We start from the raw sequence: 56,487 nt of genomic DNA, 5'->3' as shown, positions 1-56,487 counted from the left end.
GAACTGGCCGTCGAGACCATGACGGAGACCGGCGTCGACGGCATCGTCCCCTGGGCCGCCTCCCGCTGCATCACGCAGTGGAAGGGCGACCGGGGCCTCAAGGCGCTCGCCAAGTGGCGTGCCACCGCACGGGAGTCCGGAAAGCAGTCCCGCCGGGTGCGCTTCCCGGAGGTCGCGGACGCCATGTCGACCAGACAGGTTGCCGCACTTCTCGCCAAAGCCGACCTCGCCGCCGTCCTGCACGAGGACACCGAGCTGGGCACCGAGTCGTTCGCGAGCGCCGCACTGCCCGGCTCCGGAGAGATCGTCCTGGTCGTCGGTCCCGAGGGCGGGATCTCCCCCGAGGAGGTGGCGCTCTTCACCGAGGCGGGCGCGAGGACGTTCCACCTCGGGCGTACGGTGCTGCGTACGTCGACGGCAGGCACCGTGGCCGCGGCACTGCTGCTGGCCCGCACCGGCCGCTGGTCCTGACCCCAACCGCCCGCCCAACCACGGGGGATCCGCATGGAACTCGCCCAGGTACGGCTGCTCGTCTCCGACTTCGCCGCCTGCTACCGCTTCTACTCCGAGGTCCTCGGCCTCAAGCCCCAGTCGGGCGCGACCGAGGGACCGTACGAGAAGTTCAGCCCCGTCATCGGATCGGCCGGCATCGCCCTCCAGGACCGGGCGATGATGGCCGAGGTGCTGGGCGAGATCGGCGAGGACGTGACCGGGCACCGCTCGCTGGTGGTGCTGCGGGTGGACGACCTCGACAGCTACTGCGAGCAGCTCGTCTCGCGCGGCGCGACCGTGCTGCACGGCCCCGCGCCCATGACCGACCGGATGCGCGTCGCCCACCTCAAGGACCCCGAGGGCAACCTCGTGGAACTCCAGGAGTGGCTGCTCCTCCTCGGCTGAACCGGCCCCGGCCGGGCCGGGAACTCCTTCGGGTGGTTGTGCCCCTCATGGCCGCATGCGGTCTACCGCACCGCGCCCCGCGGTGGCACGCTGCCGTCCATGGGGGCTTTGAGACGGATCAGGAGCCGGACCGGGCGCAGGCGCGCGCTGATGGCCCTCGGGCTGGGCGCGGTGGGCGTGTTCGGTGCGACCGCGTGCGAACCCGGGGACGGACTCAGCGCCGCGACCGTGGCGTACACCACCGACCAGACGGCGACCAAGCAGCTCGAACGGCAGAACGTGGACGTGCGGTGGCTCACCTGCACCGCCAACTACGGCAACGCCAACAAGGTCTACACCCCCGGCAAGTCGCCCGCGCCGACCGAGAACACCGTCGCGACCGTCGACTGCCAGGGCCAGACCGACGACGGACGGGACATCGTCGTCAAGGGCAAGGTCACCCGCGCCGTCGACGGCGCCTGCGTGCGCGGCGACCTGACCGCCACCGTCGGCGGCAGGCAGCGGTTCCACGTGAGCGGCCTCGGCAACTGCGACGCCACCAACAACCCCACCCCGCCCGCAACTTACCGTCCACCCAACGGGCCCGACCCCACCGTCACCGTCACCGTGACCAAGACCATGTGGTGCAAGGGTGACCCCACCTGCTGGCCCGCACAGGGCAAGTGACCTGCCCGGCCGTCCACGGATCAAGTGATCCGAACCCCTGTCGGGCCGCGTCCCGGCTGCATAGGGTGACCGGGTGACAGAGTCCGCACCCTCCGCGTATCTCCGGTTTCCGCATCTGCACGGCGAGTTGGCCGTCTTCACGGCCGAGGACGACATCTGGGCCGCGCCCCTCGACGGCGGCGGCCGCGCCTGGCGCGTCAGCGCCGACAACGCGCCGGTGAACCACCCCCGCGTCTCCCCGGACGGCACGACCGTCGCCTGGACGTCCACCCGCGACGGTGCCCCCGAGGTCTACGCCGCCCCGCTGGCCGGCGGACCCACCAGACGCCTGACGTACTGGGGCAGTTCGAGAACCCAGGTCCGCGGCTGGACCCCCGACGGACACGTCCTCGCCCTCAGCACCCAGGGCCAGGCGAGCCTGCGGCGCAGCTGGGCCCGCGCCGTCCCGCTCGACGGCGGCCCCGCCACCCTGCTGCCCTACGGCCCCGTCGGCGACGTCGCCCACGGAGAGCCCGGAGTCGTCCTGCTGTCCGCCCCGATGGGACGCGAGGCGGCCTGGTGGAAGCGCTACCGTGGCGGCACCGCGGGCAAGCTGTGGATCGACCGGGACGGCGAGGGCGAGTTCGTCCGTCTGCACGAGGACCTCGACGGGAACATCGAGTACCCCCTCTGGGTCGGCGACCGGATCGCCTTCCTCTCGGACCACGAGGGTGTCGGCGCCCTGTACTCCTCGCTCGCCGACGGCGCCGACCTGCGCCGCCACACCCCGATCGACACGTTCTACGCCCGGCACGCCTCCACCGACGGCACCCGCGTGGTGTACTCCTCCGCCGGTGAACTCCGGATCCTCGACGACCTCGACGGAGCCGAACCGCGCCGCCTCGACATCCTCCTCGGCGGGCAGCGCGCCGACCAGCAGCCCCACCCCGTGAGCGCCGCCCGCTGGTTCTCCGCCGCCGCCCCCGACCACACCGGACGCGGCAGCGCCGTCTCCGTGCGCGGCGCCGTCCACTGGATCACGCACCGCTCGGGACCGGCCCGCGCGCTCGCCGCCGAACCCGGCGTCCGCGCCCGGCTGCCCCGCGCCTTCCGCGCCGAGGGCGAGGAACACGTGGTGTGGGTGACGGACGCCGAGGGCGACGACGCCCTGGAGTTCGCGCCCGCCACCGGCGTCGCCCCCGGAGCCACACCGCGCCGGCTCGCCGCCGGAGCCCTCGGACGCGTCCTCGGCCTCGCCGTGGCACCCGACGGCAGCCGCGCCGCCGTCGCCTCGCACGACGGGCGCGTCCTGCTCGTCGAGCGCGAGACCGGTGAGGTCCGCGAGGTGGACCGCAGCGAGGACGGCGAGGTCTCTGGCCTCGTCTTCTCACCCGACTCGGCCTGGCTCGCCTGGTCGCACCCCGGCCCGCGCCCCCTGCGCCAGCTCAGGATCGCCAACACCACCGACCTGTCGGTGACCGAGGCGACGCCGCTGCGCTTCCGCGACTACGCACCGGCGTTCACCCTCGACGGCAAGCACCTCGCCTTCCTGTCGGCCCGCGCCTTCGACCCCGTCTACGACGAGCACGTCTTCGACCTGGCCTTCGTCGGCGGCTCCCGGCCGTATCTGATCACCCTCGCCGCGACCACGCCGTCCCCGTTCGGACCGCAGCGCCACGGCCGCCCCTTCGAGGCCCCGGACAAGGACGAGACCCCCGACAGCGAGGGCACCCCCAGCACCCGGATCGACCTCGACGGACTCGCCGACCGGATCGTGCCGTTCCCCGTCGAGGCCGCCCGCTACTCCACCCTGCGCGCCGCCAAGGACGGGGTGCTGTGGCTGCGCCACCCCGTCCGGGGCGTGCTCGGCGCCTCCCGCGCCACCCCGGACGACCCGGACCCGAGGACGGAACTGGAGCGGTACGACCTCGTCCAGCAGCGCATCGAACACCTCGCCGCCGACGCCGACCACTTCACCGTCACCGGCGACGGCAAGCGGGTCCTGCTGTGGACCGACGGAAAGCTCAAGGTCGTGCCCAGCGACCGGCGCGCGTCGAACGACGACGAGAGCGACACCAACATCACCGTCGACCTCTCGCGGGTGCGCCAGAGCGTCGACCCGGCCGCCGAGTGGCGCCAGATGTACGACGAGACCGGCCGCCTCATGCGGGACAACTTCTGGCGGCCCGACCTCGGCGGCGTCGACTGGGACGCCGTCCTCGACCGGTACCGGCCGGTCCTCGACCGGGTCGCCACCCACGACGACCTCGTCGACCTGCTCTGGGAGGTCCAGGGCGAACTCGGCACCTCCCACGCGTACGTCACCCCGCGCGGCGGACACGGCGGCGGCGACCGGGCCCAGGGCCTCCTCGGGGCGGACATCTCCCGCCACGAGGACGGTAGTTGGCGCATCGACCGGATCCTTCCCTCCGAGACCTCCGACCCGGACGCGCGGGCCCCGCTCGCCGCGCCCGGCGTCGCGGTGCGCGCCGGGGACGCGATCGTCGCGATCGGCGGCCGGCCGGTCGACCCGGTCACGGGCCCCGGCCCTCTGCTCGTCGGCACGGCGGGCAAACCGGTCGAGCTGACCGTCTCCCCGGCAGGCGGCGGCGACCCGCGGCACGCCGTCGTCGTACCGCTCGCCGACGAGGAACCCCTGCGCTACCACGCCTGGGTCGCCGACCGGCGCGCCTACGTCCACGAGCGGTCCGGCGGACGCCTCGGCTATCTGCACGTGCCCGACATGGTCGGCTCCGGGTGGGCGCAGCTCCACCGCGACCTGCGGATCGAGGTGGCCCGCGAGGGTCTGGTCGTGGACGTCCGGGAGAACCGCGGCGGCCACACCTCCCAGCTCGTCGTCGAGAAGCTCGCCCGGCGGATCGTCGGCTGGGACCTGCCCCGCGGTCTGCGCCCCTACAGCTACCCGGAGGACGCGCCGCGCGGCCCCGTCGTCTCCGTCGCCAACGAGTTCTCCGGCTCCGACGGCGACATCGTCAACGCGGCCATCAAGGCACTCGGCATCGGCCCGGTGGTCGGCACCCGCACCTGGGGCGGCGTCATCGGCATCGACAGCCGCTACCGCCTCGTCGACGGCACCCTCGTCACCCAGCCCAAGTACGCGTTCTGGCTGGAGGGTTACGAGTGGAACGTGGAGAACCACGGCGTCGACCCCGACGTCGAGGTCGTCCAGGCTCCGCAGGACCACGCGGCCGGCCGTGACACCCAGCTCGACGCGGCGGTCCGGATCGCGCTCGCCGCGCTGGAGGAGAACCCGGCCAAGACAGCGCCGTCACTGCCGCCGCTGTGACCCCCGTGCGGGCGGCCGCGAGCCGCCCGCCCTCCGGGGCGGCTAGCATGCGCAGGGCAATGATCAGATGGCGTGAGGAGGCACACGCATGATGGGTGAGCCGCAGGACGACTGCCTGTTCTGCAAGATCGTGGCGGGGCAGATCCCGGCGACGCTGGTGCGCGAGACCGACACGACCGTGGCGTTCCGCGACATCAACCCGCAGGCGCCGACACACATCCTGGTCATCCCCAAGGTGCACTACCGGGACGCGGCGTCCCTCGCGGCCGCCGAACCCACCGTCGCGGCGGACGTCCTGCGCGACGCCGGTGAGGTCGCGGCCGAGGAGAAGCTGGACAGCTACCGCATCGTGTTCAACACGGGCGGCGGCGCCGGACAGACCGTCTTCCACGCGCACGCCCACCTCCTGGGCGGCCGTGGACTGCAGTGGCCGCCCGGATAGCCGGCCTTGTCCGCACGTGAACTGGTCGTCCTCGGGACGGCGAGCCAGGTCCCGACCCGGCACCGCAACCACAACGGCTACCTGCTCCGCTGGGACGGCGAGGGCCTCCTCTTCGATCCCGGCGAGGGCACGCAGCGCCAGATGCTGCGGGCCGGCGTCGCCGCGCACGACCTGAACCGCATCTGCGTCACCCACTTCCACGGCGACCACGCGCTCGGCCTGCCCGGCGTGATCCAGCGCATCAACCTGGACCGCGTCCCGCACGAGGTGACCGCCCACTACCCGCTCTCCGGACAGCACTTCTTCGAGCGGCTGCGCCGTTCCACCGCCTACCGCGAGACCGTCGGGATCACCGAGGCGCCGGTCGCGGACGACGGAGTCCTCGCCACGACCCCCGCGTACACCCTGGAGGCCCGCAGGCTCTCCCACCCCGTCGAGTCTTTCGGCTACCGGCTCGTCGAACCGGACGGCCGGCGCATGCTGCCCGAGCGGCTCGCCGAACACGGCATCAAGGGGCCCGACGTCGGAGTGCTGCACCGCGAGGGCACGCTGCGCGGCGTCAGTCTCGACGACGTCAGCGAGGTGCGGCGCGGCCAGCGGTTCGCGTTCGTCATGGACACCCGGCTGTGCGAGGGCGTGGACGCGCTGGCCGAGGGCTGCGACCTGCTCGTCATCGAGTCGACGTTCCTCGACGGCGACCACCGGCTCGCCACGGACCACGGGCACCTGACCGCCGGCCAGGCGGGCCGGGTGGCCAAGGAGGCGGGCGTCCGGCACCTCGTGCTCACCCACTTCAGCCAGCGCTACTCCGACCCCGCCGCCTTCGAGCACGAGGCCCGCGCGGCGGGCTTCGACGGCGAACTGACGGTGGCCCACGACCTGGTGAGAGTCCCGGTCCCCAAACGCCGGTGACGTCCGGCGCCGACGGTCGCCGGCCGGCCCGCGGCGGCGGCGCCTCGTGCCAGGTGCCCGGGGCCGGTGCCCGCGCCGCCGTTCCGGGGCCGCCGTCCCCGCTGTCCGGGCAGGACACCGGTGCCGGGAAGGTGCCGGTTTCGGACTGTCCGGTAACCGACCGTACGATGCTTCGATGTCCCTCCCCAAGGCTGAACTGCACCTCCACATCGAAGGCACCCTCGAACCCGAGCTGGCCTTCGCGCTCGCCGCCCGCAACGGCGTCACCCTGCCGTACGCGGACACCGAGGACCTGCGCAAGGCGTATCTCTTCGACGACCTCCAGTCGTTCCTGAACCTGTACTACGAACTCATGGCCGTGCTGCGGACCGAGCAGGACTTCGCCGACCTGGCCGACGCCTATCTCGCCCGGGCCGCCGCGCAGGGCGTGCGGCACGCCGAGATCTTCTTCGACCCGCAGGCGCACATCGCCCGGGGCGTGCCGATGGGGACGGTCGTCGAGGGGCTGTGGCGGGCGCTCGGGCGCAGCGAGGAGACCCACGGCGTCTCCACCCAGCTGATCATGTGCTTCCTGCGCGACGAGTCCGCCGAGTCCGCCCTGGAGACCCTGGACGCCGCCCGGCCCCACCTCGACCGGATCGTCGGCATCGGTCTCGACTCCGCCGAGGTCGGACACCCGCCGGCCAAGTTCCGCGAGGTGTACGAGGCCGCCGCCGCCCTCGGTCTGCGGCGGGTCGCGCACGCGGGCGAGGAGGGTCCGCCCGCCTACATCACCGAGGCCCTGGACGTCCTCGGCGTCGAGCGCATCGACCACGGGCTGCGCTGCATGGAGGACCCCGAGCTGGTCGAACGGCTCGTCCGGGACCGGGTCCCGCTGACGCTGTGCCCGCTGTCGAACGTGCGGCTGCGCGCCGTGGACGTCCTGGCCGAGCACCCGCTGCCCGCCATGTTGGACGCCGGCCTGCTCTGCACGGTCAACTCCGACGACCCCGCCTACTTCGGCGGGTACGCCGGTGACAACTTCCGCGCGGTCCGCGAGGCCCTGGGGCTCGGCCCCGAGCGGCTGCGGGAGCTGGCGCGCAACTCGTTCGAGGCGTCCTTCCTGGAGCACGACGAGGAGCGCCGCGCCCGCTACATCGCCGAGGTCGAGGCGTACGAGTTCACCTGACCGGGGCGGGCGCCCGGCCGGGGATACCCCGGCCGGGCGTCACACGCCTTCCGCTCCCGACGCTGCCGTCGCCGCTCCGGCGTGCCACGCTCCGGCCGTGCCGCCGGCCTCCCGTCGGGCGGGTACGGCGTCCAGCGGGATCTCGGCGACCGGGATCCCGACGTCCGGCAGCCGCGTGAACGGGTCCTCGGCGCAGGGGCTCTCCGCGAGAAGGTCCGCCATGTCCGCGACGTCCGCGCGGGTGACCCGCGCCGCCGCGATCTCCATGGCCGCGGTCTCCGGTACGGGGATCTCCACGACCGGGATCTCCACGACGGGGATCTCGACAACCGGGATCTCGACGACCTGGCTGCGGCGCGGGCGCCGGGCCACGAGTGTCATCGGGACGGTGATGAGCAGCAGGCCGGCCGCCAGGACCAGACCCATCGCCGGATAGCCCGCCCACGCCGACAGCAGGCTGCCGGCGAGCGGCCCGCACGCCGTGCCGAGCGAGGACGCGGATCCGACGAGGACCGCCCACCGGCCGCGCTGGTCCATCGAGGCGGCGAGACCGATCACGTACGACAGGACCACCGGGTACAGCGTGTTCCAGGCGATCTCGCCCGTCGCGAACGACGTCAGGTCGGACGCTGCCGCGCTCAGCGCGATGCAGCCGGCGATCAGCACCGTGCCCAGGCCGATCGGCAGTGCCCGGCCGAGGCGCGGGCCGAGGACACCCGCGCACACGACGCCGAGCAGTCCGGCACCCAGCCCCACCGCGAACACGGCGCCGACGGTGACCTCGCCCAGCCCCGCCTGCGTGAGACCGATCCGGCCGCTCACGCCCCACAGTGAGTTCTGCGCGAGCGACCAGAAGAGCATCGCCGCGGCGAGCAGCAGGCCGGAGCGGCGGTAGGGCAGCGGGCCGGCGGAGCGCACGGTCCGCGTCGCCGGTGCGCGGGCCGGCAGACGGCCCGTCAGCGGCAGCACGAGCAGGGCCGTGACGGCGATCGCGGCCAACGGGACGCCGTGCGAAGGGCCCAGTTGCGGGATCGTCAGATACAGCGCGCCCGCAAGGGCGGAGACGCCGAGCAGACCCAGCGTGGTGACGCGGTGCGGGTCACGCCGGCCGGCTATCCCGGTCGCGGCGACCGCGGTGGCCGTACCGGAGCCGAAGCCGCCGAGGACCGCGCCGGCCACGACGAGGGGGAGCGCGGTCGACAGCGCGGCGGTGCCGTAGCCGACGACCGCGAGAAGCAGTCCGGCGCGGGCCAGCCGGCGGGGGCCGAAACGGTCGACGCGGGAGGCGAGCAGGAAACCGGCCGAGGCCGAACTCAGCAGCAGGACACTGCCGATGGCTCCGGCCTGCGTCGCCGACAGCGGGAGTCCCGCGTCGAGGCGGCCGACGGTGGTGGGGAGGAGATACGCGGCAAGGTACCCGGCCGTGAAAAGGGCGACGAGGGGCCAGGGCGTGGTGGTGCGGGCGGACACGGGCGTTCCCAGGGCATGCGAAAGGAGCGGCTCAAGAAAGGGGGATCGGGCGGCTGTCGACGGACAGGAACGCGCGGGCAATTTGTATCAAGGCGGTGGCACCCGAAAAAAGGCGGGAGGGTGTGATCTGGAGCACTTCCTGTTTGGAGCGGGAAGCCAGGGGTAGGAGGACCCCCATTTCGTGGGCCGGACGAGGGCCTGGAGCCGTACCCCGCAGGTGGGGGCGCGGTGTTCCCGCAGGTGGGGGAGCGAGGCGCACGGCACCCTCGGAGACCGCCCCAGGACCCCCGCCGGCCGGCCCGCCACAGCGGGAGGACCCACCGGACCGCGACAGCGCCGCGCGGACAGGAGCGCGGAGAGCCGGGCGCCGGGGACGGCCCCGCGGCGGGCGCGTGCGGCACTGCGGACCCGCGTCGGCGACGCCGGTCACCCGGGCGGCGACCCGGCCGGCCGCGACGGCGCCCCGGCGTGACCCACGGCCCGGACGGCCGGTGTGGTGCACACTGGCCAGATCCGCACCACCCCAGGGAGCACACCGTGATCGCGTCCAACGGTGAAGGACCGTTCGGCCAGGCCCATGTGGACCCGCTCGCCGGGCTGCGCACGCCGCAGGACCCGCCCTGGGACGTCTACCTCACGGGCACCGTCTTCCTGGACATCATCTTCACCGGACTCGACTCGGCCCCCGTGCGCGGCACCGAGTCCTGGGCGCGCGGCATGGGTTCGAGCCCCGGCGGGGTCGCGAACATGGCCACCGCCCTGGCCCGGCTCGGCCTGCGGACCTCCCTGGCCGCCGCGTTCGGGGACGACCACTACGGCGAGTACTGCTGGGACGCCCTGGAACAGGGCGAGGGCATCGACCTGTCCGCCTCCCGGACCGTGCCCGACTGGCACTCCCCGGTCACCGTGTCCATGGCCTACGAGGGCGAACGGACCATGGTCAGCCACGGCCACGAGCCGCCCCCCGAGGAAGCCGCCCCCGACTGCCCGCCCCGCGCGCGGGCCGCCGTCGCCTCCCTCACCCCCGGCGTCCGCGACCCGTGGATCGCCCAGGCCGCGAGCCGCGGCACCCGGATCTTCGCGGACGTCGGCTGGGACGACACCGGCCGCTGGGACCTCGCGGGCCTCGCCGACCTCGCGCACTGCGAGGCGTTCCTGCCGAACGCCGAGGAGGCCATGCGCTACACCGGCGCCGACTGCCCCCGCGCCGCGGCCCACGCGCTGGCCGAACACGTGCCGCTCGCGGTCGTCACCCTCGGCTCCGAGGGCGCGTACGCCGTCGACGGCCGCACCGGGGACAGTGCCGCGGTCCCCGCCATCGCCGTCGAGGCGCTCGACCCCACCGGCGCCGGAGACGTCTTCGTGGCCGGCTTCGTCATGGGCACCCTCGCCGACTGGCCGCTCGCCGACCGTCTCGCCTTCGCCGGCCTCACCGCCGCGCTCTCCGTCCAGGACTTCGGCGGATCCCTGTCCGCGCCCGGCTGGTCGGAGATCGCCGCCTGGTGGCGCCGGGTCCAGTCGGTCGACGACCAGGACCCGACGGCGCTGCGCCGGTACGCCTTCCTGGAGGGGCTGCTGCCCGCGGTGACCCGCCCCTGGCCGCTGCGACGCGCGGTGCCGACGATCGGGTTCGGCCGCTCGGTGTGAGGTCACGACCGCGTGACGTGAGGAAAAGCCCTACGGCTCTGTCAGTGCCGCGACGTACGCTGGGAGACGCAACGCTGCCCGTGTGGCAAGCGTGCCGACCGAGGAGGATACGCAGGCCTACAGAGCCGGCCCATGACTCAGACACCCACAGCTCACGGCCCCGCCCAGGGGCAGGCGCGCGCGCACTTCACCGTCCCGGCCAAGCACCCCATGGTGACCGTTCTGGGGTCCGGCGACTCGCTGCTGCGCGTGATCGAGAAGGCTTTCCCGGCGGCCGACATCCATGTCCGGGGCAATGAGGTCAGTGCGGTCGGCGACGCCGGTGAAGTCGCTCTCGTCCAGCGCCTGTTCGACGAGATGATGCTGGTGCTCCGCACCGGGCAGCCCATGACGGAGGACGCAGTGGAACGCTCGATCGCCATGCTGAGGGCGAGCGAGAACGGGGAGGGCGACGGCCAGGAGACACCGGCCGAAGTGCTCACGCAGAACATCCTGTCCTCGCGAGGCCGCACCATCCGCCCCAAGACGCTCAACCAGAAGCGCTACGTCGACGCCATCGACAAGAACACCATCGTGTTCGGCATCGGCCCCGCCGGTACGGGCAAGACGTACCTCGCCATGGCGAAGGCCGTCCAGGCCCTGCAGTCCAAGCAGGTCAACCGCATCATCCTGACCCGCCCCGCGGTCGAGGCCGGCGAGCGCCTCGGCTTCCTCCCGGGCACGCTCTACGAGAAGATCGACCCGTACCTGCGCCCGCTGTACGACGCGCTGCACGACATGCTCGACCCCGACTCCATCCCGAAGCTGATGGCCTCGGGCACGATCGAGGTGGCACCGCTGGCGTACATGCGCGGAAGAACGCTCAACGACGCCTTCATCATCCTGGACGAGGCCCAGAACACGAGCCCCGAGCAGATGAAGATGTTCCTCACCCGCCTCGGCTTCGAGTCGAAGATCGTGATCACCGGTGACGTGACGCAGGTCGACCTGCCGAGCGGCACCAAGTCGGGTCTGCGGCAGGTCCAGGACATCCTGGAGGGCCTCGACGACGTGCACTTCTCACGGCTCACGTCCCAGGATGTCGTCCGGCACAAGCTGGTCGGCCGTATCGTCGACGCGTACGAGAAGTACGACAGCGAGAACGGCACCGAGAACGGCACCCACAAGGGCCGCGGCAACGCCGGACACAAGGGGAAGTAGACCAGCACGACCATGTCGATCGACGTCAACAACGAATCCGGAACCGAGGTCGACGAGCAGGCGATCCTCGACATCGCCCGCTACGCACTCGCGCGGATGCGCATCCACCCGCTCTCCGAGCTCTCGGTGATCGTCGTGGACACCGACGCCATGGAGCAGCTCCACATCCAGTGGATGGACCTGCCGGGCCCGACGGACGTCATGTCCTTCCCTATGGACGAACTGCGTCCGCCGTCGAAGGACGACGACGAACCGCCGCAGGGCCTGCTCGGCGACATCGTGCTCTGCCCCGAGGTCGCCGAGACGCAGGGCAAGGACGCCGAGACGCAGCACTCCATGGACGAGGAGCTCCAGCTCCTCACCGTCCACGGAGTGCTGCACCTCCTCGGCTACGACCACGAGGAACCCGACGAGAAGGCCGAGATGTTCGGCCTGCAGGCCGCCATCGTGGACGGCTGGCGCGCGGAGAAGGGCATGACGGGTCCCTCTCCGGCCCCGACCGTGTCATGAGCCCACAGCTTGTCATCGGTGCCATCGCCCTCGTCGTCGTCGCCTGGCTCGCCGCCTGCGCGGAGGCCGGGCTCGCCCGCGTCTCCAGCTTCCGCGCCGAGGAGGCCGTCCGCAGCGGCCGGCGCGGCAGCGCCAAACTCGCCCAGATCGCCGCGGATCCGACGCGCTACCTGAACGTCGCGCTCCTCGTCCGCATCACCTGCGAGATGGCGGCCGCCGCGCTCGTCGTCTACGCCTGCCTCAAGGAGTTCGACAAGACCTGGCAGGCCCTCGCCGTCGCGATCGCCGTCATGGTCCTCGTGTCGTACGTCGCGGTCGGCGTCTCGCCGCGCACCATCGGCCGTCAGCACCCGCTGAACACGGCGACGGCCGCCGCGTACGTGCTGCTGCCGCTGGCCCGGGTGATGGGCCCGATCCCCCCGCTGCTGATCCTCATCGGCAACGCGCTCACCCCCGGCAAGGGCTTCCGCCGCGGCCCGTTCGCCTCCGAGGCGGAACTGCGGGCGCTCGTCGACCTCGCCGAGAAGGAGTCCCTCATCGAGGACGAGGAGCGCCGCATGGTGCACTCCGTCTTCGAACTGGGCGACACCCTCGTGCGCGAGGTCATGGTGCCGCGCACGGACCTCGTCGTCATCGAGCGCTACAAGACGATCCGGCAGGCCCTCACCCTGGCCCTGCGCTCCGGCTTCTCGCGCATCCCGGTCACGGGGGAGAACGAGGACGACATCGTCGGGATCGTCTACCTGAAGGACCTCGCCCGCAAGACGCACATCAGCCGGGACGCCGAGTCCGAGCTGGTGGCCACGGCCATGCGGCCCGCCACCTTCGTGCCCGACACGAAGAACGCGGGCGACCTGCTGCGCGAGATGCAGCAGGAGCGCAACCACGTCGCCGTCGTCATCGACGAGTACGGCGGCACGGCCGGCATCGTCACCATCGAGGACATCCTCGAGGAGATCGTCGGCGAGATCACCGACGAGTACGACCGCGAACTGCCGCCCGTCCAGGACCTCGGCGACGACCGCTACCGGGTGACCGCCCGCCTCGACATCGGCGACCTCGGCGAGCTGTACGGCTTCGAGGCGTACGACGACGAGGACGTGGAGACCGTCGGCGGCCTCCTCGCCAAGGCCCTCGGCCGGGTGCCCATCGCCGGCGCCTCCTCGGTCGTCGCACTCCCCGACCGACGCGAACTGCGGCTCACGGCGGAGTCCTCGGCAGGCCGCCGGAACAAGATCGTCACGGTGCTCGTCGAGCCCGTCGGCCCGGACGGTCCCGCGCCGGAGGAGAAGCCGGAGTGACCCCGCGGCAGCTGCGCGCGCTCTGTCTGTCCTTCAACGCGTCGGTCGAGGACTTCCCCTTCAACCCGGAGACCTCGGTGTTCAAGGTGCTGGGCAAGCTCTTCGCCCTGACGAACCTGGACGCGCGCCCGCTCACGGTCAACCTCAAGTGCGACCCGCAGGACGCCCTGCGCCTGCGCGAGCAGCACCCCGAACTGATCCTCCCCGGCTACCACATGAACAAGCGTCACTGGAACACGGTGACGGTGGACGGCGAACTCCCGGACCGTCTGGTCCGGGAGCTCATCGAGGATTCGTACGATCTCGTCGTCGCCGGTCTGCCGCGTGCCGAGCGGCTGCGGCTCGACCGGTCCTGACGACCGGCGGCCCGGGGACGCGCCCCGCGGGGGGTCAGCGGGCCCGGCCCGCGCCGCGTCGCTCGAGCCCGACCGCGACCAGCACCGCCGCCGCGAGGACGATCGCCGCGTCCAGCGTGAGGACCGTGTGGACGCCGGCCAGCAGGTCGTCCGACGTCGTCGCGAGGACACCGAGGAGCGGGATGCCGATCGTGATGCCCACCTGCTGGGTGGACGTCACCAGGCCGGTCGCCAGCCCCTGTTCCTCGTCCGGAACCCCCGAGGTGACGGTCAGCCCGTACGAGATGATCGCGCCCAGGTGGCACATGCTCGCCAGCGACACCGCGGCGGTGGCGATCCACACGGACCAGCTGTGCGTGCCGAGCAGCAGCAGCCCCGCCACGAACAGGCCCTGCCCGGCGAGCGATCCGACCAGCGTGCGGCGAGCACCCACCCGGCCGATGACCTTCGGCGCGTACATCCCGGCGACGGCAGACAGGACACCCTGCGCCCCGAACACCAAACCCGTCTCGAACGCCGACAGGCCGAGCGTCTCCTGGAGGTACAGGGTCAGCACGAACACGACCGTCGACATCATCGAGAAGGTGACCAGACCGCCCAGGTTGCCCCACGCCACCGTGCGGCGGCGCAGCATCGGCAGGCTGACCAGCGGGTCGGCGGCGCGGGACTCGATCCGGACGAAGGCGCCCAGCAGCAGCACACCGGTGACGAGCGAGACGATCACGTCGGCGCCGCCGAAGCCGTTCTCCGCGGCCGTGGACAGGGCGTAGATCAGGGCCAGCAGTCCGCCCGTGACGGCGACCGCGCCCGGCACGTCCAGGCGGGGACGCTCAGGGGTCCGGGACTCGGGCAGCAGGCCCGGCGCCAGCGGCAGCACGATCAGCGCGAACAGCGACAGCAGGCCCATCGTCGAACGCCAGCCGAGGACGTCGGTCAGGACACCGCCCGCCACCATCCCGACGGTGAAGCCGAGCGACAGGACCGTGCCCGAGACGCCGAGCGCCCGGTCACGCGCCGGGCCCTCCGCGAACGTCGTGGTCAGCAGCGACATGCCGGTCGGCACGATCGCCGCGGCGCCGAGCCCCTGGAGCGCCCGCCCGGCCAGGAAGGACGCCGGGTCCCAGGCGAAGGTCGCGAGCAGCGAGGCCGCCCCGAACAGGGCGAGGCCGGAGAGGAAGAGCCTGCGGCGGCCGTACAGGTCGCCCATGCGGCCGAAGAGGAGCAGGAAGCCGCCGGACGGCAGGGCGAACGCGGTGACCGCCCACTGCAGCGCGGACCGGCTCATGCCGAGGTCGCCGCCGAGCACGGGCAGCGCCACGTTCAGGACGGAGAAGTCCAGCGCGACCATGAACTGCGCGGCGCACAGCACGAACAGGACGAGCTTGTCGCGCCGCGACAGCCGTTCGGCCCGGGGTGGTCGGTGCACCCGGGCGGGGGCGGCCGGGGTCCCGCGGTCCTCGGCGGTGTCCGGCACGCGGCCGGCCGAGGGGGAGTCGGTGGTGGTGTCGCCGGTGGTCTGTGTCGTCGTCTCGATGGGCATGGCAAGAGCATCCGGCGGCCGGAACATCCGTGGGGAGCCGCAACTTATGCTGGTGGTCGCACCACCAGTCACCGAAGGGGACCGGTACGTGCACCGGAGGGGGAGGCAGACGTGACGGAGGACGTCCTCAGGACCCATCGGCGCAGGGAACTGCGCGAGTTCCTGATGAGCCGCAGGGCGCGGGTGTCACCCGCCGAGGCCGGGCTCCCGGACGGCGGCGCGCGCCGCCGCACACCGGGGCTGCGCCGTGAGGAGGTCGCCGTCCTCGCGGGCGTGGGCGCCTCCTGGTACCAGTGGCTGGAGCAGGGGCGGGACATCTCCGTGTCGCCGCAGGTCCTCGACGCGGTCGCCCGGGTGCTGCGGCTCAGCAACACCGAGCGGCGCCATCTGTACACGCTGGCCGGACTCAACCCGCCGGCGCCCGAAGTCGCCCCCGGGGACCGCGACATGTGCGACGGGCTGCGCCGGCTGATCGACACGTGGATGCCGTATCCGGCGCACATCATGGACCCGTACTACAACTGCGTGATGTACAACGACGCCGCCTCGGTGGTCCTCGGCATGCGTCCGGAGAACACCCAGAACTGCATCGTCGACTTCTTCACCGACCCGCTCTACCGGGGCCGTTCACGCACCTGGGAGCGGAACGCGCGGACCGTCGTCGCCCAGTTCCGTGCCTCCTGCGCCGCCGCGCCGGACGACGAGGGCTTCCACGAGGTGCTGGCCCAACTGACCGATGTGGGCGAGGAGTTCGCGCGACTGTGGGAGGAGCGGGACATCGAGGACGCCGGTCAGATCCGCAAGGAGCTCGACCATCCGCTGGTGGGGCTGCTCGCCGTCGAGTCGACCGCGATGAAGGTGCCGGTCCGTCCCGACCTCACCATCGTGCTGCACACCCCGCTGCCGGAGGCGAACACGGCGGCGAAGCTGGAGTGGCTGGCGTCGCCGGAGGGACGGCGGGGGTCGATGTACCCGGTGGCCGGGTGACCGGCGCCCCGCGGTGACCTGCCGCGTCCGCCGACCCGTCGGCGGGGGTCGGCTCCCGCACTTCGTATGCTCTGGTCATGACCGACAGCAACGCGCTCGACCCCGAGGACCGCAAGATCGTCACCCTGGCCCGCTCCGCGCGGGCCCGTAACGGCGTGCCCGAGGGGGCGGCCGTCCGGGACGAGACCGGGCGGACGTACGTCGCCGGGACCGTGGACCTGCCCTCGCTGCGGCTGAGCGCCCTGCGGACGGCCGTCGCGATGGCCGTGGCGTCCGGGGCGAAGTCGCTGGAGGCGGCGGCCGTGGTCTCCGCGGCGGAGGCCCTCGCCGACACGGACCGTGCGGCCGTGTCCGACCTCGGCGGCCCCGGGACCCCGGTGCTGCTGGCCGGGCTCGACGGCGCCGTCCGTCTGACGGTCACCGCGGGCTGAGCCCGGTTCCCCGCCGGCCGCCGCGCCGGACCCGGGGGCCCCGCAGGGGACTTCGCCGACCGCTCAGAAGCCGAGCTTGCGGAGCTGGCGGGGGTCCCGCTGCCAGTCCTTGGCGACCTTCACGTGCAGGTCGAGGAAGACCGGCGTGCCGAGGAGCGCCTCGATCTGCTTGCGGGACTTGATGCCGACGTCCTTCAGCCGCTTGCCCTTCGGGCCGATGATGATGCCCTTCTGGCTGGGCCGCTCGATGTAGACGAAGGCGTGGATGTCGAGCAGCGGCCTGTCGGCGGGCCGGTCCTCGCGCGGCAGCATCTCCTCGACCACGACCGCGATGGAGTGCGGCAGTTCGTCACGCACACCCTCCAGGGCCGCCTCGCGGATCAGCTCCGCGATCATGACCTGCTCGGGCTCGTCCGTCAGGTCGCCCTCGGGGTAGAGCGCGGGTCCCTCCGGCAGCAGCGGGACGATCAGGTCGGCCAGCAGACCCACCTGCTGGTCGGCGACCGCCGACACGGGCACGATCTCCGCCCATTCGAATCCCAGCTCACGCCCGAGCTGGTCGATCGCGATGAGCTGCTCGGCGAGCGTCTTGCTGTCGACGAGGTCGGTCTTCGTGACGATCGCGATCTTCGGCGTCTTCTTGATCGACGCGAGTTCCTTCGCGATGAAACGGTCACCCGGGCCGAGCTTCTCGTTCGCGGGCAGGCAGAAGCCGATCACGTCGACCTCGGCCCACGTCGTGCGGACGATGTCGTTGAGCCGCTCGCCCAGCAGGGTGCGGGGTTTGTGCAGGCCAGGGGTGTCGACGAGGATCAGCTGCGCCTCGGGCCGGTGCACGATGCCGCGCACCGTGTGCCGGGTGGTCTGCGGCTGGTCCGCGGTGATCGCCACCTTCTGGCCGACCAGAGCGTTCGTGAGGGTGGACTTGCCCGCGTTGGGGCGGCCCACGAAGCAGGCGAAGCCGGCGCGGTGGGGTCCCGCGGCCTCGGGGGCGTGCGAGGTGCCCCCGTCCTCGGACGGCTCGGATGACTGGTTGCGAACGCTCATGGCGCCCATTGTCCCTGATCGTCGGGGGCCCGCTGTACCAAGCTGTTCGAGTCGCCGGAACCGGGTCCCCGGCCACCTGGGTGAAGACCCGCGGAGATCTTACGGAGCGGGGCGGGAACGCCTACGATCACCGGGGTCCCGGGCGACGGCACCCCGGTTCCGCCGCCCCTCCCCGCCGCCTGTCCCACCCGCCGCGCAGAAGGTCGAGCCCGGGCATGAAGCTCATCACCGCGATCGTCAAGCCCTACCGGCTCGACGAGGTCAAGACCGCACTCCAGGAGATCGGCGTGCACGGCCTGACCGTCACCGAGGCCAGCGGATACGGGCGCCAGCGCGGCCACACCGAGGTGTACCGCGGCGCGGAGTACCGGGTCGACCTCGTTCCCAAGGTGCGGATCGAGGTCGTCGTCGAGGACGCGGAGGCCGACGCGGTCGTCGACGCGGTGGTCAAGGCCGCGCGGACCGGCAAGATCGGGGACGGCAAGGTGTGGATCGTCCCGGTGGAGACGGTGGTGCGGGTCCGGACGGACGAACGCGGACCCGACGCCCTCTGAGCGCCGAAGGACGGCGGCCGCCGCGCCGGTCGGGCCGGTCACGCCGGTCCGGCCGCCGCCGTCATGTTCTGCAGGCCCACCACGCGCAGCAGTTGCAGGCGCTCGTGGGACTCGCTGCCGGGGCGTGCCGTGTGGACGACGAGGAGCTGGTTGTCGCCGGAGCTGAGCAGGAACTCGCAGTCGAGCTCCATGACGCCGACGGTCGGATGGACGAACCTCTTCGTCGCCGCGCGCCGCACCGCGACCTCGTGCGACTCCCACAGCGCGGCGAACTCCCGGCTCGCGGCGAGGAGTTCGGCCACCAGCGCGGCCGGCGCCGGATCGTGCGGGCGGGCCGCGGTGACCGCGCGCAGGTTGGCGACGTGGGAGCGGGCGTGCTCGGGACGGTCCTCGGCGGGGAAGAGGACCTGGGAGCGCGGGTCGGCGAAGAACCGCCGGACGACGTTGCGCCCCGGCTCCGCCTCCCCGGTCAGCGCGGCCGAGAGGGCGTTCTGCGCGAGGACGTCGCCGTAGTCGGTCATGACCATCGCGGGCGCGTCGTGCAGCCGGTCGAGGATCAGCAGCAGCCCGGGGCGGACGTGCGTCGACGCGCTGCCGGCCCGTGGCGGCTCCTCGCCCACCAGGTGGAAGAGATGGTCGCGCTCGTCCGCTGAGAGCCGCAGTGCCCGCGCCAGCGCGCCCAGCATCTGGCGGGAGGGGCGCGGACCGCGTGACTGTTCGAGGCGGGTGTAGTAGTCCACCGACATGCCCGCCAGTGCCGCCACCTCCTCGCGGCGCAGGCCCGGTGTGCGGCGCCGGGCTCCAGCCGTCAGCCCCACGTCGGCGGGGTCCAGACGGGCGCGGCCGCGGCGCAGGAAGTCGGCGAGTTCGGCTCGGTTCACCCCTCCAGCGTGACCCGGATCGCCGGACTTATCCAGGCACTGCCGATCCCTGGATCAGGAGGTCTCTCCCGTCCGGCCCGGCAGCGGGGGACGGTGGAGGCCGACGAGAGGAGCACAACATGCTGACACTGGTGACCGGAACGACCGGCGAGGTCGGACGCCGCTTCGTCCCCCGCCTCCTGCGGCAGGCGCCCGCGGGGGACCGGGTCCGCGTCCTGGTCCGCGACGAGGCCCGCGCGGCGGACCTCGCCGGCCTCGGTGCCGAGATCGCCGTCGGCGACCTGCGCGACACCGAAAACCTCGGCAAGGCCCTGGCGGGCGTCGACGCGGTGGTGAACATCGCGGCCGCCTTCCGGGGGGTACCGGACGAGGAGGCCCGGGCGGTCAACCGGGACGCCGCCCTGGAGCTGGGCCGCGCCGCCGCGGCCTCGGGCGTCCGACGGTTCGTGCAGGTCAGCACGAACCTGGTGTACGGGAAGGGCCGTGGCCGTCCGCTGACCGAGGACGACGAGAGCGTGCCCGGCGGCGAGATGTGGGGCACCTACCCGGCGTCCAAGGCGGAGGCGGAGCGCGGTCTGCTCGCGCTGGAGGGCGGCATGGACGTCCGGATCGGGCGCCTCGCGTTCGTCTACGGGGAGGGCGACCCGCACCTCGCCGCGTCGATGCGGTGGGCCGGGAACTGGGCCGCCGGGCAACGGCTGCAGATGGTCCACCACGCGGACGTCGCGCAGGGCCTGCGGCGCATCCTGTACGCCCCCGGCGCGGCGGGCCGGATCTACAACATCGCCGACGACGCCCCCGTCACCGCCGTCGACCTGCACCGGATCAACGGCGTCGAGGTGCCGCCCGCCCTGTACGAGCGGACCGACCCCGACCCCTGGAACGGTGTCGTCTCCACCGACCGCATCCGCCACGACCTGGGCTTCCGCCCGATCCACCCCACCGTGTGGAGCGCCCGCGACGCCGGCGCCCTGTGACCGGGCGCGTCCGGTGCCGGGCGGTCGCGGGCGGCGGATCGGGCGCGGTCCTCGCTCAGTCCGTCGGTTCGGCGATCAGCGCCGTCGCCACGCGCGCGAAGCCGAGGCGGGCGTAGACCCGGGCCACGTCGTCGTCGCCCGCCGAGAGGACACCGTGTCGACACCCCTCGTGCCGGCGTCGGCGACGAGCGCGGCGGTCACGGCGAGGGCGAGTCCGCGGCGGCGGGCGGCGGGCAGGGTCCCCACCCCCGCGACCTCGGTGACGCGCCCGACCGGCAGCTGCATCCCGGAGCAGAGGACGGCGCCGTCCTCGACCGCGGCGGCCAGGACGGTGCGGCCGGCACGGACGCGTTCCGCCGCTGCGGGCAGCTCACCGGCCCGTTCGCCGACCACGGTGGCCAGTTCCCCGGGACCAGGGGTGCCGACGGCCGTGGCGGAGTGGCGAAGGACGCGTGCGGGACGGCCAACGCGGCGGCCAGGAAGGGGTCTTCGGCGTCGAGGACCCGGACGAGGGGGTGCGGCTCGGCAGGGGCGGCGTCGGCGCCGTCCAGGACCATCAGGGGGTGAGCGTTCGGCACCCGAATACGGGCCCGCCGGACCCCGTTCGGCCGGAACCGGCCCCCGGCCCGCCCCCTCCCTCGACGCGTTCAGCCCGTCCAGCCCGTTTTCAGTCGACCCCCTTGACGCGCCCCACCAGCACCGCCCCCGCGAGTCCGATCACCGCCGCGACCGCGTACAGCATCCGGTAGCCGCCCAGATACGTCACGATCGGCGCCGCCAGGACGGGCGCGGCGACCTGGGGGAGGGCGTTGGCGATGTTGATGACACCGAGGTCCTTGCCGCGGTCGAGGGCCGTCGGCAGGACGTCCGTCATCAGGGCGAAGTCCACGGAGGTGAACACGCCGAAGCCGACGCCGAGGACGGACGCCGCGACGATCGCGCCGGGCCAGGTCTGCCACCCCGCCAGCGCCGCGGTGGCCACCGCCATCAGGACGCCGGACCAGACCACGAACGGTTTGCGGCGGCCCACCCGGTCCGACCACGCTCCGCCGACCACGACGGTGGCGAGCAGCGTGACGCCGTTCACCGCGGTGAGGATGAGGACGCCCTGCTCGGGGTCGTCGTGGTGCAGCCGGTCGCGCAGGTAGTAGAGCAGGTACAGCAGCACGAGGGCGTTGCTGAGGTTGATGAGGAAGCGGGTCAGCCACGCCCACGCCAGGTCGGGGTGGGCGCGCGGGCTCAGCCGGAAGGAGCCGAGGAAGGCCCGCCAGGACCAGAGGGGCCGGGCCGCCGCCGGAAGCCGCAGATCCTCGTACCGCAGCACGTACGGCAGGACGCCCACCAGCGTGAACACCGCACAGGCCGCGTAGCCGCCCCCGGTGCCTCCCGCCGCCGTCGCCAGTGCCGTCCCGCCGACCACGCCGAGGATCTGCGCGGCGCCCAGCCAGCCGCCCACCGAGCCCCGCTGGAACCGGGGCACCCGGTCCGGGACGGCGGCGGTGACCGCGGCGAACGCGGCGTTCAGCGTCAGCTGGACCAGGCACCAGCCCGCCGCCGCCGTCCACGGACCGTCCGCGCGCCCCAGGAGCAGCAGGGACAGTGCGCCGCCCGCCGCTCCGGCCACGATCCACGGTGTGCGGCGGCCCCGCCGCGACGTCGTCCGGTCGGAGAGCGCGCCGAACAACGGGTTGGCGATCAGCGAGACGACCGCGCCGGCCCCCGTGATCCAGGCCAGCAGCGACTCCTTGGACATGCCGGTGCCGGGCGCGAAGTCCTCCGCCTGCGCGGCGAGAAGGATCTGCAGGGGCCCGTACCAGCCCACCCAGATCGCCCCGTTGGCGAGTGAGAGCGCCGACGTCCAGCCCCGGCCCACCCGTTCGACGGGCTCGGCGAGCGCCCCGACGGGCACGGCCGGTCCGGTCGCGGTCATCTCCGTGTCCGCAGCGCGTCCCGCAGCCACCGGTAGGAGGCCTTGGGTGTCCGCTCCAGGGTGTCGAAGTCGACGTGGACGAGACCGAAGCGGCGCGCGTACCCCTCCGCCCACTCGAAGTTGTCCAGAAGCGACCAGACGAAGTAGCCGCGCACGTCGACGCCCTGCTCCGACGCCCGGTGCAGCGCGCGGACATGGCCGTCCAGGAAGGTGATCCGTTCCTGGTCGTCGATGCCGTCGTAGGAGCAGCCGTTCTCGGTGATGACGACGGGCGGCAGCCTGTCCCCGTAGCGCTCGCGGAAGCCCGTGAGCAGTTCGGTGAGCGCCTCGGGCACCACCGGCCAGCCGAAGTCGGTCACCGGGTACCCCTCCAACTCGTGCACGGTGAAGGGGAGTTCGGCGGGCAGGCGGAACCCGCCGAACCCGATCTCGGTTCCCTCGGGGGCGCCCACGCGCGTCGGCTGGTAGTAGTTGATCCCGTACCAGTCCAGGGGCTCCCCGATGACCTTCAGGTCCGCCTCGACGTCGCCGGGCATCAACGCCTCGATGCCTTCGGGATAGCGGCCGAGCAGGACCGGGTCGGCGAACAGGCGGTTGAGCAGCAGGTCGTAGAAGTCGGCCGCCGCCACGTCCTCGGCGCGGGAGGAGGCGGCCCAGGTCGGGCCGTGCGAGTTGGCGATGCCGATGTCGCCCGCGCCGGCCGCGCGCAGCGCCCGGACGGCGAGACCGTGGGCGAGGAGCTGGTGGTGCGCCACCGGCAGCGCGTCGAACAGGAGCCGTCCGCCCGGGGCGTGCGCGCCGAGCGCGTGGCCCAGCAGGGTGTGTTCGGCGGGCTCGTTGAGGGTGATCCACTTCGTGACGCGGTCACCGAGGCGTTCGGCGACGGTTCCGGCGTACGCGGCGAACCGCTCGGCGGTGTCCCGGTCCAGCCAGTCGAGCTCCACCGGCAGGTCCCAATGGAAGAGGGTGGGAACGGGCCGGACGCCCGCCGCGCAGAGGGCGTCGACGAGACGGTCGTAGAAGTCGAGACCGCCGGGGGAGTTCACCCGGGGCCAGGAGACCGAGAAGCGGTACGCGTCCACGCCCAGCTCGGCGAGCAGCTCCACGTCCTCGGGATAGCGGTGGTAGTGGTCGCAGGCCACCGCCGCCGTGGAGCCGTCCTTGACGTGGCCGGGCTCGGCGGTGAACGCGTCCCACACGGACGGGGCGCGTTCACCGGCGGCCCCCTCGATCTGGTGGGCCGAGGTGGACACGCCCCAGAGGAAGCCGGGCGGGAACTGCGGGAGGGGGTTCGTCGCCATGCGCGCGATCATCCGTACCCCGGGTAACGGAAGTCAACGGTGCTGCGCCGACAGGAAGTTGACGCTCCCGGCCCGGATCCCGCCCGTCGTGCCGCCCGCTAGGCGCCCTCCTTGAGCACCCGGGAGATCAGCTCGCGCTGGTCCTCCGTGAGGCTCGGGTCGGCCGCGTGGACCGTCGTGCCGTCCACCGTGATCCGGTAGCTGAAGCCGTCCGGGACGCCCGGCGGGGGAGCGCCCCGGCCGGCGGCGACCGTCCGCTCGGCCAGGACGTGCCAGTCGGCCGCGTCGGGCCGTCCCGCGGTGTCCACCTCCGCACGGCGCTCGATGCCCGCGAACCCGCCCGTGCGCCTCACCTGAATACGCATGGGTCCTGTCTAGCCGAGTCGGACGCCCGCGGCCACGGCCCCGGCGCGGAACGGCACCCTCTACGTGGCCGGAACTCCCACCTGCTCCCAGGCCTTGGCGACCGCCTGGAACTCCTCCCCGTCGCTGTACCGGGAGCGCGCCGCGGCCAGCGTGAGCCGCGCGAAGTCCGAGAACAGGGCCTGCTGCGGCAGCTCCCCACCGGTCAGGACGTCGTACCAGATCTGCCCGGCCCGCTCCCATGCGTGCCCGCCGAGCGCCTCGGCGACGAGGTAGAAGGCGTGGTTGGGGATGCCGGAGTTGATGTGGACGCCGCCGTTGTCACGGCCGGTGCGGACATAGCCGTCCATCGTCCCGGGCTGCGGGTCCTTGCCGAGCACGTCGTCGTCGTACGCGGTGCCCGGCTCCTTCATGGAGCGCAGGGCGGAGCCGGTGACGCGCGGGGCGAGGAGCCCGGCGCCGATCAGCCAGTCGGCCTCGGCGGCGCTCTGGCCGAGCGTGTACTGCTTGATCAGCGAACCGAACACGTCCGACATGGACTCGTTCAGTGCGCCCGGCTGGCCGAAGTAGGTGAGGTTCGCCGTGTACTGGGTGACCCCGTGGGTCAGCTCGTGTCCGATGACGTCGACCGGGAGGGTGAAGTCGAGGAAGATCTCGCCGTCCCCGTCGCCGAACACCATCTGCTCGCCGTTCCAGAAGGCGTTGTTGTAGCCGTTGTCGAAGTGCACGGTGGCGTCGAGCGGCAGGCCGTCGCCGTTGATCGAGGAGCGCTGGTACGCGTTCAGGTAGAGCTCGAAGGTGGCGCCGAGGCCGGCGTACGCGCGGTTGACGGTGGCGTCCTTGCCGGGCTCCTCGCCCTCGCCGCGGACCCGGGTGCCCGGGAGGTCCTGCCCGTGGCGGGCGTCGTAGATCGTGCGGTGCGGCTGCCCGGCCGTCGCGTCCGGCGGGGCGGCGACGGAGGGCGCGCCGAGGACGGTGGTCAGCCGCCGGTGGGTGCGCTCGTACGCGTCACGCTCCAGGGTCTGGCGGGCGGGACCGGCGAGCGCGGGGTCCTCGCTGCTCGCGAGCCGGTCGAGGACGTGGGGCGGCACGATGGTGCAGAAGACGGGCTCGAAGCCCCCGTTGGTGGTCATGCCCGGCACCCTTGCACTGAGTTATGCCAGTGTCACTACCTGCAACCATGATTGGTGAAATGCGGCGAAAGGGAGCCGGACCGTCCGCTCCGAAGTGGTATGACGCACGTTTTGTCCTCTTCGCCGCCCGTGATCCCGCATACTGATACGGCCCTCCGCGGCAGGCGTGACTCGGCTAGGCTGCGCAGCATCATGCGTTTCGGGCTGCTTCTCCTTAGCTGCCGCGGCGAGGGCCTGTAGTCGAGGTCGACCCCCTCCCCGCGGAGTCTGGTGTTGCGCCGTCGGCCGTCCTTTCGGACATCCTGAGGAGCCCACGCATCATGGCGAACAGCCACAGCAGCGAGCAGACCCGTGCCAACCGCCAGCGTCCCACGTCGATGCCGGTCCACAAGTACGGCCGGTACGACCAGGTCGACATCCCGGACCGCGACTGGCCGAACAACCGGATCACCGTCGCCCCCCGCTGGCTCTCCACCGACCTGCGGGACGGCAACCAGGCCCTCATCGACCCCATGTCGCCCGCGCGCAAGCGTGAGATGTTCGACCTGCTGGTGAAGATGGGCTACAAGGAGATCGAGGTCGGCTTCCCGGCGTCGGGCCAGACCGACTTCGACTTCGTCCGCTCGATCATCGAGGACGAGACCGCTATCCCCGACGACGTGACGATCTCCGTACTGACCCAGGCCCGCGAGGACCTGATCGAGCGGACCGTCGAGTCGCTGAAGGGCGCCCGGCGCGCCAACGTCCACCTGTACAACGCGACGGCCCCCGTCTTCCGCCGCGTCGTCTTCCGCGGCTCCAAGGACGACATCAAGCAGATCGCCGTCGACGGCACCCGCCTGGTCGTCGAGTACGCGGAGAAGCTGCTGGGCCCCGAGACCGAGTTCGGCTACCAGTACAGCCCCGAGATCTTCACCGACACCGAGCTGGACTTCGCCCTGGAGGTCTGCGAGGCGGTCATGGACGTCTGGCAGCCCGGCCCGGGCCGCGAGATCATCCTCAACCTGCCCGCCACCGTGGAGCGTTCGACGCCCTCCACGCACGCGGACCGCTTCGAGTGGATGGGCCGCAACCTGTCCCGCCGCGAGCACGTCTGTCTGTCGATCCACCCCCACAACGACCGCGGCACCGCCGTCGCCGCCGCCGAACTGGCGCTGATGGCCGGCGCCGACCGCGTCGAGGGCTGCCTGTTCGGCCAGGGCGAGCGCACCGGCAACGTCGACCTGGTCACCCTGGGCATGAACCTGTTCTCGCAGGGCGTCGACCCGCAGATCGACTTCTCCGACATCGACGAGATCCGCCGTACGTGGGAGTACTGCAACCAGATGGACGTCCACGCCCGTCACCCGTACGTCGGCGACCTCGTCTACACCTCCTTCTCCGGCTCCCACCAGGACGCCATCAAGAAGGGCTTCGACGCCATGGAGGCCGAGGCGGCCGCCAAGGGCGTCACCGTCGACGACATCGAGTGGGCCGTCCCGTACCTGCCCATCGACCCCAAGGACGTCGGCCGCTCCTACGAAGCCGTCATCCGCGTCAACTCGCAGTCCGGCAAGGGCGGTATCGCGTACGTCCTGAAGAACGACCACAAGCTGGACCTGCCGCGCCGGATGCAGATCGAGTTCTCCAAGATCATCCAGCAGAAGACGGACGCCGAGGGCGGCGAGGTCACCCCGAAGGACATCTGGGCGACCTTCCAGGACGAGTACCTGCCCAACCCCGCGAACCCGTGGGGCCGCGTCCAGGTCAGGACCGGCCAGTCCACGACGGACAAGGACGGCGTGGACGCCCTCACCGTCGAGGCCACCGTCGACGGCGCGGACACCGTCCTGAGCGGCACCGGCAACGGCCCGATCTCCGCGTTCTTCGACGCCCTGCAGTCCATCGGCATCGACGTACGTCTGCTGGACTACCAGGAGCACACGATGAGCGAGGGAGCCTCCGCGCAGGCCGCTTCGTACATCGAATGCGCGATCGGCGACAAGGTTCTGTGGGGAATCGGCATCGACGCGAATACGACACGTGCCTCGCTGAAGGCCGTCGTCTCCGCCGTCAACCGCGCCGCCCGCTGACCCGTTCCACCTGCGTCTTTCCGGCCCCGTCCGCCTTCCGAGGCGGGCGGGGCCGCGGTCGTGTACCGGCCAAACCGGGCCGGGGTCACGGACGGGTCTCGTCCGGGGTACTGACGGCGCCTCGGCAATGTGGCTAACATCACGCCAGCGCGGCGATGTTGCCGTGGCGTTACGGAGGTGTGCGACGTGCTGCCAGGATGGGGACGAAACGGTCGCTCGGTTCAGGTTCCCCGCATCCTGGGCACCCGTACGGCGTGGAGCACCGTCGGCGACGGCGAGTTCTTCTGCCCCGGCTGCGGGGGCGACCGCAACTACCAGCGGCTCACCGGGCGCCGCCGCTTCACCCTCCTCGGCCTCCCCGTGCTGCCGCGCGGCGAGACCGGGCCCGTCGTCGAGTGCGCCGCCTGCCACCGCCACTACGGCGCGGACGTCCTCGACCACCCCACCACCACCCGCTTCTCCGCGATGCTCCGCGACGCCGTCCACACCGTCGCCCTCGCCGTCCTCGCCGCGGGCGGCAACTGCGCCCGTACGTCCCTGGAGACCGCCGCGTCCGCCGTGCGCTCGGCCGGCTTCGACGACTGCACCGAGGACCAGCTCGGCGCCCTCGTCGAGGCGCTCGCCGCCGACACCGGCCGCCTCTTCGGCGAGCCCTGCGGAGCGAGCCTGGCCATAGAGCTCCACGAGGCACTGGACCCGCTGGCCCCGCACCTCGCCCCCACCGGCCGCGAGGCGATCCTCCTCCAGGGCGCCCGTATCGCCCTCGCCGACGGCCCCTACACCCCCGCCGAGCGGGACGTCCTCGCCACCGTCGGCGCGGCCCTCACGATCTGCTCGGACGACGTCACCCGCCTCCTGGCGACGGCCCGCACCCCCTCCTGAATCCCCTCCGGGGTGTCACCGCCCCGCCGCCCGTCCCGGCTCCCCGCCCGGTGTCCGCGCGCATCCGCCACGACATCGGAGTGAACCGACACCCCGTCAGTGCGTCGCCGCCTCAAGGGTATTGATGTGTCACCCGACGCCCACTAGCTTCTCCCAGGACATCCCACGTCCCATGTCCGACGTGGTCCGCGCAGTCCGCGTAGTCCAGGGAGTGCCATGACCGTCACGACCCGTATGGCCGCGTTCGCCAGTGCCGCAGGACTCCTCACCGCCCTCGCCGCCACCGCCTCCGCCACGCCCCTGCACGGCCGGGACTGCACCTCCTCCGTGCCGTACACCGCGGGCCGGAGCGGCTACGACACCTACCGCATCCCCGCGACCGTCACGACCCGCGCGGGCACCCTGCTGGCCTTCGCGGAGGGCCGGCACAGCGGCGCCGGCGACACCGGCAACATCGACGTCGTCCTCAGACGCTCCTCCGACAGAGGCTGCACCTGGGGCCCCCTCCAGGTCGTCGCCTCCGGCGACGGCGACACCCGCGGCAACCCCGCCCCCGTCGTCGACCCCCGCAGCGGCCACGTCGTCCTGCTCACCTCCTACAACAGCGGCGCCGTGAGCGAGGCACAGATCATGCGCGGCGAGGTCACCGCGGAGCAGAGCCGCCGCGTCTTCGTCCAGAGCAGCCGCGACGACGGCCGTCACTTCACCGCTCCGCGCGACATCACCACCGACACCAAACTGCCCGGCTGGCGCTGGTACGCCACCGGTCCCGGCCACGCCGTCGCCCTGCGCCACGGTCCGCACGCCGGACGCCTCGTCGTACCCGCCAACCACTCCGCCGCCCCGCCCGCCGGCTCCACCGACACCGGCCAGGAGGCCAGGTACTACGGCGCCCACGCCCTGTACAGCGACGACGGCGGACTCACCTGGCGACTCGGCTTCGTCGACGACTCCTACGACGGGAGGGACAACTCCAACGAGAGCGCGGCCGCCGAACTCCCCGACGGGCGGCTCTACTTCAGCGCCCGCGACCAGAACGGCACGAGCCCCGGAAACCGCCTCGACACCTACTCCAGTGACGGCGGCGAGACCCTCGACCGCCCCTACGCCGTCCAGCCCACCCTGAACGACGTCCCCGTCGTCCAGGGCAGCGTCCTGCAGCTCACCGGCGGCCCCACCGCACCGCTCCTGTTCGCCGGCCCGTCCGTCCCCACCGCCCGCCGCTCCATGGCCCTGTGGCGCAGCACGACCGCGGGCACCACCTTCACCCGGGCGGCCACCCTGTCCGCGGACCCGGCCGCCTACTCCGACCTCGTCCAGCTCGGCCCGTCCCGCGTCGGGATCCTCTACGAGACCGGCGTCACCGGCCCCTACGAGACCATCACCTTCCGGCGCCTGCCCGTGAACGGCCTGCCCGGATAACGCGAACGCGGACCACGCGAACCCGGGCCACGCGAACCCGGGCCACGCGAACCCGGGCGGCGTGAGTCCGGGCGGCGCGGGCCGGGCGGCGCCGCCCGGCCCCCTACAACAGCCCGGCCCCCGCCAGGTACTTGCCCACCCGCTCGACCTCCGCCTCCGACAACGGCACCTGGGGCTCCGCCGTCGCCGCACAGGCGATGACGCCCCGCAGGAACAGCGCCGCCTTGAACGCGCCGAGCGCCGACGAACTCCCGCCCATCCGGGCGGGATCGCCCACGTCCACCATCCCGAACAGCTCGCACAGCCGCTCCTGCTCCGCCCGCGCCCCCTCGACGTCGCCCGCCGCGCACAGGTCGTACAGCCGCACGTAGCCCGCCGGGTCGACGTTGGCCAGCCCCGGCACCACGCCGTGCGCGCCGAGGGCGAGCGCCGCGTCGACGACGACCTCGGAACCGGTGAGAGCGGTGAACCCGCCGACACCGGGCAGATCACGGGCCCCGGTGACGACCGAGCGGAAGGAACCGAGGTCACCGCTGGAGTCCTTGAGACCGGCGAGGACACCCTCCGCGGCGAGACCGAGGACCAGCTCCGGGTGCAGCTTGGTGTGCACGGAGGCGGGCAGGTCGTACGCGAAGACCGGCAGCCCCGCGCCGGCCGCGACGAGCCGGAAGTGCCGGGCGATCTCGGCGGGATGGGTGCGCGTGTAGAACGGGGCCGTCACCACGACCGCGTCCGCGCCCGCGGCCCGCGCGGCCCGCGCGTGGTCGAGGACGCGCGGCGTCGTCATGTCGATCGCACCGGCCAGCACGGGCAGCCGCCCCGCCACGTGCCCGGCCGCCGTCTCCACCACCAGCCTGCGCTGCGCGTCCGTCAGATAGGCCACCTCCGACGTCGAACCCAGCACGAACAGACCGTGCACCCCGGCGTCCATCAGATGGTCGATCAGCCGGACGAGCGACGGGACGTCCACCTCGCGGTCCGGTGTCAAAGGAGTGCAGACGGGCGGTACGACACCGGTCAGCGGGGCGGGAAAGGTCATGAAGGCTCCCTGATGTGCTGCTGGAACATGGCGTCGGCCATGGCGGTGGCCGAGGCGGCGGACTCGGCCTGCGCGACCAGGGCGCGTGTCGACCGGCCCTCCTCCACAGGATGGTGACACCGGAAGCGGTGCCCCGGCGCCGACGCGGCCGTGAACTCCGGCATCCGCTCCGCGCACTCCTCGTCCGCCTTCCAGCACCGGGTGCGGAACGGGCAGCCGCTCGGCGGGTGCGTCGCCGACGGGACGGGCCCGGTCAGCGGAATCGGATCGATCGGATCCAGCAGACCCGGCGTGGCCGAGAACAGCGCACGCGTGTACGGGTGCCGGGACCGGCCGGTGACCTCCCCCGCCGGCGACTCCTCCACGACCCGCCCCAGATACATCGTGATCACCCGGTCGCTCATCCGCCGCACCGTCTGGATGTCGTGCGACACGAACACCAGCGCCAGACCGAGGCGTTCCTTCAGATCGAGGAGCAGGTTGAGGATCTGCGCCCGCACCGACACGTCCAGCGCGCTCGTCGGCTCGTCCGCCACCACCAGACCGGGATCCAGCGCCAGGGCACGCGCGATCGCCACCCGCTGGCGCTGCCCGCCCGACAACTGGCCCGGCAACGCGTCCGCGAGGGCCCGCGGCAGACCGACGAGAGACATCAACTCCCGCACCCGGTCCTCCCGTTCGGCCGGTGTGCCGCGCCGGTGCACGTCCAGCGGGTCACGCAGGATCCGCCGCACGGGCAGCCGCCGGTTCAGGGCCGTCGACGGATCCTGGAAGATCATGCCCGTGCTCGCGCCGACCGCCGTGCGCCGCGCGTCCGGCTTCAGCGACCACAGATCGGCGCCGTGGAACGTCACCGTGCCCGACGTCGGCCGCTGCACCCCCACCAGCACCTTCGCCAGCGTCGACTTCCCGCACCCCGACTCGCCGACCACCCCGACCGTCTCGCCGGGCGCGACCGAGAGGTCGACGCCCGTCAGCGCGTACACCCGGTCCCGGGTGAACACCCCGCCGCTGCGTGCCCGGTGCACCACGTGCGCGTCCGTGAGCCGCACCAGCGGCTCCGCCCCGAAACTCGCCCTCTCCGTCACCGGCCCGCTCATCCGAGAGCCCCCGGCGCCTGCTGCGCAGCGTTCACTTCACGGCCTCGCTCTCCGTGCTCACCAGGTCGACGGCAGGACGGTGGCAGGCCGCCGTGTGCGTGGGCGTGCCCACCAGGTCCGGCGCGGTCGACCGGCACACCTCGCTCGCCAGCGGACACCGGTCGGCGAACCGGCAGCCGGCCGGGAAGTCGGCGGGGGAGGGGACCACCCCCTTGATCTGCGTCATCCGCTCCGCCGCCGACTCCAGCGACAGGACACTGCCCAGCAGCCCCCGCGTGTAGTGGTGGGCCGGTGACTCCACCAGGTCCGCCGTCACCCCCGTCTCGACGATCTGCCCGCCGTACATCACCACCACCCGGTCGGTGACCGCGGAGACCAGCGCCAGATCGTGCGACACGAGGACCAGGGCGAAGTCCAGCTCCGCCCGCAGGCGCAGCAGCAGCTCCATGACCTGAGCCTGCACCGTCACGTCCAGCGCCGTCGTCGGCTCGTCGGCGACGATGAGACGCGGTTCGCGGGACAGGGCCATCGCGATCAGCACCCGCTGGCGCTGCCCGCCCGACAGCTCGTGCGGATAGCTGCGCAGGGTCCGTTCGGCGTCCAGACCGACCAGCCCCAGCAGTTCGGCGGCGGTGCGCCTGCCACCGCGCCGTATCACCTGCTTCAGCTGCGCCCTGATCGTCATCGCCGGGTTCAGTGACGACAGCGCGTCCTGGTAGACCATCGCCATCTCGTGGCCCAGCAGCCGGCGCCGCACCCGCATCGGCTCGCCCACCAACTGCCGTCCCTCGAACCGGACCCGGCCGCGGACCCGGGCACCCTTCGGCTCCAGGCCCATCACCGTCAGCGCGGTCAGCGACTTCCCGCACCCCGACTCGCCGACCAGGCCCAGCACTTCACCGGGATACACCTCGAAGCTGATCCCGTCGACGATGTCCACCCCGCCGTGCCGGTCGTCGAACCCGATCGCCAGGTCCTCGACGGCGAGGACCGGGTGCGCGGCGTCGGGCCGGGGGCGGGCCCGGGACCGCAGCCGCGCGGCCGCCTCGGCGAGCCCGGGCAGTTCGAGGACGGTGCCGCTGCCCGGTTCCGGGGCCTGAAGCCGGTCCTCGGCGGGCGGCACCGACACCTCCCGGGCCGCGGGCGCCGCCCACGCGTCGGAGACCCCCTCGGAGAGGATGTTCAGACACAGCACGGTGAGCAGCATCAGCAGCCCGGGGAAGACCGTCGCCCACCAGCCGCCGGTCAGCACCATGTTCTTGCCGTCGGCGATGACGCTGCCCCAGGACGGGTCCGGGGGCCGCACGCCCGCGCCGATGAACGACAGCGACGCCTCGAACACGATCGCCTCGGCGACCTGCACGGTGCAGAACACCAGCACCGGCGCCGCACAGTTCACGGCCACGTGCCGCAGCACGATGTGCGGGGTACGGGCGCCGATCACCTGCTCGGCCGTCACGTAGTCCTCCCCGTACTGGTCGAGGACGTTCGCGCGGACGACCCGCGCGACCGGCGGGGTGAACAGGAACGCGATCGCGCAGATCAGCACGGTGATGCCGCCGCCGAACACGGCGACCAGCACGGCGGCCAACGCGATGCCGGGGAACGCCATCACCACGTCCAGGCAGCGCATCAGCGTCTCGTCGACCCCCTTGCGGGACGTCGCCGCGAACGCACCGAGCAGCGATCCCACCACGAGGGCGAGCGCGGTGGCACCGAGACCGATCGCCAGCGACCAGCGCGCCCCGTACATCAGCCGGCTCAGGATGTCCCGGCCGAGACTGTCCTGCCCCATCCAGTGGCCCGCGGACGGATGCCCCGTACCGTCCACCGGCGGCAGCTGGTCGAGCGGGTCGTGGGGGGCGATCAGCGGCGCGAACAACGCCACCAGCACGACCACGGCCAGGAAACACACCGCGATCCGCGACAGCGGCGGCAGCCGGCGCCAGCCGCGCAGCCGGACGCCGGGCCGGGCGAGGACCCCCGCCAGTTCCTTCCGCGTGAACATCAGGACGCTTCCCTCAGTCGGGGGTTGACCAGCAGGTACAGGAGGTCGATGACGAGGTTCACCACCACGAAGCCGGTGGCCGTGGTCAGGACGACGCCCTGCACGACCGCCGGGTCGCCGTTCTGCACGGCGTCGATCATCAGCTTGCCCATCCCGGGCAGCGAGAAGATCGTCTCGATGACGACCGCGCCGCCCAGCAGATAGCCCACGCGCAGGCCCAGCACGGTCAGCGGGTTCATCAGCGCGTTGCGCAGCACGTTGCGGCCGACGACCACCCGGGGCGGCAGCCCGCTGCCGATCGCGGTGCGCACGTAGTCCTTGTCGAGCTCCTCCACCACGGACGTCCGCACGATCCGGGTGAGCTGCGCGGCGACCGGCAGGGACAGCGCGAGCGCGGGCAGCGCCATCGTCCTCAGCCAGGCGGTGAGCGAGTCGGCCGGGTTGATGTAGCCGCCGGTCGGGAACCAGCCCCGGTCGACGGCGAGGTACTGGATCATCAGCAGCGCCAGCCAGAAGCCCGGCGCGGCGACCCCGGTCAGCGACACGACGCGGATGACCTGGTCCGGCAGCCGGTCCCGGTAGATCGCGGCGGTGACCCCACCGAGCAGCGCCAGCACCACCGCGATGCCGAGGCCCAGGAACGTCAGCTGGAGGGTGAGCGGCAGCGCGGTGGTGACCTGCTCGACGACCGGTGCCCGGGTCAGCGCGCTGGTGCCCAGGTCGCCGTGGAGGAGGTCCCCGACGAAGTGGGCGTAGCGCACGGGCAGCGGGTCGAGCAGGCCGTTCTGCTCCCGGAAGTCGTGCAGCTGTCCGGGGGTGGGGTTGGCGCCCTGGAAGAACGCGGACGCCGGGTCGACGTCCGAGAACCGCATGACCAGGAACACGAACAGGACGATCCCGAGCATCAGCGGCACGAGCAGCGCGACGCGGCGCAGCAGGATCCTGACGATGACGACCACGTACCGACTCTCCCGTCGCCTAGACCCACTTGGCTTGCAGCAGGTTGATGCCCGGGTAGGGCTGTGGCCTTATCCCGGTGAGCCGTTGCGGGTTCCACGCGGTCATCAGCTCGTTGTGGACGACCGGGTAGAGCACGGCCTGTTCGGCGACGACGTCGATGTAGTCCTGGATCATCGTCTTCTTCCGGCCCGCGTCCGGCTCCCGGGTCGCCCGGTCCATGTCCTGGAACAGCTTCCTGGCGACCGGGTCGCCGGCCCAGCGCGCGTAGCCCATCCACAGGTTCTGCGGCCCGTAGTTGTAGTGCATGATCAGGTCGGCGTCGAGGCCGAACTGGTTGGGGTTCGAGGCGGCGGCGACCACCTGGTAGTCCTGCTTCTGGTCCATCTTGGTGAAGACGGCCGTGGTCTCCTGCGGGGCCAGCGTCGTCTTCACACCGATCGCGTCCCAGGACGCCTTGATGGTCGGCAGGCAGTCGACGATCCAACTGACGTTCACCGCGAGGATCTCGATCTTCAGCCCCTCGACCCCGGCCTCCTTGAGCAGCTTCCTCGCCTTCTCCGGGTCGTAGGAGTAGACGGTCTTCGCCGGCCGGTAGGCCGGGTTGGCCTCGTTGAGGAACGACGTCGAGGGCCTGCCGTGCCCCTTGAGGGCGACCTCGACCATCTTCCCGGTGTCGATGGCGTGGCGCAGCGCCTGCCGGACGCGGACGTCGTCGAACGGCTTGTGCCGCGTGTTGAACATCAGGAACAGGTTGTTCATGCCCGCGCCGCCCCGCACGGTCATGCCGCCCTTGGTGAGCTGCCCGATGTTGGCGTACGGGATGTTGTCGGCGATCTGCGCGCCGGCGCTCGCCCCGGAGATCTTCGCCACCCGGGGCGCCGCGTCCACTATGGTCAGCCAGTTCATCTTCTTGAAGGCGGCCCGGCGCGGCCCGTTGTACGCGGCGAACTCCTCGAACGTCGTGTTCGACTTCGGGTGGTGGGCGGTCTGCCGGTACGGCCCCGAACCGATGGCCTTCCCCCTGATGGCGTCGTCCCAGGCTCCCGGCAGCGAGAACACGTGCTTGGGCATGATCTTCGCGAGCGTGAGCCGGGCGATCCCCTCCGGGAAGGGGAACTTGAGGACCAGCTCCACGTTCTGCGCGTCGATCTTCCGGACCTCCTTCAGCCAGCTCGCGAAGAAGCCCTTGGCCAGCGTCTGGGTCTTCGGGTCGAGGATCCGGTCGAAGACGAACACCACGTCGTCGGCGGTGACCGGCTTCCCGTCGTGGAACGTGGCGCCCGCCCGCAGCGTGAACCTCCACGAGGTGCCCGTCAGATCGGCGGGGACCCGGGTGGCGAGCGCCGCGTACGGCTCGCGCGAGATCGGGTCCGTGTCGAGCAGACCCTCGTAGATGTGGTTGTTGGCGGCCATGCAGAACGCGGAGGCGGTCTGCGTCGGATCCCAGCTGCCGTCGTTCCCGTAGCCGATCACGGCCGTCAGCGTGGCGTTCCTGCCGCTGCCCGAGTTCCCCGTGTCGTTCGTGGACTCCGGCCCGGACGAACAGGCCGCCAGCGACGAGGACAGCGCGGCGGCGGCGCCCAGGGCGCCCGTGTACTTCAGGAACGACCGGCGGTGCAGCGCCGGAGCGATGGTCACGTCGCGCACGGTTCCTCCAGCAAGGAGTGGTCCAGTTGAGCGGTCCGGTGAAGCGGTGGAGCGGTGGAGCGGTCCGTGCCCGGGCGCCGCGGACCCGACTCATCGGAGAGCCGCCCCCGGGGGCCCGCGAAGCAGGAGATACGACGTCCTACGTCATAGGGGGCAGCGCGACCATAAAAGGGGCCGTCGAGGGGGTCAAGGGATCGCACACGAATGGCGTATCTTCCACTGGTGGGACCAATGACGGCTTGAAACAGGGGCAGTTGGCCGAACCAGGACTTTAATCAGCCCGGAGGTGGGACGTCCGATGTCCAGCGAGCGTACGATGCGGCGCATGCCTGAGGAGACCGGGAACCGGAGCCGAGCCGAGCGTCGGGTGACCAGCCAGATCCAGCGCGAGGTCATGCAGCTGATCCTCGACCGGGGGCTCCCCGCCGGCTCCCCGCTGCCCACCGAGACCGAGCTGATGAACGACCTCGGGGTGAGCCGCAACTCCGTCCGTGAGGCCCTCAAGGCGCTCCAGGCACTCGACATAGTGGAGATCCGGCACGGCTACGGCACCTACGTCGGCGAGGCGTCCATGACCCCCCTCGTCGACGGCCTCACCTTCCGCACCCTCGCCCGTCCGGACGACCCCACCGGGGCCCTCGCCGAGATCCTCCAGGTCCGCGAGGTGCTGGAGGAAGGCCTCATGAGCCGCGTCGCCCAACTCCTCACCGAGGACGAACTCGACCGGCTCGAAACCGTCGTCACCCGGATGGAGGCCGCCGCCCGCGACGGACGTTCCTTCCCCGAACTCGACAGCGAGTTCCACGAACTCCTCTACGCCTCCCTCGGCAACCCCCTCGTCCCCCAGCTCCTCCACGCCTTCTGGACCGTCTTCCGCCGCGTCGCCGCCGTCCGCGGCTGGACCGACGACATCACCCCCGAGGTCACCGCCCGCCGCCACCGCGACATCCTCACCGCCCTGCGCGCCCGCGACGTCGAAGGTGCCCGCGACGCGATGTCCGACCACTTCCGCGGCATCGAGGCCCGAGCGGCCCAGGGCGCCCGCGGCGTGAGCTGACCCCCGGCCGAACCCACCCGTCATCAGGCGTCCCCACCCGTCATCAGGCGTCCCCACGAGTCCGTCTCCACGAGTCCGTCTCCACGAGTCCGTCCCCACGGGTCCGTCCGTACGGGCCGTGCTACGGCGCCCCGTGCGAGTTTTGAACACCCAACGCCCCTATCCTGCAATGCCGTTGGGGCCCGATGACGCACGGTCCTCGGGGATCCCGGCAGTGCGTCTGCCGGTGGGCCTCGGCGCCCACCTCGTCGCCGGACCCCGACACCGCCTCGCCCCGGCGCCCCGCCCCCTACCCTGACCCCATGGCCGAAACCGGACCCGAACCCCAGCCCCGCGCACGGCCCGACTCCGGTGCCGGGAGCGGCACTTGGGAGCCGGGTGGCGCGGGTGTCCTGTGGCTGCCCTCCGGGCGGACCGTCCGCGGACGGGCGCTGCGGCGGCCCCTCCCGGACGACGGCACCCCGCCGCCCACGTACGCCGTCCACCTGCTCGGCAAGGAGCCGCCCCCGGTGCCCTGGGAGGCCCGCTGGCTGCGCTGGCCCGACTTCCGGCTCCCCGCCGACCGTGCCGAGGCCCGCGCCGTGCTGACCGAGGCCTGGCGACGGGCGGCCGGCGAACGCGTCGAGATCGCCTGCGGAGGCGGCCGGGGCCGCACCGGCACCGCCCTGGCCTGCCTCGCCGTCCTCGACGGCGTACCGCCCGCCGACGCGGTCGCCCACGTCCGCCGCCACTACGACCGCCACGCTGTGGAAACCCCCTGGCAGCGCGCCTACGTACGCCACTTCGCCCCGTGGGACCAACGGCGGGCGCCAGCCCCGCGGGACTAGCGGCGGGCGCCCGGACCGGTCCACCGGCCGGTGTGGGGGCGCCGCCCGGACACCCGGCCGCTCAGGCCGTCAGCTCCGTCTGCGGCGGATGCGCGACGCCGGTCCCGTGGCGGACGAACCACTCCGTGGCCATCAGCCTCCGCCGCTCCTCCGGAGGGAGTTCGGCGAGCCGGCCCGGCAGCGCGCCGCGCTCCACCTCGGCGCGGTGGGCGAACACCGCCTCGATCTTCCGGTCCAGCCAGGGACCGGCCTCGACCGTCGCGGTCACCCACGCGTCCGGGACGCTGAACATCGGCCTGCCCTCCCGGACCAGCAGCGGGCCCAACTCCCGCGCGGCGGAGTCGGGATGCGTGGCCAGATAGAGGGCGGCCGGCCGCCACGCGGGGCCCGCGTCCGGGTAGAGCTGGTCCCACCCGGCGGCCTGCGCCGCGAGCACCGTCACACGGTGGGTGTGCACATGGTCCGGATGACCCGTCAGCCCGCCGTACGCGTCGTGCGTCACCACGATGTCCGGCCGCACCTCCCGGATGTGCGCCACCAGCCGCCGTACCGCCTCGTCCAGCGGCGCGTCGCAGAACCGGACCGCCCCCGGCGCCGAACCCGGGAAACGGGCGTCGGCGTAGCCGAGCAGACGGGGCGCGCCCGCGCCGAGGACGCGTAGCGCATCGGCCAGTTCCGCCGCCCGCCGGGTGTCCTCCGCCCAGGTCGCCGTCACGACCGCCGTACGGGCTCCCGACGCCGCGTGCCGGGCGAGCACACCGCCCGCCGACAAGGACTCGTCGTCCGGGTGCGCGAACACCGCCAGAAGGCTCGGAAGGGGCATCGCCGGCTCGTCCTCCCCTGCGGAACGGCTCGTTCACAGGCCAGTGCAGGCTACCCTTCCCCGACCTCCGGCCGGCCCGCGTCACCCGTCCGCCGGTACCCCCGTACACCCGGCGGCCCCACCGCCCTCGCCCGCACCCGCCGCCAACCCCCGTGCCCCGCACGGCACTTGCCACGGGCTCATCCCGCCGAGTGTAGATGCGCAGCGTCACCACCACGATGCGAAGCGTGAAACCGGGCGGCACAGGGGAGCAGGGTGAAAGAAGAACAACCCACGGTCACCCGCACGGGCCCGCCCACGGACACGGGCACCCGCACCGGTACCGGCACACTCCGACAGGAACCAGGTACGACAACACCCGCAAGATCACGTACGCGAACACGCACCACTCGGGGGACGACACTCGGCGCACCGCGCCGAAGAGGCGGAGGAAAACGTGAAGGCGCCCACCCACGCCGACACCACGGCGCTCGCCCACGCCGACACCACGGCGCCCACCCGCGCCGACACCACGCCACCGGTCCCGCGGACCGCCCCGCCGGCCACGACACCCCGGGCACCCCGCCCCCCGGTCGTCCGCGGCGGCCGGTCCGCCGGAGCCGCCCCCCGGCGACCGGCGGCCCCACGATGAACCCCTCGACGCCGCCGCCACCGGTCGGCTCGTACGCCGTCGACACGCACACCGGGAAGGTGGGCATGGTCACAGGACACGAGGGGCCCCGCGTCCGGCTGAGGCCGCTCGGCGGCGGCAGGGAATGGGAGTGCCCGCCCGACGCCGTCCGCCGCGCCACCGCCGCGGAAAGGATCAGCGCCGCGACCGCCTACGCCAACGCCCGCAGCCGCGGCGAAGTCCCCTAACCGGGCCACACGGCACCCACCGCACACGCGACCCTGAGACCAGCCCGCCCCGCGAAGCGGCCCCGGCCACCGCCGCCGCCCGCCCGGAGTCCGCCCCAGCCCCCGGCCGGACACCCCGAACCGGCCTTCCGCACACAATCGAGCCCACCGGGGCCGGGGCGCCGACACCGTAGGCGAGAATGGGCAGCATGAGTCTGTTCCGCGACGACGGCATCGTGCTGCGCACCCAGAAGCTGGGCGAGGCGGACCGGATCATCACCCTGCTCACCCGCGGTCACGGCCGCGTACGCGCGGTGGCACGCGGCGTCCGGCGCACCAAGTCCAAGTTCGGCGCCCGCCTCGAACCCTTCTCCCACGTCGACGTCCAGTTCTTCGCCCGCGGCAGCGAACTCATCGGACGCAGCCTCCCGCTGTGCACCCAGAGCGAGACCATCGCCCCCTACGGCGGCGGCATCGTCACCGACTACGCCCGCTACACCGCAGGCACCGCCATGCTGGAGACCGCCGAACGCTTCACCGACCACGAGGGAGAACCCGCGGTCCAGCAATACCTGCTGCTCGTCGGCGGACTGCGCACCCTCGCCCGCGGCGAACACGAGTCCCACCTCGTTCTCGACGCCTTCCTGCTGCGCTCCCTCGCCGTCAACGGCTACGCCCCCAGCTTCGGCAACTGTGCCAAATGCGGCATGCCCGGACCGAACCGGTTCTTCTCGGTCGCCGCGGGAGGTTCCGTCTGCGTCGACTGCCGCGTCCCCGGCAGCGTCGTACCCTCGCCCCAGGCCCTCGAACTCCTCGGCGCACTCCTCACGGGAGACTGGGAGACCGCGGACGCGGCCGAACCACGCCACGTCCGTGAGGGCAGCGGACTGGTGTCGGCCTACCTGCACTGGCACCTGGAACGCGGACTGCGCTCCCTGCGTTACGTGGAGAAGTAACCGGCCACCGCACCGGCACGGACAACCCCGGCCACCGGCACGACAGCGCCGAACACCGGCAACACCGCACGAGAGCAAGACCAAGAGGGAGACGAGAAGCACATGGTCGTACGCGGGATCCTGGGACGCCAGCGCCGCGAGTACAAGACGCCGGAACCGCACCCCTCGGGTGCCCGCGCGCCCAAACTCCCCGGCGAACTCATCCCCGGCCACGTCGCCGTCGTCATGGACGGCAACGGCCGCTGGGCCAAGGAACGCGGACTGCCCCGCACCGAGGGCCACCGCGTCGGCGAAGGCGTCGTCATGGACGTCCTCAAGGGCTGCATCGACCTGGGCGTGAAGAACCTCTCCCTCTACGCCTTCTCCACCGAGAACTGGAAGCGGTCCCCCGACGAGGTCCGCTTCCTCATGAACTTCAACCGCGACGTCATCCGCCGCCGCCGCGACGAGATGGACGCCCTCGGCATCCGGATCCGCTGGGTCGGCCGCATGCCCAAGCTGTGGAAGTCCGTCGTCCAGGAACTCCAGGTCGCCCAGGAGCAGACCAAGGACAACGACGCCATGACCCTGTACTTCTGCGTCAACTACGGAGGACGCGCCGAACTCGCCGACGCCGCCAAGGCGATGGCCGCCGACGTCGCCGCCGGCCGCCTCGACCCCGACAAGGTCTCCGAGAAGACCATCCAGAAGTACCTGTACTACCCGGACATGCCCGACGTCGACCTGTTCCTGCGCCCCAGCGGAGAGCAGCGCACCTCCAACTACCTGATCTGGCAGTCCAGTTACGCCGAGATGGTCTTCCAGGACGTGCTGTGGCCCGACTTCGACCGCCGCGACCTGTGGCGCGCCTGCGTCGAATACGCCCAGCGCGACCGCCGCTTCGGCGGCGCCGTCCCCAACGAGGACCTCCTCGCCATGGAACAGGGCATAAGGGGCGACGGCTCGTAACACCCACCGCCCGGCCGGTTGTCCGGACCTGACACCACGATCACGGCTCACACCACCGAACGGGGGAGGGGCCGTGACCGAGGGGCACGGCGCCGCGCAGGACTTCCCGCCGGTCAGGATCGTCCAAGGCATGCTCCTGGCCGGGTTCACGCCCCGGCTCCCCGCGCACACCCGAGGACGCGGACCGGCTGCCGCCGATCCTCGGCCGCGCACCACGCGCGTCCGAGCGCCTCGGGCCGGAACCTGCCCCCGGCTCAGCCCTTCGCCGCCGCGCAGTCGGCGCACGTACCGAAGATCTCCACCGTGTGCGCCACGTTCACATAACCGTGCTCCGCCGCGATGGCCTCCGCCCACTTCTCGACGGCGGGCCCCTCCACCTCCACGGCCTTGCCGCACACACGGCAGACGAGGTGGTGGTGGTGCTCGCCGGAGGAACAGCGCCGGTAGACGGACTCGCCCTCCGACGTCCGCAGGACATCGACCTCACCGGCGTCGGCCAGGGACTGCAGCGTGCGGTAGACCGTGGTGAGCCCGACCGAGTCGCCCTTGTGCTTGAGCATGTCGTGCAGGTCCTGAGCGCTGCGGAACTCGTCGACCTCGTCCAGCGCGGCCGCCACGGCGGCACGCTGCCGGGTGGAACGGCCCCGAACGGGCGATCCAGCGGTTGTCACCGTTGCCTCCTCACGTCTGCCCTTGCCCGGCCATTGTGCCAGCCCGCACTCCGCCCGGTCAGACGCCGACCGTGCTCTCCGGCCCCCGCGACGCCGGAATCGCACACTCCACCGGATCCCCGGCCTCCCGGACAGCCGCCGCGGCCCGGGCCCGCCGCCGCGCCACCGGAGCCGCCAACGCCGTCAACGCGATGAACGCCCCGATCGTCAGCAGCACGATCGTCGCCCCCGGCGGAACATCCTGGTAGTACGACGTCACCGTCCCCCCGATCGTCACACTCACCCCGATCGCCACCGCGATCGCGAACGTCGCCGCGAAACTCCGGCTCAGCTGCTGCGCCGCCGCCACCGGCACCACCATCAGCGCGCTCACCAGCAGCAGACCCACCACCCGCATCGCGACCGTCACCGTCACCGCGGCCGTGACCGCCGTCAGCAGATTCAGCGCCCGCACCGGCAGACCCGTCACCCGCGCGAACTCCTCGTCCTGGCTCACCGCGAACAACTGCCGCCGCAGCCCCAGCGTCACCAGCACCACGAACGCCGCCAGCACACAGATCGCCGTCACATCCGACTCACTCACCGTCGACAGCGAACCGAACAGATACGACGTCAGGTTCGCGTTCGAACCACCCGGCGCGAGATTGATGAACATGACGCCACCCGCCATACCCCCGTAGAACAACATCGCCAACGCGATGTCACCCCGCGTCCTGCCGTACCAGCGGATCAGCTCCATCAGCACCGCACCCAGCACCGACACCGCCGTCGCCATCCACACCGGCGACCACGACAGCAGAAAACCGAGACCCACACCCGTCATCGCCACATGACCGATCCCGTCACCCATCAACGCCTGACGCCGCTGCACCAGATAGATACCGACGGCAGGCGCCGTGATCCCCACCAGCACCGCCGCGAGCAGCGCCCGCTGCATGAACGCGTAATCAAGGATCTCCATCAGCTCAGCAGCCCCGTCCGGATCGGCCCGGCGTCGTGCGCCGCGTGCGGATGTACATGGTCATGACCGGGCAGCGCGTGCTGACCCACCGCCCTCGGCGGCGGACCGTCGTGCAGCACACACCCGTCCCGCAGCACCACCGCCCGGTCGATCAACGGCTCCAGCGGTCCCAGCTCGTGCAGCACCAGCAGCACCGACGCGCCCTGTGCCACCTGGTCACGCAACGTCGCCGCCAGCACCTCCTGGCTCGCAAGGTCCACCCCCGCCATCGGCTCGTCCATGATCAGCAACTCCGGCTCGCACGCCAGCGCCCGCGCGATCAGCACCCGCTGATGCTGCCCCCCCGACAACGCGTTCACCGAGTCCCTCGCCCGGTCCGCCATCCCCACCAGCTCCAGCGCCCGCCGCACCGCCGCATGATCGGCCTTGCGCAGCACACCGAAACGAGCCCGCGACAACCGCCCCGACGCCACGATCTCCGTCACCGTCGCCGGCACACCACCCGCCGCCGTCGTCCGCTGCGGCACATACCCCACCCGCCGCCAGTCACGGAACCCGCGCCGCGGCACACCGAAGATCTCGATCTCCCCGGCACTCACCGGAACCTGCCCGATGACACTGCGCACCGCCGTCGACTTCCCCGAACCGTTCGCCCCCAGCAGCGCGACCACCTCACCGCGGCGCACCGTCAGATCCACACCCCGCAGCACCGGACGCGAACCCAGCTCGGCCCGCACCCCGCGCAACGACACCACCGCATCGCCCACGGCCCTCACGTCCTCCACCGCCGTCACCTCGCCCCCAGAGCCGTCCGCAGCGCCTTCAGGTTCGACCGCATGACCTCCATGTAGTCGTCACCCTTCGACTTGCCGGTGATCCCCTCGATCGGATCGAGGACATCCGCCCGCAGCCCCGCGTCCCGCGCGATCGTCCGGGCCGTCTTGTCACTCACGAGCGTCTCGTAGAACACCGTCGTCACCCCGTCGGCCTTCGCCAACGTCTCCAGCCCCCGCACCCGCTTCGCGCTCGGCTCCGACTCCGGATCCAGACCGTTGATGGCCTCCTCCGTCAGCCCGTACCGCTCCGCGAGATAACCGAACGCCGCATGCGTCGTGATGAACGTCTTGGTGCCCGTGTGCGCCAGCCCGTCACGGAAGTCCTGGTCCAGCGCGTCGAACTTCTTCCGCAGCGCCGCCATGTTCTTCTCGTAGGCCCCGGCATGCCGGGGATCGGCCTTCTCCAGCCCCTTCGCGACGCCCTCCGCCACCTCGGCGAACCGCACCGGGTCCAGCCAGACGTGCGGATCGGCCGCCCCCGACTCCTCGCCCGGGCTCTCATCGTGCTCGGCCGCGTGCCCGCCGACCTCGTTCCCGTGCTTCTCCAGCGTCGTCAACGACGCCGCGTCGATCTTCGTACCCACCTCGGACTGGGCCACCGCGTCGTCGACGGCCGGCTGCAGGTTCTTCAGATAGAGGACGGCGTCCGCATCCTGCAGCCGCGCGGTCTGCCGCGCGCTGATCTCCAGATCGTGCGGCTCCTGACCGGGCTGCGTCAGGTTCGTCACGCTCACATGCGACCCGCCGATCTCCTCGGCCAGGTACTGGAGCGGGTAGAACGACGCCACCACGTCGAGCTTGCCCCCGCTCCTGCCGTCGGCCGAAGCCGAACCCGAGCAGGCCGAGAGGGCCCCGAGACCGAGGGCGGTGGCCACCAGGGCGGCGGACCCGGATATGAGGCGTCGTCGTACGTTCATGACAGTCATTTTCAACAAAAGTGGAAACGATTGTCAATAGCTTGAACTGCGGGCACCCCCGAACCCCCCACACCCACCCCGACCCCCCACCCGCACACCCCTCGAAAACACCCACCAACCGGATGTAACCCCCAGCGAGCCGCCCACTCAGCGAACCGATTTGATACAGAGGCGGGCCACGCCGGTAACCTGAAGCATTCGCTGCCGTCCGTTCGTAATGAAGAGAGCACCGTGGCCGCCGACAAGATCGACACCATCGTCAGCCTGAGCAAGCGCCGTGGCTTCGTTTTCCCCAGTAGTGAGATCTACGGCGGACAGCGTGCCGCCTGGGACTACGGCCCGCTCGGCGTCGAACTCAAGGAGAACATCAAGCGCCAGTGGTGGCGCTACATGGTCACCTCGCGTGAGGACGTCGTCGGTATCGACTCATCGGTGATCCTGGCCACCGAGACCTGGGTCGCCTCCGGACACGTCGCCACCTTCTCCGACCCCCTCACCGAGTGCACCTCCTGCCACAAGCGCTACCGCGCCGACCACCTGGAGGAGGGCTACGAAGCCAAGCACGGCCGCCTCCCCGAGAACGGCCTCGCGGACATCAACTGCCCCAACTGCGGCAACAAGGGCATGTTCACCGAGCCCAAGCAGTTCTCCGGCCTCCTCTCCACCCACCTCGGCCCCACCCAGGACAGCGGCTCCGTCGCCTACCTGCGCCCCGAGACCGCCCAGGGCATCTTCACCAACTTCGCCCAGGTACAGACCACCTCGCGCCGCAAGCCGCCCTTCGGCATCGCGCAGATGGGCAAGTCCTTCCGCAACGAGATCACCCCCGGCAACTTCATCTTCCGCACCCGCGAGTTCGAACAGATGGAGATGGAATTCTTCGTCAAGCCGGGCGAGGACGAGAAGTGGCAGGAGTACTGGATGCAGGAACGCTGGAACTGGTACACCGGCCTCGGCCTCAGCGAAGAGAACATGCGCTGGTACGAGCACGCCCAGGAGAAGCTCTCCCACTACTCCAAGCGCACCGCCGACATCGAGTACCGCTTCCAGTTCGGCGGCAACGAATGGGGCGAGCTCGAAGGCGTCGCCAACCGCACCGACTACGACCTCGGCGCCCACTCCAAGGCCTCCGGCCAGGACCTCTCCTACTTCGACCAGGAAGCCGGAGAGCGCTGGACCCCCTACGTCATCGAACCCGCCGCCGGCGTCGGCCGCACCATGCTCGCCTTCCTCCTCGACGCCTACATCGAGGACGAAGCCCCCAACGCCAAGGGCAAGATGGAGAAGCGCACCGTCCTGCGCCTCGACCCCCGCCTCTCGCCCGTCAAGGTCGCCGTCCTCCCGCTCTCCCGCAACCCGGAACTGTCGCCCAAGGCCAAGGGCCTCGCCACCGCGCTGCGCCAGCACTGGAACATCGAGTTCGACGACGCCGGCGCCATCGGCCGCCGCTACCGCCGCCAGGACGAGATCGGCACCCCCTTCTGCGTCACCGTCGACTTCGACACCCTCGACGACAACGCCGTCACCGTGCGCGAGCGCGACTCCATGAAGCAGGAGCGCGTCTCCCTCGACCAGATCGAGGGCTACCTCGCCAGCCGCCTCGTCGGCTGCTGACCTGCCCCACGCACCACGAAGCCCCCGGCTCCCACCAGGGAACCGGGGGCTTCGCGCTGCCCGGACCAGGCCGCCCTCAACGACCCCGCAACCGAGCCGTCACCCGCCTCAACGGCCCTGCAACGCCTTCACGTTGTCGCCGAACGTCCAGTTCTTCGAACCGTCCCAGTTCACCGACCAGGTCATCAGCCCCTTCAGGCCGGTCCCGTAGTGCCTCCACGCCTGCGACACCAGACTCGGCGCCATGTAACCGCCACCCGCCCCCGACTGCGCGGGCAACCCCGGCACCTGCTTGTCGTACGGCACCTTGACGGTCGTCCCCTGCACCACAAGACCCTTGTTCAGACAGTCGGTCTGCGCCGTGAACCCCTGCACCGTGCCCGCCGAGTACGAGTCACCGGAACACCCGTACATGCTCCCGTTGTAGTACTGCATGTTCAGCCACCACAGCCGGCCGTTGTCCGCGTACTTCTTCACGATCGGCAGATACGCGCCCCAGATCGACCCGTACGCGACGCTGCCACCGGTCACGTACGCCGTCTCCGGCGCCATCGTCAGCCCGAAGTTCGACGGCATCTTCGACAGCACCCCGTCGACGATCCGGATCAGGTTCGCCTGCGACGCGGACAACTGGCCGATGTTCCCGCTGCCGGTCAGGCCCGTCTCGATGTCGATGTCGATCCCGTCGAAGTTGTACTTCTTCAGGATCGGCACGATCGTCGCCACGAAACGGTCGGCGACCGTGGACGAACTCAGATCGATCCCGGCGGCCGCGCCACCGATCGACATCAGGATCGTCTGCCCCGACGCCTTGGCCGCGCACATCTCGGCGGGCGTCGCGACCTTCACACCCACGTCCATCCCGTCCTCCCACAACGCCGTCCCGTCCGAACGGATCACCGGGAACGCCGCGTTGAGCACGTTGTAACCATGCTGGGCGATACGAGAATCGGTGATCGGCGTCCAACCGAACGGCGGATGCACACCGTTGGACGAGCCGTCCCAGTTCTCCCAGTAGCCCTGGAGAACCTTGCCGGCGGGACGAGACTTCACGGCACAGGTGTCGGCCGCGGCGGCACTGGGCGCACCGGCCACCGACAAGGGGGTCAGGACCGCCGCTGCCAGGGCGACGGCGAGCAGGCGAAGCTTGCGACGAATCATGCGAGGCCTCCCGGTGGGGGTGCGGTGAGGTGTCGAGGTGTCGTAGGCATGACATTCGCGCGGTCCAGACCATTCGTCAATAGGTCTGGACCAGGGTTCGGGGCGCGTGACGGATGTCAGCTGACAGATAACAGATGACAGATATTGAAATCTGTCAGCTGTCGTGCGAGGGTAAAGGTGTACCGCCCCTCCAAGGACCACCAAGGAGCTCTCATGCAAACCCGCCCCCTCGGAACCACCGGCCCCCAGGTCTCCGCCCTCGGCCTCGGCTGCATGGGCATGTCCGCGCTCTACGGGGACGCGGACCGGGCCGAGTCGGTCGCGACGATCCATGCAGCGCTCGAAGCGGGTGTGACCTTGCTCGACACGGGCGATTTCTACGCGATGGGCCACAACGAGATGCTGATCGGGGAGGCGCTGCGTTCGGCGCCGCCGGCGTTGCGTGAGAAGGCGCTGACCAGTGTGAAGTTCGGGGCGTTGCGGGATCCGGACGGGGGTTGGTCGGGGTATGACGGGCGGCCTGCGGCGGTGAAGAACTTTGCCGCCTACTCCCTGCAGCGCCTCGGTGTCGAGCATATCGATGTGTACCGGATCGCCCGGGTCGATCCCGGAATTCCGATCGAGGAGACCGTCGGCGCGATCGCGGAGCTGGTGGAGGCCGGGCATGTGCGGCACATCGGGTTGAGTGAGGCCGGCGCGGACTCGATCCGGCGTGCGGCGGCGACGGCGCCGATCTCGGATCTGCAGATCGAGTACTCGCTGATCTCGCGGGGCATCGAGGGGGAGATCCTGGCGACGACCCGTGAGCTGGGGATCGGGATCACGGCGTACGGGGTGCTGTCGCGCGGTCTGATCTCGGGGCACTTCACGGCGGACCGGCAGTTGGGCGCGAACGATTTCCGGGCCATGAGTCCCCGTTTCCAGGGGGACAACCTGCGGCACAATCTCTCGCTGGTGGACGCGCTGCGGAAGATCGCCGAGCAGAAGGGGGTCAGTGTCGCGCAGATCGCGATCGCGTGGGTGCTGTCGCGGGGCGAGGACGTCGTGCCGCTGGTGGGTGCGCGGACCCGGGAGCGGCTGGCGGAGGCGCTGGGCGCTCTGGATGTGACGCTGGAGGAGGCGGACCTGGCGGCGATCGAGCGGGCGGTGCCGGTGGACGCGGCTGCGGGTGACCGTTACCCGGCGGCGCAGATGGCACATCTCGACAGCGAGCGCTGACAGTACCGGCAGGTACGGTCTTCGTCATGGCACAGACCGGTGAAGTACTGACGGCCGAGCGCATCCTCGAGGTGACCGAGGAGGTGCTGCGTCGTCACGGCCCGGCCAAGGCCACGGTGGTGGACGTGGCGCGTGCGCTGGGTGTCAGTCATGGCAGTGTCTACCGCCATTTCCGTACGAAGGCGGCGCTGCGGGAGGCGGTCACGAAGCGGTGGCTGGACCGGACGTCGGCGACGCTGGGGGAGATCGCCGGGTCGGCCGCGCAGCCGGCTCCGGTGGCTCTGGAGCACTGGCTGGGCGCGCTGTTCACGGCGAAGCGGCACAAGGCGGGGGACGATCCGGAGCTGTTCGCGACGTACACGGTGCTGCTCGGTGAGGCGAGCGCGGTGGTGGAGGAGCACATCGCGGAGCTGGTGGAGCAGGTGACGCAGATCGTGTTCCGGGGTGTCCAGGAGGGCGATTTCTCGTCGGTGGACGGTGATTCGGCGGCGACGGCGCGTGCGGTGTTCGACGCGACGGGCCGTTTTCATGATCCGGCGTACGCGGGTGAGTGGGAGCAGGCGGGGATCGAGGCGGAGTTCGTGGCGGTGGTCCGTCTGCTGTTGCGTGGGCTGCGTCGGCGTATCGACTGAGGTTCGTCGCCCGGGGTCGCCCGGGGCTGTTGTGTGGACCCGGCGGGGTGGGCTCGCCGGGGTTTCAGTGTTCCTTGGGGTCGACGGTCGCCTGGTGGGCTTCGGCGAGGTGTTCCTCGGCTTTGAGCCAGGGGAGGAACTGGGCGTTCTTGCGCCAGTCGCAGGTGTCGCATCGGATGGTGCGCTGGACGCCGGTGCGTTGGACGCGGACGGTGTGTTCGCGGCCGTGCTGGTCCCAGCGGCTCACTTTGCTCTGGTTGATCTGCAGCATGGCACCTCCTGGTTGACCGTTTCGTCTGCGCTAGGAGTGTGCAGCATCGCGAAGATCAACGGGGGCTGTCGGGCGGTGAGTTCGGTGGGGGGCCGGGTGGGTCAGGAGGGCGCGAGGTGTCCTTCGGCGGCTTCGACGGCGGCGGTGGTGACGTTGACCTGGTGTTCTATCTGCCGGTCCACGGGGACCCAGGTGGCGGTGAAGCTCGTGGAGTAGGCGGCGCACCAGCGGGTGATGAGGGCTTCCAGTTCGGCGCGTTGGGGTGCGGTGGCGGGGGTGGGGGCGTGTTCGTCGAGGAGGCGCAGGAGCATGGCGGCGGCGCGGAGCGGGGTGCGGCGGGCGAAGCCTTCGATGCTGGCGGTGCGGGCGCGGGTGAGGTCGGGCAGTGGGGTGTAGGTGGGGTGGGTGGGGTCCCAGCTGTCGGCGAGGGGGCCGCAGACGCGGAGGGTTTCGGCGATGGCGCGGCGGATGCTGAAGGCGGGGTCCGGGCCGGGGGGCGGGAGGTGGGGGCGGGCGCGTTCGTAGTGGGCGCGGGTGGTGTGGGTGTGGGCGCGCAGGCGTTCGGCCCAGTGGCGCAGGCGTTGTTCGGGGGCGGGGTCGGGGGTGAGGTCGGCGAATCGGGTGGCGGCCCAGACGGGGACTTCGATGACGGCGGTGACGCCTCCGTAGGCGTGGGGGGCGAGCCAGGTGGAGCGGTGGGCGTTCTCGGGGAAGGCGGTGGGGCGTTCGGGGGCTCCGGGGGGTGGGAGGACGAAGACGCCGGGGGCGGTGGCGGGCCAGTGGAGGGCGTCGAGGGGGGCGTTCTCGACGGGGATGCCGAGGCGTTCGGCGGAGGTGGTGAGGGTGCGGTCGAGGCCGGGGACGTCGCGGGTGAGTTGGGCGAAGGTGCCGCCGATGTCGGTGCTGTGGAGGGAGATCTGGACGTAGGGGCGGATGCGGCGGATGACGTCGAGGAGGGCGCGGCTCTCGGGGAGGAAGCGGGGGCGGGGGAGTGCGGGTGCCCATTCGGGTTGTTCGTCGGGGGCGGGGCGGAAGAAGTGGCGGTAGTGGTCGAGGAGGGTGTCGGCGTGGTGGCCGCCTTCGTTGAGGCGGGCTCCGTCGGGGTCGAGGCACAGCACGAGGTGCCATACGGTCCCGGGGTGTTCGCCGGCCAGTGCCCGGTGGGCCAGCGCGAGGAGGGTGCCGCCGCCGACGTATTCGTTGGGGTGGGCGCCCGCGACCACGAGTGCGTGCCGTGGGCCTCTTCCGACGCTGAGCATCCGTAAGGGGGTGCCGCGGCGGGAGTGGCCGATCGTGGTGAGTCGGCACTTGTCGGGGTGTCGGGTGGCGAGGGCCCTGGCGGTGCGGGTGACGTCGGCGGGTGTGGGGTAGTTCAGTGTCCGGTTCCGCCGGCGGCCGTGGTGGGCCTCTGGTCCGGTGTGTGGATCTTGGTGTGGGCCACGGGGCCTCCTCGGATCGCGGAGCGGTCGACGGGGGCGTGCGGCTGGGCGGTCGCCGGGCGCGGTCCGTTCGACTTCAGTGCGACTCAGTACGACATGGTGTGCGGGGAGTGTCAACAGCCCCTGGGGAATGGGTAGTTGACGGCATGACGGGTGCATGTGCCGGTGGCCGCAAGGGGGCGCGCGGGTGGTGTCGCCACGAGCGGTGGGGTGGGGTCCGCGGTCAGGCGATGGTGCGGGGGAGTCGCAGGCTGAGCGCGGTGGTGAGGGCGATGCCGACGAGTTGGACGAGGAGGGTGGTGACGAGGGCGTTCCGCATGCCGTGGGTGGGGGCGAGGGACAGGAACAGGGTGCCGAGGGTGGCGACGCCGATGGCGAGGGAGGCCTGCTGGGTGGTGGCCATGACGCCGCTGCCGACGCCGGCGCGGGCGGCGGGTACTTCGGAGAGGACGATCCGGATGAGGACGGGGAGCTGGAGTGCCTGTCCGGCTCCGGCGACGGCTGCTCCGGGGAGGAGTTGCCAGACGCCGAGGTCGGGCCAGGACCGCCAGGCGGCGATGGCGATGAGGGCGATGCCGATGCCCTGGAGGATTCCGCCGGCGGTGACGACGCGGGTGCCGTGGCGGGCGATCAGGCGGGGGCCGCACAGGGAGGTGACGAAGAAGACGACGGCGAGCGGGGCGAGGGCGAGTCCGGCGGGGACGGGGCCGAGGCCCTCTCCCTGTTGCAGGGCGACCGCGATGACGAACATGAAGCCGCTGAAGCCGATGGAGAACGGCACGATCATGATCAGGCCGCGGCGCAGTGAGGTCAGCCGGAACAGGCTGGGCGGGACGAGTGGGGTGCGGCCGTTGCGGTCGGCGTGGCGTTCGACGAGGTAGAAGGCGGTGGCCGCGAGGGGGAAGAGGGCGAGGGAGAGCCAGGTCCACAGGGGCCAGCCGGCGGCGCGGCCCTCGGTGAGGGGGGTGAGCAGGGCCAGCAGGGTGACGGCGAGCAGGACGGTGCCGGGGGTGTCGACGGGTTCGGGGTGCCGGGAGCGGGTCTCGGGGACGGCGCGGGCGGCGAGGAACAGGCCGAGGGCGACGACGGGCACGTTCACGAGGAAGACGGAGCGCCAGCCGCTGCCGGCGATGTCGGCGGCGACGAGGACGCCGCCGAGGATCTGTCCGGCGACCATGGACAGGCCGGCGGTGGCGCCGTAGAGGCCCATGGCCTTGGCGCGGCGCGGTCCCGCGGTCGTGGCCTGGATGGTGGCGAGGACCTGGGGAAGCATCGCGGCGGCTGCGGCGCCCTGGGCGACGCGGGCGGCGACGAGGGTCCAGGCGGTGGGGGCGAGCCCGCATGCGAGGGAGGTCAGGCCGAAGGCGGCCATGCCGCCGAGGAAGAACCGGCGCCGGCCGAAGAGGTCGCCGAGGCGTCCGCCGAGGACGAGGAGGACGGCGTAGGCGACTCCGTAGCCGGCGACGACGAGTTCGAGGACGGACTCGCTCGCGTGCAGGTCGTGTCCGATGGTCGGGAGGGCCACGTTGACGATGAAGAAGTCGATCAGGGGCAGGGCCGCGCCGAGCAGCACGGTGAGGAGTCCGAGGCTGCCGAGGGCGGGTGGGGCGGCAGGGGCGCGGACGGTGGTCGTGAGAGCTCCGGTTTCGGTCACGTCCTCCAGACTTCTCCCGGTCTCAGGCTGGTACCAGAGTCTTCTTATCCTGGTAGAAGGACTACCTGGCAACAGGCTGCGGTGAGCGGCAGGCTGGAGGCATGACGACGATGGCACAGGATGCGATCACGGGTTCGGCGGGGGCACGGTCCGCGGTCGGGCCGACGGGGTCCGCGGGGGCCGCAGGAGCGGGGGTGGCGGGGAGCGTCGAGGCCGTCCCCGGGCAGGTGGTGTCGTCGGGTGCCGCGGCGGGGCGGGGCAGCGAGATCCGGCGGCACGAGCTGGCGATGTTCCTGCGCAGCCGCCGTGAGCGCATCACGCCCGAGCAGGTGGGGCTGCCCCGGGGGCGCCGGCGGCGTACTCCGGGGCTGCGCCGGGAGGAGGTCGCGCAGCTCTCGGCGGTGGGGGTGACCTGGTACACGTGGCTGGAGCAGGCGCGGGCCATCCAGGTCTCGGAGCAGGTCCTCGACGCGCTGGCGCGGACCCTGTTGCTGGACGCCGGTGAGCGTACTCATCTCTTCCAGCTGGCCGGTGCCGTGGATCCGTCGCCGGCCGCGCAGTGTTCGGGGATCACGCCGGCGCTGCGTCTGATGCTGCGGCAGCTGGAGCCCGTTCCGGCCTGTATCCAGAACAGCCGGTACGACATCCTGGCGTACAACCGCACGTACGCCCGGCTGATGATGCGTGACCTCGACGCGGTGCCGCCCGCCGACCGCAACTGTCTGGTGCTCGCGTACACGAACGCGGAGTGGCGTGAGTCGATCGTCTTCCTGGACGAGGCGATGCGGCTGATGGCGGCGCGGCTGCGGGTGTCGATGGCCGGGCATCTCGGGGAGCCGGCGTGGAAGATGCTGGTGAAGCGGCTGCGGACGGAGTCGGCGGAGTTCCGGGAGATCTGGGAGCGGTACGAGGTGGTGAGCGCGCGCGGCAAGACGAAGCAGTTCGTCAGCCCGTACGTCGGTCTCGTGACGGTCGATCACACCGACCTGTGGCTCGCGCCCGCGCAGGGCGCCCGCATGGTGATCTATCCGCCGGCCGACGAGCAGAGCCGTGAGCGGCTGGAGCGGTTGCACGCGATCGCCCTGGAGGCGGAGGCCGAGGAGGCCGGAGCGGCGTGACGCTCCGGGTGCGGCCCGGCCGGCGCCGGCCCCTGTCCCGCCGCGGGCGGTGAACGGTCCGGGCCTGTGCGGGCCGCGGCCGTTCACCGTCCGGGGTCAGGCGGCCGTGGTGTCGTGGGCCCTTGCGCTCACCGGTTCCGCCACCTCCGGCGCCTCCAGCAGGCGGGCCGTGCGGTCGGCCGTGCCGCGGGCCCAGCGTCCGCTGGTGAGCGCGCCGAGGACGAGGACGGCGAGGCCGCAGGCGGCGATGATCCACCAGCCGGGGCGGGCGGCGGAGACGAAGGTTTCGCGGTAGGCGGAGGCCTGGATGCCGGAGGCGAGGGCCGCGCCGATGACGGCGACGCCGAGGGTGCCGCCGATCTGACGGCTGGTGGAGGCGACGGCCGCGGCGACACCGGCCTGGGTGCGGGGCATGCCGGAGACGGCGGTGTTGGTGATGGGGGCGTTGACGAAGCCGAAGCCGAGGCCGAAGAAGACATAGCCGATGACGAGGGTGACGTTCGACGTCTCGGCCTCGAAGGCGGCGAACAGGACGCCGCTGATGGTCATGGCGACGCCGGCGATCAGCAGGGACAGGCGGGGGCCGCGGCTGCCGACGAGGCGGCCCGAGATGGGCGCGCAGACGAAGCAGAAGGCGGCCATCGGCAGCATCCACAGGCCCGCGTGCAGGGCGTCGAGGCCGCGGACGTTCTGCAGGTAGAGCGTCGACAGGAACAGGAAGCCGCTGAGGGCGGCGAACGCGCTGACCGCGATGACGGTCGCGCCGCTGAACGGGGCGGAGCGGAAGAAGCGCAGGTCGATGAGGGGTTCGTCGCGGCGGGGCTCGTACCACAGGAGGCCGAGCAGGGAGGCGAGGGCGATCGCGCCGAAGGCGAGGGTGTGGGTGAGGCCGGAGGTGGGCGCCTCGATGATCGCGTAGGTGAGGGAGCCGAGGAGCGCGATGACGAGGAGCTGGCCGACCGGGTCGGGGCGGCGGGCCTTGGGGGCGCGGGACTCGGGGACGAAGCGCAGGGTCAGCAGGAGCGCGGCGAGGCCGACGGGCAGGTTGATCCAGAAGATGGAACGCCAGCCGACGGTGTCGACGAGCAGTCCGCCGACGAGGGGGCCGGCGGCCATGGAGATGCCGACGACGGCACCCCACACGCCGATCGCGCGGGCGCGTTCACGGGGGTCGGTGAAGGTGTTCGTGATGATCGACATCGCGACCGGGTTGAGCATCGAGCCGCCGACGGCCTGGATCATCCGGAACACGATGAGGGTGTCGAGGCTCGGGGCGAGCGAGCAGAGCACCGAGCCGATGGTGAACAGGACGAGACCCGCCATGAAGACCTTGCGGCGGCCGATGCGGTCGGCGGTGGAGCCCGCGAGCATCAGCAGGGAGGCCAGCACCAGGGTGTACGCGTCGATCGTCCACTGCATGCCCGCGACGCTCGCGTGCAGTTCCCTCTGCATCGAGGGGAGGGCGACGTTCAGGATGGTGACGTCGAGGCTCACGATCAGCAGACTCATGCAGCAGATCGCGAGCACCAGCATGCGGTGGCGGTGGCTGAGCTCAGGCATCCACTCAGGGTACGCGGACGTCGATAGTGTGTCTAACTAATGACCCCTACACGATCTTCTGCGCGGGCACCCCGCTCCGTACGCCACAATGGGGGAATGTCCACGCCCACGTCCACCGTGAACTCCGTGCTGTCGATCGGTCCCCACCAGGTGCAGCCGCCCGTCGTCCTCGCCCCCATGGCGGGCATCACGAACGCGCCGTTCCGCACGCTGTGCCGCGAGTTCAGCGGCGGCAAGGGTCTCTTCGTCAGCGAGATGATCACCACGCGGGCACTGGTCGAGCGCAACGAGAAGACCATGCAGCTGATCCACTTCGACGCGACCGAGAAGCCGCGCTCGATCCAGCTGTACGGCGTCGACCCCGCGACCGTCGGCAAGGCCGTCCGCATGATCGCGGAAGAGGACCTCGCCGACCACATCGACCTCAACTTCGGCTGCCCGGTCCCCAAGGTGACCCGCAAGGGCGGCGGCTCCGCGCTGCCGTACAAGCGCAACCTGCTGCGCGCGATCCTCCGCGAGGCCGTCAGCGGCGCCGGGGAGCTGCCCGTCACCATGAAGATGCGCAAGGGCATCGACGACGACCACATCACCTTCCTCGACGCCGGACGCATCGCGGTCGAGGAGGGCGTGACCGCGATCGCCCTGCACGGCCGGACCGCCGCCCAGCACTACGGCGGCACCGCCGACTGGGACGCCATCGCCCGGCTGAAGGAGCACGTGCCGGAGATCCCCGTCCTCGGCAACGGCGACATCTGGTCGGCGGACGACGCGCTGCGGATGGTCCGCGAGACCGGCTGCGACGGCGTGGTCGTCGGCCGCGGCTGCCTCGGCCGGCCCTGGCTGTTCGGCGACCTGGTC

53 protein-coding genes (2 of these 53 running past the window's edge) are annotated in these 56,487 nt (G+C 71.8%); 29 read left to right on the top strand and 24 right to left on the bottom strand.

Annotated elements, in window-relative coordinates; all coding sequences use genetic code 11:
* The 7 genes from ACIRQH_RS25050 to ACIRQH_RS25020 form a co-directional block, all read left to right on the top strand.
* A protein-coding gene (locus tag ACIRQH_RS25050; protein ID WP_404227025.1) for a 16S rRNA (uracil(1498)-N(3))-methyltransferase crosses the window boundary here: on the top strand, window positions 1-471 show its 3' portion. Its footprint begins 279 nt before the window's first position; the window shows 471 of its 750 coding nt (coding positions 280-750); its start codon lies off the left edge, out of view; the stop codon is at window positions 469-471.
* Between the two features lie 33 nt (window positions 472-504).
* Window positions 505-897, top strand: coding sequence for a VOC family protein (locus tag ACIRQH_RS25045; protein WP_388864612.1), 393 nt, complete (start codon window positions 505-507; stop codon window positions 895-897).
* A 99-nt stretch (window positions 898-996) separates the two neighbouring features.
* Entirely contained in the window at window positions 997-1,563 is a 567-nt protein-coding gene (locus ACIRQH_RS25040) for a hypothetical protein (RefSeq protein ID WP_388864614.1), read from the top strand.
* A 73-nt stretch (window positions 1,564-1,636) separates the two neighbouring features.
* Complete coding sequence (locus ACIRQH_RS25035) at window positions 1,637-4,849, top strand: S41 family peptidase (protein WP_404227024.1); 3,213 nt, start codon at window positions 1,637-1,639, stop codon at window positions 4,847-4,849.
* Between the two features lie 88 nt (window positions 4,850-4,937).
* On the top strand, window positions 4,938-5,291 hold the full coding sequence (locus ACIRQH_RS25030) for a histidine triad nucleotide-binding protein (protein ID WP_358820775.1): 354 nt from the start codon (window positions 4,938-4,940) through the stop codon (window positions 5,289-5,291).
* 6 nt (window positions 5,292-5,297) lie between these two features.
* Window positions 5,298-6,203: a ribonuclease Z gene (locus tag ACIRQH_RS25025; protein WP_358820774.1), complete on the top strand. Its 906-nt coding sequence runs from the start codon at window positions 5,298-5,300 to the stop codon at window positions 6,201-6,203.
* Window positions 6,204-6,378: 175 nt separating this feature from the next.
* Window positions 6,379-7,371 carry an adenosine deaminase gene (locus ACIRQH_RS25020; protein ID WP_388864618.1) on the top strand — a complete coding sequence of 331 codons (993 nt, stop codon included), beginning with the start codon at window positions 6,379-6,381 and terminating at the stop codon, window positions 7,369-7,371.
* 39 nt (window positions 7,372-7,410) lie between these two features.
* Here the strand turns inward: ACIRQH_RS25020 and ACIRQH_RS25015 are convergent, their stop codons facing one another.
* Complete coding sequence (locus ACIRQH_RS25015) at window positions 7,411-8,841, bottom strand: MFS transporter (protein ID WP_404227023.1); 1,431 nt, start codon at window positions 8,839-8,841, stop codon at window positions 7,411-7,413.
* 537 nt (window positions 8,842-9,378) lie between these two features.
* Between ACIRQH_RS25015 and ACIRQH_RS25010 the strand changes: the two genes are divergently transcribed.
* From ACIRQH_RS25010 to ACIRQH_RS24990, 5 genes are all read left to right on the top strand, one after another.
* Window positions 9,379-10,488, top strand: coding sequence for a PfkB family carbohydrate kinase (locus ACIRQH_RS25010; protein ID WP_358820771.1), 1,110 nt, complete (start codon window positions 9,379-9,381; stop codon window positions 10,486-10,488).
* A 132-nt stretch (window positions 10,489-10,620) separates the two neighbouring features.
* The gene (locus ACIRQH_RS25005) at window positions 10,621-11,688 is read left to right on the top strand and encodes a PhoH family protein (RefSeq protein WP_358820770.1); all 1,068 of its coding nucleotides are present in this window, start codon (window positions 10,621-10,623) and stop codon (window positions 11,686-11,688) included.
* Window positions 11,689-11,700: 12 nt separating this feature from the next.
* Entirely contained in the window at window positions 11,701-12,198 is a 498-nt protein-coding gene (gene ybeY / locus ACIRQH_RS25000; protein WP_355863532.1) for an rRNA maturation RNase YbeY, read from the top strand.
* Entirely contained in the window at window positions 12,195-13,499 is a 1,305-nt protein-coding gene (locus ACIRQH_RS24995) for a hemolysin family protein (RefSeq protein WP_358820769.1), read from the top strand. The genes ybeY and ACIRQH_RS24995 overlap by 4 nt, the downstream gene beginning before the upstream one ends.
* On the top strand, window positions 13,496-13,855 hold the full coding sequence (locus tag ACIRQH_RS24990) for an MmcQ/YjbR family DNA-binding protein (RefSeq protein WP_404227022.1): 360 nt from the start codon (window positions 13,496-13,498) through the stop codon (window positions 13,853-13,855). The genes ACIRQH_RS24995 and ACIRQH_RS24990 overlap by 4 nt, the downstream gene beginning before the upstream one ends.
* Window positions 13,856-13,889: 34 nt before the next feature.
* Here the strand turns inward: ACIRQH_RS24990 and ACIRQH_RS24985 are convergent, their stop codons facing one another.
* Window positions 13,890-15,395, bottom strand: a complete 1,506-nt coding sequence (locus ACIRQH_RS24985; protein ID WP_388929973.1) for an MFS transporter — start codon at window positions 15,393-15,395, stop codon at window positions 13,890-13,892.
* 165 nt (window positions 15,396-15,560) lie between these two features.
* On the opposite strand from ACIRQH_RS24985, the gene ACIRQH_RS24980 reads away from it, so the two are divergent.
* Entirely contained in the window at window positions 15,561-16,382 is an 822-nt protein-coding gene (locus ACIRQH_RS24980) for a helix-turn-helix transcriptional regulator (RefSeq protein WP_388865126.1), read from the top strand.
* Window positions 16,383-16,459: 77 nt separating this feature from the next.
* Window positions 16,460-16,813 carry a cytidine deaminase gene (locus tag ACIRQH_RS24975; protein ID WP_358820766.1) on the top strand — a complete coding sequence of 118 codons (354 nt, stop codon included), beginning with the start codon at window positions 16,460-16,462 and terminating at the stop codon, window positions 16,811-16,813.
* A 63-nt stretch (window positions 16,814-16,876) separates the two neighbouring features.
* Here ACIRQH_RS24975 and era read toward each other — a convergent pair whose 3' ends face one another.
* Complete coding sequence (era, locus tag ACIRQH_RS24970) at window positions 16,877-17,869, bottom strand: GTPase Era (RefSeq protein WP_358820765.1); 993 nt, start codon at window positions 17,867-17,869, stop codon at window positions 16,877-16,879.
* A gap of 206 nt (window positions 17,870-18,075) precedes the next feature.
* On the opposite strand from era, the gene ACIRQH_RS24965 reads away from it, so the two are divergent.
* Complete coding sequence (locus tag ACIRQH_RS24965) at window positions 18,076-18,414, top strand: P-II family nitrogen regulator (RefSeq protein ID WP_358820764.1); 339 nt, start codon at window positions 18,076-18,078, stop codon at window positions 18,412-18,414.
* Between the two features lie 38 nt (window positions 18,415-18,452).
* Here ACIRQH_RS24965 and ACIRQH_RS24960 read toward each other — a convergent pair whose 3' ends face one another.
* The gene (locus tag ACIRQH_RS24960) at window positions 18,453-19,295 is read right to left on the bottom strand and encodes a helix-turn-helix transcriptional regulator (RefSeq protein ID WP_388864627.1); all 843 of its coding nucleotides are present in this window, start codon (window positions 19,293-19,295) and stop codon (window positions 18,453-18,455) included.
* 119 nt (window positions 19,296-19,414) lie between these two features.
* Here ACIRQH_RS24960 and ACIRQH_RS24955 point away from each other — a divergent pair, with 119 nt between their 5' ends.
* Window positions 19,415-20,272, top strand: coding sequence for an NAD-dependent epimerase/dehydratase family protein (locus ACIRQH_RS24955; RefSeq protein ID WP_388864629.1), 858 nt, complete (start codon window positions 19,415-19,417; stop codon window positions 20,270-20,272).
* A gap of 75 nt (window positions 20,273-20,347) precedes the next feature.
* Here the strand turns inward: ACIRQH_RS24955 and ACIRQH_RS24950 are convergent, their stop codons facing one another.
* From ACIRQH_RS24950 to ACIRQH_RS24930, 5 genes are all read right to left on the bottom strand, one after another.
* Window positions 20,348-20,665, bottom strand: a complete 318-nt coding sequence (locus ACIRQH_RS24950) for a hypothetical protein (protein ID WP_404227021.1) — start codon at window positions 20,663-20,665, stop codon at window positions 20,348-20,350.
* 274 nt (window positions 20,666-20,939) lie between these two features.
* Window positions 20,940-22,202, bottom strand: coding sequence for an MFS transporter (locus ACIRQH_RS24945; protein WP_388864633.1), 1,263 nt, complete (start codon window positions 22,200-22,202; stop codon window positions 20,940-20,942).
* Complete coding sequence (locus ACIRQH_RS24940) at window positions 22,199-23,515, bottom strand: GH1 family beta-glucosidase (RefSeq protein ID WP_404227020.1); 1,317 nt, start codon at window positions 23,513-23,515, stop codon at window positions 22,199-22,201. Before ACIRQH_RS24940 ends, ACIRQH_RS24945 begins: the two co-directional genes overlap by 4 nt.
* A gap of 86 nt (window positions 23,516-23,601) precedes the next feature.
* Window positions 23,602-23,868 (bottom strand): protealysin inhibitor emfourin, encoded by a 267-nt coding sequence (locus tag ACIRQH_RS24935; RefSeq protein WP_404227019.1) that lies wholly within the window; start codon window positions 23,866-23,868, stop codon window positions 23,602-23,604.
* A gap of 60 nt (window positions 23,869-23,928) precedes the next feature.
* Entirely contained in the window at window positions 23,929-24,999 is a 1,071-nt protein-coding gene (locus ACIRQH_RS24930; protein ID WP_358820758.1) for a M4 family metallopeptidase, read from the bottom strand.
* 320 nt (window positions 25,000-25,319) lie between these two features.
* Between ACIRQH_RS24930 and leuA the strand changes: the two genes are divergently transcribed.
* The 3 genes from leuA (at window position 25,320) to ACIRQH_RS24915 (ending at window position 29,375) form a co-directional block, all read left to right on the top strand.
* On the top strand, window positions 25,320-27,071 hold the full coding sequence (leuA, locus tag ACIRQH_RS24925) for a 2-isopropylmalate synthase (protein ID WP_358820757.1): 1,752 nt from the start codon (window positions 25,320-25,322) through the stop codon (window positions 27,069-27,071).
* A 186-nt stretch (window positions 27,072-27,257) separates the two neighbouring features.
* A complete protein-coding gene (locus tag ACIRQH_RS24920) occupies window positions 27,258-27,953 on the top strand; it encodes a TerB family tellurite resistance protein (RefSeq protein ID WP_358820756.1) in 696 nt (231 codons plus the stop codon).
* Between the two features lie 216 nt (window positions 27,954-28,169).
* Window positions 28,170-29,375 carry an exo-alpha-sialidase gene (locus ACIRQH_RS24915; protein ID WP_404227018.1) on the top strand — a complete coding sequence of 402 codons (1,206 nt, stop codon included), beginning with the start codon at window positions 28,170-28,172 and terminating at the stop codon, window positions 29,373-29,375.
* 103 nt (window positions 29,376-29,478) lie between these two features.
* Here ACIRQH_RS24915 and ACIRQH_RS24910 read toward each other — a convergent pair whose 3' ends face one another.
* From ACIRQH_RS24910 to ACIRQH_RS24890, 5 genes are read right to left on the bottom strand one after another with little or no spacing between them, the layout of a single operon-like run.
* Window positions 29,479-30,414, bottom strand: coding sequence for a dihydrodipicolinate synthase family protein (locus ACIRQH_RS24910; protein ID WP_388864642.1), 936 nt, complete (start codon window positions 30,412-30,414; stop codon window positions 29,479-29,481).
* Entirely contained in the window at window positions 30,411-31,502 is a 1,092-nt protein-coding gene (locus ACIRQH_RS24905) for an oligopeptide/dipeptide ABC transporter ATP-binding protein (protein ID WP_404227017.1), read from the bottom strand. The genes ACIRQH_RS24910 and ACIRQH_RS24905 overlap by 4 nt, the downstream gene beginning before the upstream one ends.
* Before the next feature lie 43 nt (window positions 31,503-31,545).
* Window positions 31,546-33,522, bottom strand: coding sequence for a dipeptide/oligopeptide/nickel ABC transporter permease/ATP-binding protein (locus ACIRQH_RS24900; protein ID WP_358818952.1), 1,977 nt, complete (start codon window positions 33,520-33,522; stop codon window positions 31,546-31,548).
* Window positions 33,522-34,481, bottom strand: a complete 960-nt coding sequence (locus ACIRQH_RS24895) for an ABC transporter permease (protein ID WP_404227016.1) — start codon at window positions 34,479-34,481, stop codon at window positions 33,522-33,524. Before ACIRQH_RS24895 ends, ACIRQH_RS24900 begins: the two co-directional genes overlap by 1 nt.
* A 19-nt stretch (window positions 34,482-34,500) precedes the next feature.
* Window positions 34,501-36,129: an ABC transporter substrate-binding protein gene (locus tag ACIRQH_RS24890; protein ID WP_388864648.1), complete on the bottom strand. Its 1,629-nt coding sequence runs from the start codon at window positions 36,127-36,129 to the stop codon at window positions 34,501-34,503.
* Between the two features lie 316 nt (window positions 36,130-36,445).
* Here ACIRQH_RS24890 and ACIRQH_RS24885 point away from each other — a divergent pair, with 316 nt between their 5' ends.
* Together ACIRQH_RS24885 and ACIRQH_RS24880 are read left to right on the top strand one after the other, a co-directional pair.
* A complete protein-coding gene (locus ACIRQH_RS24885; RefSeq protein WP_358818964.1) occupies window positions 36,446-37,186 on the top strand; it encodes a FadR/GntR family transcriptional regulator in 741 nt (246 codons plus the stop codon).
* 302 nt (window positions 37,187-37,488) lie between these two features.
* Entirely contained in the window at window positions 37,489-38,013 is a 525-nt protein-coding gene (locus tag ACIRQH_RS24880) for a protein phosphatase (protein WP_388864650.1), read from the top strand.
* A gap of 61 nt (window positions 38,014-38,074) precedes the next feature.
* On the opposite strand, the gene ACIRQH_RS24875 is transcribed toward ACIRQH_RS24880, so the two are convergent.
* The gene (locus tag ACIRQH_RS24875) at window positions 38,075-38,836 is read right to left on the bottom strand and encodes a PIG-L deacetylase family protein (RefSeq protein ID WP_404227015.1); all 762 of its coding nucleotides are present in this window, start codon (window positions 38,834-38,836) and stop codon (window positions 38,075-38,077) included.
* A 627-nt stretch (window positions 38,837-39,463) separates the two neighbouring features.
* Between ACIRQH_RS24875 and ACIRQH_RS24870 the strand changes: the two genes are divergently transcribed.
* The 3 genes from ACIRQH_RS24870 (at window position 39,464) to ACIRQH_RS24860 (ending at window position 41,577) form a co-directional block, all read left to right on the top strand.
* Entirely contained in the window at window positions 39,464-39,694 is a 231-nt protein-coding gene (locus ACIRQH_RS24870; RefSeq protein WP_358818946.1) for a hypothetical protein, read from the top strand.
* Between the two features lie 188 nt (window positions 39,695-39,882).
* Window positions 39,883-40,629 (top strand): DNA repair protein RecO, encoded by a 747-nt coding sequence (recO, locus tag ACIRQH_RS24865; RefSeq protein ID WP_358818945.1) that lies wholly within the window; start codon window positions 39,883-39,885, stop codon window positions 40,627-40,629.
* 102 nt (window positions 40,630-40,731) lie between these two features.
* Window positions 40,732-41,577, top strand: a complete 846-nt coding sequence (locus tag ACIRQH_RS24860) for an isoprenyl transferase (protein ID WP_358818944.1) — start codon at window positions 40,732-40,734, stop codon at window positions 41,575-41,577.
* Window positions 41,578-41,831: 254 nt separating this feature from the next.
* Here the strand turns inward: ACIRQH_RS24860 and ACIRQH_RS24855 are convergent, their stop codons facing one another.
* From ACIRQH_RS24855 to ACIRQH_RS24840, 4 genes are read right to left on the bottom strand one after another with little or no spacing between them, the layout of a single operon-like run.
* Window positions 41,832-42,248, bottom strand: a complete 417-nt coding sequence (locus tag ACIRQH_RS24855; RefSeq protein ID WP_355863582.1) for a transcriptional repressor — start codon at window positions 42,246-42,248, stop codon at window positions 41,832-41,834.
* 58 nt (window positions 42,249-42,306) lie between these two features.
* Window positions 42,307-43,209 (bottom strand): metal ABC transporter permease, encoded by a 903-nt coding sequence (locus tag ACIRQH_RS24850; RefSeq protein ID WP_388864657.1) that lies wholly within the window; start codon window positions 43,207-43,209, stop codon window positions 42,307-42,309.
* Window positions 43,209-43,976, bottom strand: a complete 768-nt coding sequence (locus ACIRQH_RS24845) for a metal ABC transporter ATP-binding protein (RefSeq protein WP_358818942.1) — start codon at window positions 43,974-43,976, stop codon at window positions 43,209-43,211. Before ACIRQH_RS24845 ends, ACIRQH_RS24850 begins: the two co-directional genes overlap by 1 nt.
* Window positions 43,977-43,999: 23 nt before the next feature.
* A complete protein-coding gene (locus tag ACIRQH_RS24840) occupies window positions 44,000-44,962 on the bottom strand; it encodes a metal ABC transporter substrate-binding protein (protein ID WP_404227014.1) in 963 nt (320 codons plus the stop codon).
* Between the two features lie 231 nt (window positions 44,963-45,193).
* Here ACIRQH_RS24840 and ACIRQH_RS24835 point away from each other — a divergent pair, with 231 nt between their 5' ends.
* Window positions 45,194-46,576, top strand: coding sequence for a glycine--tRNA ligase (locus tag ACIRQH_RS24835; protein ID WP_358818940.1), 1,383 nt, complete (start codon window positions 45,194-45,196; stop codon window positions 46,574-46,576).
* A gap of 108 nt (window positions 46,577-46,684) precedes the next feature.
* Here the strand turns inward: ACIRQH_RS24835 and ACIRQH_RS24830 are convergent, their stop codons facing one another.
* Window positions 46,685-47,737: a chitinase gene (locus ACIRQH_RS24830; protein WP_358818939.1), complete on the bottom strand. Its 1,053-nt coding sequence runs from the start codon at window positions 47,735-47,737 to the stop codon at window positions 46,685-46,687.
* 213 nt (window positions 47,738-47,950) lie between these two features.
* Between ACIRQH_RS24830 and ACIRQH_RS24825 the strand changes: the two genes are divergently transcribed.
* Window positions 47,951-48,955, top strand: coding sequence for an aldo/keto reductase (locus tag ACIRQH_RS24825; RefSeq protein WP_388930006.1), 1,005 nt, complete (start codon window positions 47,951-47,953; stop codon window positions 48,953-48,955).
* Window positions 48,956-48,981: 26 nt separating this feature from the next.
* Window positions 48,982-49,587 carry a TetR family transcriptional regulator gene (locus ACIRQH_RS24820; protein WP_358818938.1) on the top strand — a complete coding sequence of 202 codons (606 nt, stop codon included), beginning with the start codon at window positions 48,982-48,984 and terminating at the stop codon, window positions 49,585-49,587.
* 64 nt (window positions 49,588-49,651) lie between these two features.
* On the opposite strand, the gene ACIRQH_RS24815 is transcribed toward ACIRQH_RS24820, so the two are convergent.
* From ACIRQH_RS24815 to ACIRQH_RS24805, 3 genes are all read right to left on the bottom strand, one after another.
* Window positions 49,652-49,858 (bottom strand): hypothetical protein, encoded by a 207-nt coding sequence (locus tag ACIRQH_RS24815; protein ID WP_358818937.1) that lies wholly within the window; start codon window positions 49,856-49,858, stop codon window positions 49,652-49,654.
* A 101-nt stretch (window positions 49,859-49,959) separates the two neighbouring features.
* Entirely contained in the window at window positions 49,960-51,234 is a 1,275-nt protein-coding gene (locus ACIRQH_RS24810) for a M14 family zinc carboxypeptidase (RefSeq protein WP_358818962.1), read from the bottom strand.
* Window positions 51,235-51,520: 286 nt separating this feature from the next.
* Entirely contained in the window at window positions 51,521-52,951 is a 1,431-nt protein-coding gene (locus ACIRQH_RS24805) for an MFS transporter (RefSeq protein WP_404227013.1), read from the bottom strand.
* Between the two features lie 287 nt (window positions 52,952-53,238).
* Here ACIRQH_RS24805 and ACIRQH_RS24800 point away from each other — a divergent pair, with 287 nt between their 5' ends.
* The gene (locus ACIRQH_RS24800) at window positions 53,239-54,069 is read left to right on the top strand and encodes a helix-turn-helix transcriptional regulator (RefSeq protein WP_358818961.1); all 831 of its coding nucleotides are present in this window, start codon (window positions 53,239-53,241) and stop codon (window positions 54,067-54,069) included.
* Between the two features lie 96 nt (window positions 54,070-54,165).
* Here the strand turns inward: ACIRQH_RS24800 and ACIRQH_RS24795 are convergent, their stop codons facing one another.
* Entirely contained in the window at window positions 54,166-55,629 is a 1,464-nt protein-coding gene (locus tag ACIRQH_RS24795) for an MFS transporter (protein WP_358818935.1), read from the bottom strand.
* Between the two features lie 96 nt (window positions 55,630-55,725).
* Here ACIRQH_RS24795 and dusB point away from each other — a divergent pair, with 96 nt between their 5' ends.
* Window positions 55,726-56,487 carry the 5' portion of a tRNA dihydrouridine synthase DusB gene (dusB, locus tag ACIRQH_RS24790; protein WP_388864666.1) on the top strand. 390 nt of this gene lie beyond the right edge of the window, so only the first 762 of its 1,152 coding nucleotides appear in the window; it begins with the start codon at window positions 55,726-55,728; the stop codon falls past the right edge of the window.

The sequence above is a fragment of the Streptomyces sp. NPDC102279 genome, assembly GCF_044766365.1.
Classification (GTDB): domain Bacteria; phylum Actinomycetota; class Actinomycetes; order Streptomycetales; family Streptomycetaceae; genus Streptomyces.
This window is presented reverse-complemented; position numbering and strand designations above follow the sequence as displayed.

Coding starts and splice junctions, on each gene's coding strand:
- ACIRQH_RS25045 (WP_388864612.1), top strand. CDS start 505: ATGGAACTCGCCCAGGTACGGCTGCTCGTCTCCGACTTCGCCGCCTGC.
- ACIRQH_RS25040 (WP_388864614.1), top strand. CDS start 997: ATGGGGGCTTTGAGACGGATCAGGAGCCGGACCGGGCGCAGGCGCGCG.
- ACIRQH_RS25030 (WP_358820775.1), top strand. CDS start 4,938: ATGATGGGTGAGCCGCAGGACGACTGCCTGTTCTGCAAGATCGTGGCG.
- ACIRQH_RS25020 (WP_388864618.1), top strand. CDS start 6,379: ATGTCCCTCCCCAAGGCTGAACTGCACCTCCACATCGAAGGCACCCTC.
- ACIRQH_RS25005 (WP_358820770.1), top strand. CDS start 10,621: ATGACTCAGACACCCACAGCTCACGGCCCCGCCCAGGGGCAGGCGCGC.
- ybeY (WP_355863532.1), top strand. CDS start 11,701: ATGTCGATCGACGTCAACAACGAATCCGGAACCGAGGTCGACGAGCAG.
- ACIRQH_RS24995 (WP_358820769.1), top strand. CDS start 12,195: ATGAGCCCACAGCTTGTCATCGGTGCCATCGCCCTCGTCGTCGTCGCC.
- ACIRQH_RS24985 (WP_388929973.1), bottom strand. CDS start 15,395: ATGCCCATCGAGACGACGACACAGACCACCGGCGACACCACCACCGAC.
- ACIRQH_RS24980 (WP_388865126.1), top strand. CDS start 15,561: ATGAGCCGCAGGGCGCGGGTGTCACCCGCCGAGGCCGGGCTCCCGGAC.
- ACIRQH_RS24975 (WP_358820766.1), top strand. CDS start 16,460: ATGACCGACAGCAACGCGCTCGACCCCGAGGACCGCAAGATCGTCACC.
- era (WP_358820765.1), bottom strand. CDS start 17,869: ATGGGCGCCATGAGCGTTCGCAACCAGTCATCCGAGCCGTCCGAGGAC.
- ACIRQH_RS24965 (WP_358820764.1), top strand. CDS start 18,076: ATGAAGCTCATCACCGCGATCGTCAAGCCCTACCGGCTCGACGAGGTC.
- ACIRQH_RS24955 (WP_388864629.1), top strand. CDS start 19,415: ATGCTGACACTGGTGACCGGAACGACCGGCGAGGTCGGACGCCGCTTC.
- ACIRQH_RS24945 (WP_388864633.1), bottom strand. CDS start 22,202: ATGACCGCGACCGGACCGGCCGTGCCCGTCGGGGCGCTCGCCGAGCCC.
- ACIRQH_RS24940 (WP_404227020.1), bottom strand. CDS start 23,515: ATGATCGCGCGCATGGCGACGAACCCCCTCCCGCAGTTCCCGCCCGGC.
- ACIRQH_RS24935 (WP_404227019.1), bottom strand. CDS start 23,868: ATGCGTATTCAGGTGAGGCGCACGGGCGGGTTCGCGGGCATCGAGCGC.
- ACIRQH_RS24930 (WP_358820758.1), bottom strand. CDS start 24,999: ATGACCACCAACGGGGGCTTCGAGCCCGTCTTCTGCACCATCGTGCCG.
- leuA (WP_358820757.1), top strand. CDS start 25,320: ATGGCGAACAGCCACAGCAGCGAGCAGACCCGTGCCAACCGCCAGCGT.
- ACIRQH_RS24915 (WP_404227018.1), top strand. CDS start 28,170: ATGACCGTCACGACCCGTATGGCCGCGTTCGCCAGTGCCGCAGGACTC.
- ACIRQH_RS24910 (WP_388864642.1), bottom strand. CDS start 30,414: ATGACCTTTCCCGCCCCGCTGACCGGTGTCGTACCGCCCGTCTGCACT.
- ACIRQH_RS24900 (WP_358818952.1), bottom strand. CDS start 33,522: ATGTTCACGCGGAAGGAACTGGCGGGGGTCCTCGCCCGGCCCGGCGTC.
- ACIRQH_RS24885 (WP_358818964.1), top strand. CDS start 36,446: ATGCGGCGCATGCCTGAGGAGACCGGGAACCGGAGCCGAGCCGAGCGT.
- ACIRQH_RS24880 (WP_388864650.1), top strand. CDS start 37,489: ATGGCCGAAACCGGACCCGAACCCCAGCCCCGCGCACGGCCCGACTCC.
- ACIRQH_RS24875 (WP_404227015.1), bottom strand. CDS start 38,836: ATGCCCCTTCCGAGCCTTCTGGCGGTGTTCGCGCACCCGGACGACGAG.
- ACIRQH_RS24870 (WP_358818946.1), top strand. CDS start 39,464: ATGAACCCCTCGACGCCGCCGCCACCGGTCGGCTCGTACGCCGTCGAC.
- recO (WP_358818945.1), top strand. CDS start 39,883: ATGAGTCTGTTCCGCGACGACGGCATCGTGCTGCGCACCCAGAAGCTG.
- ACIRQH_RS24860 (WP_358818944.1), top strand. CDS start 40,732: ATGGTCGTACGCGGGATCCTGGGACGCCAGCGCCGCGAGTACAAGACG.
- ACIRQH_RS24850 (WP_388864657.1), bottom strand. CDS start 43,209: ATGGAGATCCTTGATTACGCGTTCATGCAGCGGGCGCTGCTCGCGGCG.
- ACIRQH_RS24840 (WP_404227014.1), bottom strand. CDS start 44,962: ATGAACGTACGACGACGCCTCATATCCGGGTCCGCCGCCCTGGTGGCC.
- ACIRQH_RS24830 (WP_358818939.1), bottom strand. CDS start 47,737: ATGATTCGTCGCAAGCTTCGCCTGCTCGCCGTCGCCCTGGCAGCGGCG.
- ACIRQH_RS24825 (WP_388930006.1), top strand. CDS start 47,951: ATGCAAACCCGCCCCCTCGGAACCACCGGCCCCCAGGTCTCCGCCCTC.
- ACIRQH_RS24820 (WP_358818938.1), top strand. CDS start 48,982: ATGGCACAGACCGGTGAAGTACTGACGGCCGAGCGCATCCTCGAGGTG.
- ACIRQH_RS24815 (WP_358818937.1), bottom strand. CDS start 49,858: ATGCTGCAGATCAACCAGAGCAAAGTGAGCCGCTGGGACCAGCACGGC.
- ACIRQH_RS24800 (WP_358818961.1), top strand. CDS start 53,239: ATGTTCCTGCGCAGCCGCCGTGAGCGCATCACGCCCGAGCAGGTGGGG.
- ACIRQH_RS24795 (WP_358818935.1), bottom strand. CDS start 55,629: ATGCCTGAGCTCAGCCACCGCCACCGCATGCTGGTGCTCGCGATCTGC.